The sequence below is a fragment of the Parapedobacter defluvii genome (assembly GCF_014642075.1).
GTDB classification, from domain to species: Bacteria; Bacteroidota; Bacteroidia; order Sphingobacteriales; family Sphingobacteriaceae; genus Parapedobacter; species Parapedobacter defluvii.
The window spans coordinates 1-57,671 of the sequence record NZ_BMIK01000019.1; the positions used below are offsets into that span (position 1 = coordinate 1).

Annotated in this window: 53 protein-coding genes and 1 pseudogene (1 of these 54 running past the window's edge); 15 read left to right on the plus strand and 39 right to left on the minus strand. The window is 44.5% G+C overall.

Translation table 11 applies throughout. From position 1 onward, the window contains the following. Positions 1–228: 228 nt before the first annotated feature. Entirely contained in the window at positions 229–633 is a 405-nt protein-coding gene (locus tag IEX60_RS19745; protein WP_188753137.1) for an ATP-binding protein, read from the plus strand. A 451-nt stretch (positions 634–1,084) separates the two neighbouring features. Here the strand turns inward: IEX60_RS19745 and IEX60_RS19750 are convergent. From IEX60_RS19750 to IEX60_RS19760, 3 genes and pseudogenes are all read right to left on the minus strand, one after another. Then, positions 1,085–1,450, minus strand: a pseudogene (locus tag IEX60_RS19750) (KilA-N domain-containing protein); the annotation flags it as partial. Between the two features lie 33 nt (positions 1,451–1,483). Beyond that, the gene (locus IEX60_RS19755) at positions 1,484–2,446 is read right to left on the minus strand and encodes a TolB family protein (RefSeq protein WP_188753138.1); all 963 of its coding nucleotides are present in this window, start codon (positions 2,444–2,446) and stop codon (positions 1,484–1,486) included. Continuing rightward, complete coding sequence (locus IEX60_RS19760; protein WP_188753139.1) at positions 2,443–2,607, minus strand: hypothetical protein; 165 nt, start codon at positions 2,605–2,607, stop codon at positions 2,443–2,445. The genes IEX60_RS19755 and IEX60_RS19760 overlap by 4 nt, the downstream gene beginning before the upstream one ends. Positions 2,608–2,849: 242 nt before the next feature. Here IEX60_RS19760 and IEX60_RS19765 point away from each other — a divergent pair, with 242 nt between their 5' ends. Together IEX60_RS19765 and IEX60_RS19770 are read left to right on the plus strand one after the other, a co-directional pair. Further along, entirely contained in the window at positions 2,850–3,065 is a 216-nt protein-coding gene (locus tag IEX60_RS19765) for a hypothetical protein (RefSeq protein WP_188753140.1), read from the plus strand. Positions 3,066–3,233: 168 nt separating this feature from the next. Beyond that, on the plus strand, positions 3,234–4,187 hold the full coding sequence (locus IEX60_RS19770) for a S41 family peptidase (RefSeq protein ID WP_229717665.1): 954 nt from the start codon (positions 3,234–3,236) through the stop codon (positions 4,185–4,187). A gap of 505 nt (positions 4,188–4,692) precedes the next feature. Here IEX60_RS19770 and IEX60_RS19775 read toward each other — a convergent pair. Further along, a complete protein-coding gene (locus IEX60_RS19775; protein ID WP_188753142.1) occupies positions 4,693–4,830 on the minus strand; it encodes an NUDIX hydrolase in 138 nt (45 codons plus the stop codon). A 69-nt stretch (positions 4,831–4,899) separates the two neighbouring features. Between IEX60_RS19775 and IEX60_RS19780 the strand changes: the two genes are divergently transcribed. Both IEX60_RS19780 and IEX60_RS19785 read left to right on the plus strand, forming a co-directional pair. Further along, positions 4,900–5,673: a caspase family protein gene (locus tag IEX60_RS19780; RefSeq protein WP_188753143.1), complete on the plus strand. Its 774-nt coding sequence runs from the start codon at positions 4,900–4,902 to the stop codon at positions 5,671–5,673. Between the two features lie 2 nt (positions 5,674–5,675). After that, positions 5,676–6,791 (plus strand): lipid A-modifier LpxR family protein, encoded by a 1,116-nt coding sequence (locus IEX60_RS19785; RefSeq protein ID WP_188753144.1) that lies wholly within the window; start codon positions 5,676–5,678, stop codon positions 6,789–6,791. A gap of 164 nt (positions 6,792–6,955) precedes the next feature. Here the strand turns inward: IEX60_RS19785 and IEX60_RS19790 are convergent, their stop codons facing one another. The 3 genes from IEX60_RS19790 to IEX60_RS25005 form a co-directional block, all read right to left on the minus strand. Continuing rightward, positions 6,956–7,579: a histidine phosphatase family protein gene (locus tag IEX60_RS19790; RefSeq protein WP_188753145.1), complete on the minus strand. Its 624-nt coding sequence runs from the start codon at positions 7,577–7,579 to the stop codon at positions 6,956–6,958. Positions 7,580–8,201: 622 nt separating this feature from the next. Then, positions 8,202–8,636 carry a hypothetical protein gene (locus IEX60_RS19795; protein WP_188753146.1) on the minus strand — a complete coding sequence of 145 codons (435 nt, stop codon included), beginning with the start codon at positions 8,634–8,636 and terminating at the stop codon, positions 8,202–8,204. Between the two features lie 45 nt (positions 8,637–8,681). Continuing rightward, a complete protein-coding gene (locus tag IEX60_RS25005) occupies positions 8,682–8,807 on the minus strand; it encodes a hypothetical protein (protein ID WP_262892335.1) in 126 nt (41 codons plus the stop codon). 753 nt (positions 8,808–9,560) lie between these two features. On the opposite strand from IEX60_RS25005, the gene IEX60_RS19805 reads away from it, so the two are divergent. Further along, positions 9,561–9,887: a hypothetical protein gene (locus IEX60_RS19805; protein ID WP_188753148.1), complete on the plus strand. Its 327-nt coding sequence runs from the start codon at positions 9,561–9,563 to the stop codon at positions 9,885–9,887. A gap of 239 nt (positions 9,888–10,126) precedes the next feature. On the opposite strand, the gene IEX60_RS19810 is transcribed toward IEX60_RS19805, so the two are convergent. The 4 genes from IEX60_RS19810 to IEX60_RS19825 all read right to left on the minus strand — a co-directional run bounded on the left by IEX60_RS19810 (position 10,127) and on the right by IEX60_RS19825 (position 14,819). Continuing rightward, positions 10,127–10,321 (minus strand): hypothetical protein, encoded by a 195-nt coding sequence (locus tag IEX60_RS19810; protein ID WP_188753149.1) that lies wholly within the window; start codon positions 10,319–10,321, stop codon positions 10,127–10,129. Positions 10,322–10,348: 27 nt separating this feature from the next. Then, a complete protein-coding gene (gene dinD / locus IEX60_RS19815; protein WP_188753150.1) occupies positions 10,349–11,194 on the minus strand; it encodes a DNA damage-inducible protein D in 846 nt (281 codons plus the stop codon). Between the two features lie 104 nt (positions 11,195–11,298). Continuing rightward, a complete protein-coding gene (locus tag IEX60_RS19820; protein WP_188753151.1) occupies positions 11,299–14,436 on the minus strand; it encodes a DEAD/DEAH box helicase in 3,138 nt (1,045 codons plus the stop codon). After that, complete coding sequence (locus IEX60_RS19825; RefSeq protein WP_188753152.1) at positions 14,427–14,819, minus strand: (deoxy)nucleoside triphosphate pyrophosphohydrolase; 393 nt, start codon at positions 14,817–14,819, stop codon at positions 14,427–14,429. The genes IEX60_RS19820 and IEX60_RS19825 overlap by 10 nt, the downstream gene beginning before the upstream one ends. A gap of 53 nt (positions 14,820–14,872) precedes the next feature. Here IEX60_RS19825 and IEX60_RS19830 point away from each other — a divergent pair, with 53 nt between their 5' ends. Beyond that, on the plus strand, positions 14,873–15,217 hold the full coding sequence (locus IEX60_RS19830) for a hypothetical protein (RefSeq protein ID WP_188753153.1): 345 nt from the start codon (positions 14,873–14,875) through the stop codon (positions 15,215–15,217). 151 nt (positions 15,218–15,368) lie between these two features. Here IEX60_RS19830 and IEX60_RS19835 read toward each other — a convergent pair whose 3' ends face one another. Then, positions 15,369–16,484, minus strand: a complete 1,116-nt coding sequence (locus IEX60_RS19835) for a Fic family protein (RefSeq protein ID WP_188753154.1) — start codon at positions 16,482–16,484, stop codon at positions 15,369–15,371. Positions 16,485–16,680: 196 nt separating this feature from the next. Here IEX60_RS19835 and IEX60_RS25200 point away from each other — a divergent pair, with 196 nt between their 5' ends. Together IEX60_RS25200 and IEX60_RS19845 are read left to right on the plus strand one after the other, a co-directional pair. Continuing rightward, positions 16,681–16,971 (plus strand): 5'-nucleotidase, encoded by a 291-nt coding sequence (locus IEX60_RS25200; RefSeq protein WP_373285069.1) that lies wholly within the window; start codon positions 16,681–16,683, stop codon positions 16,969–16,971. An 83-nt stretch (positions 16,972–17,054) separates the two neighbouring features. Then, positions 17,055–18,215 (plus strand): cysteine desulfurase family protein, encoded by a 1,161-nt coding sequence (locus IEX60_RS19845; RefSeq protein WP_188753155.1) that lies wholly within the window; start codon positions 17,055–17,057, stop codon positions 18,213–18,215. Here IEX60_RS19845 and IEX60_RS19850 read toward each other — a convergent pair. From IEX60_RS19850 to IEX60_RS19910, 13 genes are all read right to left on the minus strand, one after another. Next, positions 18,202–18,606, minus strand: a complete 405-nt coding sequence (locus IEX60_RS19850) for a DndE family protein (RefSeq protein ID WP_188753156.1) — start codon at positions 18,604–18,606, stop codon at positions 18,202–18,204. The genes IEX60_RS19845 and IEX60_RS19850 overlap by 14 nt on opposite strands. After that, complete coding sequence (gene dndD / locus IEX60_RS19855; protein WP_188753157.1) at positions 18,599–20,683, minus strand: DNA sulfur modification protein DndD; 2,085 nt, start codon at positions 20,681–20,683, stop codon at positions 18,599–18,601. Before dndD ends, IEX60_RS19850 begins: the two co-directional genes overlap by 8 nt. A 2-nt stretch (positions 20,684–20,685) precedes the next feature. Continuing rightward, a complete protein-coding gene (dndC, locus tag IEX60_RS19860) occupies positions 20,686–22,029 on the minus strand; it encodes a DNA phosphorothioation system sulfurtransferase DndC (RefSeq protein ID WP_188753158.1) in 1,344 nt (447 codons plus the stop codon). Positions 22,030–22,112: 83 nt separating this feature from the next. Further along, positions 22,113–25,007, minus strand: a complete 2,895-nt coding sequence (locus IEX60_RS19865) for an HNH endonuclease (RefSeq protein WP_188753159.1) — start codon at positions 25,005–25,007, stop codon at positions 22,113–22,115. A gap of 15 nt (positions 25,008–25,022) precedes the next feature. After that, positions 25,023–26,390, minus strand: coding sequence for a DGQHR domain-containing protein (locus IEX60_RS19870; RefSeq protein ID WP_188753160.1), 1,368 nt, complete (start codon positions 26,388–26,390; stop codon positions 25,023–25,025). Beyond that, positions 26,390–26,932 (minus strand): hypothetical protein, encoded by a 543-nt coding sequence (locus IEX60_RS19875; protein WP_188753161.1) that lies wholly within the window; start codon positions 26,930–26,932, stop codon positions 26,390–26,392. The genes IEX60_RS19870 and IEX60_RS19875 overlap by 1 nt, the downstream gene beginning before the upstream one ends. Positions 26,933–27,118: 186 nt before the next feature. Continuing rightward, complete coding sequence (locus IEX60_RS19880) at positions 27,119–27,571, minus strand: hypothetical protein (protein WP_188753162.1); 453 nt, start codon at positions 27,569–27,571, stop codon at positions 27,119–27,121. An 11-nt stretch (positions 27,572–27,582) separates the two neighbouring features. Next, on the minus strand, positions 27,583–29,556 hold the full coding sequence (locus IEX60_RS19885) for a coiled-coil domain-containing protein (RefSeq protein ID WP_188753163.1): 1,974 nt from the start codon (positions 29,554–29,556) through the stop codon (positions 27,583–27,585). Continuing rightward, positions 29,556–29,756: a hypothetical protein gene (locus tag IEX60_RS19890; RefSeq protein WP_188753164.1), complete on the minus strand. Its 201-nt coding sequence runs from the start codon at positions 29,754–29,756 to the stop codon at positions 29,556–29,558. Before IEX60_RS19890 ends, IEX60_RS19885 begins: the two co-directional genes overlap by 1 nt. A gap of 12 nt (positions 29,757–29,768) precedes the next feature. Next, on the minus strand, positions 29,769–31,814 hold the full coding sequence (locus IEX60_RS19895; protein WP_188753165.1) for a DEAD/DEAH box helicase family protein: 2,046 nt from the start codon (positions 31,812–31,814) through the stop codon (positions 29,769–29,771). A 108-nt stretch (positions 31,815–31,922) separates the two neighbouring features. Next, the gene (locus IEX60_RS19900) at positions 31,923–32,984 is read right to left on the minus strand and encodes a PDDEXK nuclease domain-containing protein (RefSeq protein WP_229717666.1); all 1,062 of its coding nucleotides are present in this window, start codon (positions 32,982–32,984) and stop codon (positions 31,923–31,925) included. Then, positions 32,969–33,424: a hypothetical protein gene (locus IEX60_RS19905; RefSeq protein ID WP_188753166.1), complete on the minus strand. Its 456-nt coding sequence runs from the start codon at positions 33,422–33,424 to the stop codon at positions 32,969–32,971. Before IEX60_RS19905 ends, IEX60_RS19900 begins: the two co-directional genes overlap by 16 nt. Before the next feature lie 292 nt (positions 33,425–33,716). Continuing rightward, positions 33,717–34,334 carry a hypothetical protein gene (locus IEX60_RS19910; RefSeq protein ID WP_188753167.1) on the minus strand — a complete coding sequence of 206 codons (618 nt, stop codon included), beginning with the start codon at positions 34,332–34,334 and terminating at the stop codon, positions 33,717–33,719. Positions 34,335–35,226: 892 nt separating this feature from the next. On the opposite strand from IEX60_RS19910, the gene IEX60_RS19915 reads away from it, so the two are divergent. The 3 genes from IEX60_RS19915 (at position 35,227) to IEX60_RS19925 (ending at position 41,292) form a co-directional block, all read left to right on the plus strand. Continuing rightward, positions 35,227–38,367, plus strand: a complete 3,141-nt coding sequence (locus IEX60_RS19915; RefSeq protein ID WP_188753168.1) for a SusC/RagA family TonB-linked outer membrane protein — start codon at positions 35,227–35,229, stop codon at positions 38,365–38,367. A gap of 19 nt (positions 38,368–38,386) precedes the next feature. Then, on the plus strand, positions 38,387–39,781 hold the full coding sequence (locus IEX60_RS19920) for a RagB/SusD family nutrient uptake outer membrane protein (RefSeq protein WP_188753169.1): 1,395 nt from the start codon (positions 38,387–38,389) through the stop codon (positions 39,779–39,781). 134 nt (positions 39,782–39,915) lie between these two features. Beyond that, complete coding sequence (locus IEX60_RS19925; protein WP_188753170.1) at positions 39,916–41,292, plus strand: TlpA family protein disulfide reductase; 1,377 nt, start codon at positions 39,916–39,918, stop codon at positions 41,290–41,292. An 85-nt stretch (positions 41,293–41,377) separates the two neighbouring features. Here IEX60_RS19925 and IEX60_RS19930 read toward each other — a convergent pair whose 3' ends face one another. The 4 genes from IEX60_RS19930 to IEX60_RS19945 all read right to left on the minus strand — a co-directional run bounded on the left by IEX60_RS19930 (position 41,378) and on the right by IEX60_RS19945 (position 43,961). Continuing rightward, a complete protein-coding gene (locus IEX60_RS19930; protein ID WP_188753171.1) occupies positions 41,378–42,181 on the minus strand; it encodes a MauE/DoxX family redox-associated membrane protein in 804 nt (267 codons plus the stop codon). An 86-nt stretch (positions 42,182–42,267) separates the two neighbouring features. After that, a complete protein-coding gene (locus IEX60_RS19935) occupies positions 42,268–42,603 on the minus strand; it encodes a hypothetical protein (protein ID WP_188753172.1) in 336 nt (111 codons plus the stop codon). A 207-nt stretch (positions 42,604–42,810) separates the two neighbouring features. Then, positions 42,811–43,554, minus strand: coding sequence for a Crp/Fnr family transcriptional regulator (locus IEX60_RS19940; RefSeq protein ID WP_188753173.1), 744 nt, complete (start codon positions 43,552–43,554; stop codon positions 42,811–42,813). A 5-nt stretch (positions 43,555–43,559) separates the two neighbouring features. After that, entirely contained in the window at positions 43,560–43,961 is a 402-nt protein-coding gene (locus tag IEX60_RS19945; protein ID WP_188753174.1) for a hypothetical protein, read from the minus strand. A 180-nt stretch (positions 43,962–44,141) separates the two neighbouring features. Here IEX60_RS19945 and IEX60_RS19950 point away from each other — a divergent pair, with 180 nt between their 5' ends. Next, entirely contained in the window at positions 44,142–45,122 is a 981-nt protein-coding gene (locus IEX60_RS19950) for a hypothetical protein (protein ID WP_188753175.1), read from the plus strand. Positions 45,123–45,125: 3 nt separating this feature from the next. Here the strand turns inward: IEX60_RS19950 and IEX60_RS19955 are convergent, their stop codons facing one another. Genes IEX60_RS19955 through IEX60_RS19970 form a run of 4 tightly spaced genes read right to left on the minus strand, consistent with a single transcriptional unit; the run spans position 45,126 to position 46,681 of the window. After that, positions 45,126–45,302, minus strand: a complete 177-nt coding sequence (locus IEX60_RS19955) for a hypothetical protein (RefSeq protein WP_188753176.1) — start codon at positions 45,300–45,302, stop codon at positions 45,126–45,128. Continuing rightward, positions 45,295–45,549 carry a hypothetical protein gene (locus tag IEX60_RS19960; protein ID WP_188753177.1) on the minus strand — a complete coding sequence of 85 codons (255 nt, stop codon included), beginning with the start codon at positions 45,547–45,549 and terminating at the stop codon, positions 45,295–45,297. Before IEX60_RS19960 ends, IEX60_RS19955 begins: the two co-directional genes overlap by 8 nt. Continuing rightward, positions 45,516–45,926 carry a DUF5675 family protein gene (locus IEX60_RS19965; protein ID WP_188753178.1) on the minus strand — a complete coding sequence of 137 codons (411 nt, stop codon included), beginning with the start codon at positions 45,924–45,926 and terminating at the stop codon, positions 45,516–45,518. The genes IEX60_RS19960 and IEX60_RS19965 overlap by 34 nt, the downstream gene beginning before the upstream one ends. Continuing rightward, the gene (locus IEX60_RS19970; protein WP_188753179.1) at positions 45,926–46,681 is read right to left on the minus strand and encodes a hypothetical protein; all 756 of its coding nucleotides are present in this window, start codon (positions 46,679–46,681) and stop codon (positions 45,926–45,928) included. The genes IEX60_RS19965 and IEX60_RS19970 overlap by 1 nt, the downstream gene beginning before the upstream one ends. 153 nt (positions 46,682–46,834) lie before the next feature. On the opposite strand from IEX60_RS19970, the gene IEX60_RS19975 reads away from it, so the two are divergent. Both IEX60_RS19975 and IEX60_RS19980 read left to right on the plus strand, forming a co-directional pair. Then, positions 46,835–47,077, plus strand: coding sequence for a hypothetical protein (locus IEX60_RS19975; protein ID WP_188753180.1), 243 nt, complete (start codon positions 46,835–46,837; stop codon positions 47,075–47,077). A 2-nt stretch (positions 47,078–47,079) separates the two neighbouring features. Further along, a complete protein-coding gene (locus IEX60_RS19980; RefSeq protein WP_188753181.1) occupies positions 47,080–47,280 on the plus strand; it encodes a hypothetical protein in 201 nt (66 codons plus the stop codon). A gap of 233 nt (positions 47,281–47,513) precedes the next feature. Here IEX60_RS19980 and IEX60_RS19985 read toward each other — a convergent pair whose 3' ends face one another. The 6 genes from IEX60_RS19985 to IEX60_RS20010 form a co-directional block, all read right to left on the minus strand. Continuing rightward, positions 47,514–48,137 carry a hypothetical protein gene (locus IEX60_RS19985; RefSeq protein ID WP_188753182.1) on the minus strand — a complete coding sequence of 208 codons (624 nt, stop codon included), beginning with the start codon at positions 48,135–48,137 and terminating at the stop codon, positions 47,514–47,516. A gap of 176 nt (positions 48,138–48,313) precedes the next feature. Next, complete coding sequence (locus IEX60_RS19990; RefSeq protein ID WP_188753183.1) at positions 48,314–50,209, minus strand: GxGYxYP domain-containing protein; 1,896 nt, start codon at positions 50,207–50,209, stop codon at positions 48,314–48,316. An 11-nt stretch (positions 50,210–50,220) separates the two neighbouring features. Next, positions 50,221–51,867, minus strand: coding sequence for a RagB/SusD family nutrient uptake outer membrane protein (locus tag IEX60_RS19995; RefSeq protein WP_188753184.1), 1,647 nt, complete (start codon positions 51,865–51,867; stop codon positions 50,221–50,223). A 7-nt stretch (positions 51,868–51,874) separates the two neighbouring features. Further along, the gene (locus tag IEX60_RS20000) at positions 51,875–54,844 is read right to left on the minus strand and encodes a SusC/RagA family TonB-linked outer membrane protein (protein WP_188753185.1); all 2,970 of its coding nucleotides are present in this window, start codon (positions 54,842–54,844) and stop codon (positions 51,875–51,877) included. Positions 54,845–54,985: 141 nt separating this feature from the next. After that, positions 54,986–56,059 carry a LamG domain-containing protein gene (locus IEX60_RS20005; protein ID WP_188753186.1) on the minus strand — a complete coding sequence of 358 codons (1,074 nt, stop codon included), beginning with the start codon at positions 56,057–56,059 and terminating at the stop codon, positions 54,986–54,988. Between the two features lie 157 nt (positions 56,060–56,216). Beyond that, positions 56,217–57,671, minus strand: the 3' portion of a protein-coding gene (locus IEX60_RS20010; protein WP_188753187.1) for an AfsR/SARP family transcriptional regulator. Its footprint extends 1,056 nt past the window's final position; only the last 1,455 of its 2,511 coding nucleotides appear in the window; the start codon falls outside the window, past its right edge; it ends in the stop codon at positions 56,217–56,219.

Below are 57,671 nucleotides of genomic sequence, written 5' to 3' on the forward strand. Positions count from 1 at the left end.
TGATTCATGATAACCTTCGCTTTTTTACCGCAAAGGTGTGTTATTCACCCGGGGCATGCCCCGGGTGAATAACACCGAAGCAGACTGAAATCATTCTGCACTAGTTGTTGCCGAAGTTGTGTAGGTATTGTTGCCGATTATTGTGTACCCTTATTTGCCAAAAGTTGTGTATTCTTATTTACCGATTACAGATTATTCCGGAGCCGCCCCGATTCAAATCTCATCTCCATGCCGTATAATCCCGATATTGCCAATGCATTTTTCCGGATGGGATATGTTGAAGCGTGGGGGCGCGGTTTCACGAAGATGATCGATCAGTGCCGTGAGGCAGGGCTTCCCGACCCACAGTACGAATATAGAACCTCTGGTGTTTGGGCTGTATTCAGAAAGGATATCTATCATGAAGCGTATTTGAAGGAGCTCGGATTGAACGAGAGACAGATAAAAGCACTTTTGTATTTTAAGGATAAAGGAGAAATCGTCAACGCTGAGTATGTAAAGCTAAACCCTGTTTCGGAGCGAATAGCTCGCTATGATCTGACAGATTTGGTTAGTAAAAAAATGCTGGTCAAAATAGGAGAACGAAAAGCGACAAAGTACATTTATTCCGATAAATTGCCGATAAAGGATTAATATTGCCGATAACTCGCTATTGATAGGGTTGAGAGCTTACCCCACCGGGCGAAAATGTTCGGACGTTTTCTGCTCCTTTCCCCGGAACATAGGTCAACTCTACAGTCAGTTTAGCGAGGAAGATATTCGAGAAAGGCTGACCGGAGAAGACCTTTCAAAATCGGGTGCTGTTTCCTTAAAACGGGTTGTAGATACGGCCAAAATTTATTACAAAAATCCCGATATTCTCGAACAAAGCATTAAGGACATTCTTGGAGAATAACCAATGGCAAACCGATACACCTTAACCGACCTCCCAAATCTTACGACCAAACTGCTTCACTAATTACCCCACCGCCATTTTCGCCAAAGCATTCCATCGGCTTCTCCCCTTCGTACTTCACAAACCGTGCATCACCCAAGAATACATAGTACTGCGGGTTCTCTTTTGATCTTTATAAAAAAACAACACTCAAAAAACACATTCTTTCAGCCGTTGGAATTCTTTGATAACATAAAGTTTGAACTCAATCGATATCCATGAAACAAATTCAAAAGCTATGTCCTTATGTGCCAAAGTTCCTCCATACCGGCCTGGCTTTGACTTTATACCGATGGCATTTGTCGCATCTATCCACCGTTTTGGTGTAAGAACGAAACTGTTTAGTCCTGCTTGCTTTCTAAACCCGTCGAATTCGACGGGTTTAAAATCCGAATTATTTAAAATTTCCCAAAAACTTAGAAGTTCGATTGTATTTCTATTCCTTAACCAGTTTCTGATAATGTCATCCGTATGTTCGGAATCTTTATATCTAGCCAAATCGGTCAGCGATATATAGTCGTTGGTTTTATTGAGATTCTGGGCTTTAGGCTATCGCCAGACGAAATCGCCAACGATAGTCATACCAAGCCCGCTGGAATTTGATGCTCCTTTTTCAACTGGATGAATTACCCGTTTATCTTCTCCGGGATACACCTTGTAAACCTGGCCATCTGCGGGTATCAGACAGAGGTGGAATGCATTTTCAGAGCTGCCAGGTATTTCCGGTGACCTGGCGTTGGCTGCTATAGCAATAAATTTGCTGTCGGGAGAGAAGCTGGGCATAATCTCCTTCTGGCTGCTCTCGGTTATGGCATGAAAATCGCTGCCATCACTGTTCATCAGCCAGATATGGTTGCCTGCGGGGATCGCGATCTTTTTACCATCCGGACTTGCCGTGGCTTCACCTTTCCAGTCTGAAAATGGGATATCGCGTACTTTTGTTGCCCTGGAAAAATCAGGCGAAGTACGCCACAGGCCGCCATCTTTCTTGAAGAGGATGGCGCCGGATGGTTCCCAGGCTATTGGATCCAAATACTCAAAATCATGACTTACCCCATATCCGGAGATATTTTTCAATACCCTGCCATCCATGTCCAGAATGACCAGTCCCTCGTCAAGTGTAGGACTCAAGGCAAGCAATTTACCATCCGGCGACAGATAAGGTAAACCGCCGCGATAGCCATCCGGCTCATAGTTTATCTCGCGGATCGTAGCGCCGTTTGCCACATCAAAGATAATATACCGGGTATCGTAGCTTGCCGGTTCTTCTTTTTTTACACCTGTTTTCCCATTCCAGCTAATATCCCAACCGGCATGGGGCCAGGGCGGTAATACGTCCGTAAGCTCTCCATTGCTAAGGTTGAGCTTTCTGATCCCCTGAAGACCTTGCTTATTGAAAATATAGCCCGTTCCATAGCCTTTGCCCCCTTCGTTCGGTTCGGGATCGTTATTCTTGCTGCAGGCACTTAAAAGTAGGCCAATCGCAGTTCCGATGCAGAATAGTTTCTTCATGACAATATTTTTAACTTGTTTTCTCGCAGGAAACGCTGCTGTACAGCATCAGAATCCTGTTGCAGCAACTTGCTGTCAGTTGCCTTTCTTGAAATGTCCAGATGGTTGACCACCTGGTTATATACAGCGCCGATCTGCTCTTTTGTGGGATTGCTTGCCATACCGTTTCCAATCCGCCACATAGCTAACATATACCCTGTAAATACATCTGCATAGTCATGCTCAGGATCGAGTCCGACAACAAAAAAATCTTTCCTATATCTATGTTTTTTTAACGTTTATTTTCTGATGCTATTATCCCTATGACCAAAATTATTTCCAATTTAGCCATGAGGCAATACTCCCAAAGGAGTATTTTTTAATTGCTTTTGCAGAGCCTCTGCATAGTCAGTCTTCTTTTAATATGGACAGCATAAGACTGGAGGCCGATGCCGATCTGGTAGGACATTTCCTGGAAAATTGGAAACTGCTCGTCGCCACTCCGCATCAAGCGGATTTTACGCAACCCTTTTATTACCTGCAAAGCGATAAGGCCGATGGCGAACCTTTTTGGCACCTAACCGGGCTTTACTATCAATGCACACATCGAAAGTGTGAACACGCTGGCCGAGGTACTTGATCCATGGAGAAGGTCAAAGACATAACATGCAAAAATTTTAACACGTCTTGAAAACGTGTTAAAGAAACTAAAAAACGTTAACATGTTTTTTTCATATGTTAAAGAATCCCTTCTTTTTAACCAAATTGTAGGGGGGGAATTTCATTACACTAAGTTGTTATTGTTGTAATGGGTTCTACCGATTGGGCAGGCGGGACCCCTTCCGAAAACACTGCCGCTGACACTTCCGCATCCAATGAAGATGGCATGTACAGGAATATTGCACGACATCTCCTCTCAACCAATGCCCCAATTCTGAAACTGAAAATTGATCGGAACGGGCAGGCTAAATTTATTGAGAGTCCAACCTATCCAAATGGTACCATCGTAACCCAACCCTCCGGAAACGACAGCGTATTTAGACAATTGTCAAATACAATAGGCTATGTTAATCATGGGTTACTTAAGAAATCAGATTTACCTCTATTGCGTGAGCAGATAAATGGATGTAAGGGGTTAATTATCGACATGCGGACACCTCCAAAAGCAACAATCGGTCTTGGATTTGCACATTACCTATTAGATACCGGTAAACCCTTCATTAAATTCACCCATTCAAGCCTAAGCGAAGCCGGTACCTTCCGGTATACACCCAATTCGTTGGTTGGCCTGGAAAATTCCGAATATTTCCGTGGCCCAGTTGTAATCCTTGTCAATGAGTCCACACAAAGTAGTGCTGAATTTTACACTATGGCGTACCAACAGGCCCCGTATGCATGGACAATTGGCTCGCAAACCGCTGGAGCTGACGGCAACATTGCAATGATACAATTGCCATTTGACTATAAAGTTTTGATTTCCAGTTTAGGTATCTATTATCCAGACGGCAGTGAAACCCAACAGGTGGGGATCCGGATTGACCAGGAAGTGAGACCCACGCTGAAAGGCATTCGTGAAGGAAGAGATGAACAATTGGAAAAAGCGGTCGAATACATCAACAAATCTGAATTTTCAAAGCCAACACAATTGTCCAAGAATGACCGCTTATACAAGTTTATAATACCCTTTGTAATTATTTGCTTTGGTATTATTGCGAAATATTCCCGCCGAAATTATGGGCGAAAGCGCTTAAGGAAATATTAACTAACTCTATCAAGAAGGTTCTGCGGTCACAAATTCCACCATGCCTAATGTCCGCGTACAAATTCTTCCGGTTCACGCGGCATATCTGCCATTTCACGTAAGCCCAAAACCCATTCGTTATCTCAATCCATCTCTTTGGTAATAAGAGAAAAGCTGTTTGATCCCGACTGATTTTTTAATTCCATCGAATTCGATGGAATTAAAATTTGGACTATTGAATAATTCCCAAAGACCAATAAATTCAATCGTACTCCGATTCCTCATCCAGTTCTGCATAGATTTCTTATTTGATCAAATAACATCTAAACCACAATCCTTTGTTATCAGCTACTCTCCTTATTATTAATGATAGTTTATCCCCTACAATCAAATAACCATCAAATAAAAATAAACAACTTGGCTGATTCATCTTTATCTATTTCAGATTCGCTTATGTAGTATTTACGATCATCCAATGCTGCTAAGCGGCTACGAAGCATGGTCGTAATGAGTTGTTCGTATATCCCTAGTTCCATAAGGTATCGGCTTTCAGTTGTTCAACAATGGGTACATCGACAGGTGCCCAATCATATTGGTTCAAGTCATCCACAGTTACCCACTTGGCGTCTGCATGTTCTTCGGTGCTTACCCTTATAGAATACATTCTAGCAACCTACTAAAATACCTACTTATGGGTATTGCATACTGATAATAAAAGCTTTACCTTTATTCTATGAGATTATCAACCTATAACAACTACGCACTCTTCATTATCGTTGATCATGGCAATCCTGGGGCCAGGAAGGACCTCGAATATATGACCACCTTACTCAACTGGGTCGATCTTCCAATTGTTGAATCTAGAGTATTACAGCATCACCATTCAACAGCATCGGCTGTATTAGACTTATTGGATTATTTCAGCCACAAACTATTGGCTGGTGATAGACTTTACATCTATTTCACCGGCCACGGGATCAGACAGCACGACGGGAGCGGAGATGAAACCGACGACCAAAAGGACGAGGTCATCATACTTGAAGACGGCACCACAGTTACGGATGACGAGCTTTTTCTTCAATTCTGTAATTTCGCACCAGGCACCGAAATCATTTTCATTGCTGACTGCTGCAACTCCGGGAGCCTTTACAGGATAGCTCCTTACAAGTCCGAAATATTTGGCCGCACTAATGTATTTATGCACCGTGATGAGTTTGCGAATTTGCGTACTGAAATCATCTACTTGGGAGCGGCCTACGACGGTGGTCGATCAACTACCGGAAAAAAAGGATCTAGATTTACGCGAGCCCTGTTCAAAACGTTCCAAAGTTACCCTCAAATCCCCTTTTATGCAGGTTTCGAGCTCGTAAAGAAAGAAGTCAAACTCCTTCAACATCCAACTTACGCCGAAATCAGCCGTTTGGGAAAATGCGAGCAAATCAAAAATTGCCTTACAATAAGGCGCGAATTCAGGGAGCATCCCGCCTTCCCTCATTTTTCAAAATAAGTATGAGTACACGACTATTTCTTTTAGTACTTTGTCTATCAATTGCTATTGGCAAGGCTGTTGGCCAAGGTCACAGTATTACCGGTTATACAGATGAAGATCTTAATCCAATATTACTTTTTAACGACGCCAGCGATCAAAATTACACCATGGGTTTAGGCTTTGGTTTCGCATCGCCTTGGTTAAACGAGAGTTTAGTGTTACGCCCCCTCCAGCTTCTCAACCGGAAAATACTAGGGTGTAAATTTATGACTAATGAGCACACTTACGATTACTCGTCATCACTTAGTTTAAATGGAACCGCTTTCACGCCAGATGACCTCCGCGCCACGGCACCAGTGGTCGGTGATAGACCTTACGCTTTTCTTCTCGTCCTATCTACAAAAACAGCTTATTTAAAAAGTGATCAAAACTTGTTTGTTTTCGGCGAATTAAATGTAGGGGCACTGGGACTACAGCTTGGCAAGCACGTCCAAACGTGGATACATGAAGGCATGAACGATGGGGATACTAAACCGCCTTACACACCGCGCGGCTGGAACCTACAGGTAGCCAACGGCTTTTCACCAGCACTTCTATACAGCCTAGGATTCGAAAAACTATTATTTCCCAAACATACACTGCCGGGAAACCGCTCCTATTTTGATCTCAAATACGGTGGACAAGCAATGGCAGGTTATTACACCGGTATTCAGGGATCCATAGCTTTACGAGCTGGCCTACTTGACAGGCGCAGTTGGACACGCAGTTTCAACCCGCTTGGCAGTATGAATAAAGGTGGCGCTGCTGAAAAATCTGTTACGCCCCTGTCCAATGATCGTGCAAAGTTTGAACTTTATGCCTTTGCTTCCGTCAGGCCTACGGTTATGCTCTATAACACAATGCTCCACGGCAGTTTTTGGCGAAAGTCGGCTTACACACTGAACTTCGAAGATACTCAACCATTTTTTCTTGAATGGAGCGCGGGGATAAACACCCTTATTCCCCTCAACCCGAAAGACAAATATCGATCTATCGATTTAAGTTGGGTCGTAAATGCAGGCCGTACCAGCGAATTGCGTACAAGTTACGGACGGTCGCATCTATGGGGCGCCATTCTTCTCGGTTATAACTTTTGAAATACCATACAATAAATATTGTACATTTGTATTGAACCAGTGAAAATCCGAATGGGTCGTAGCTGGTGGTTTATAAGATATTGGCCGCTTCATTTACTTGAGGGGGGTCTGTATTAAGCGAGCCCCATGAAAGATTTCCATTCCGAAACTTATTGTGGGTTGACTTACCAAGATTTGATATACGAGGTATCACTCAATCTTTTGATAATCCTTTTTCCTGCGTTTGTTTGGTGTAAAAATGAAACACCTCCACTTACACCGTACAAGTCAATTCTATTCAATATTTCAGCCTCTAAACCCAACCACATTACATTAAATAGGCTCAATGTATCTCCGTGTGAAACAATAATGATATTTTCTTCATCATTGCTGATGATTTCGCCGTAGAAAGGTAATAGTCTTTGCCAAACATCATATCTGGATTCTGCATCGTTAAAACATTTATCGTAAATTGTCTTTTCCTCATTTTCGATGTTTTCTTTTAGCCATTGCACTGACTTTCCGTTGGCTTTACCCAAACTCCTTTCTTTTAAAGCACCTGTTATCCGAGGTTGTATGTCCAGTTTTTCTCCAATGATTCCGGCAGTTTGCTTTGCTCTTTTAAGAGGTGATGAGAAGAGCGAAAATGCACTGTTTTTAATCTCCAATTGCAAATTATAGGCTATATTTTCTGCGTACTCAATTCCTTTTTCTGTTAGTTCCCAGTCTGTCCATGAACCAATCATTCCGTTGGTATGATGAATAGATTCGGGATGTTGGATTGTAATTATATTTTTCTGTACGGTCATTTTGTTTTACGGTTTCTATGCAAAGTCGTTTCTGTAATATCTTTCCAAAACGCTCACTTAGATTTTTAGCCGTTTCGCCCACCACCTGACATGAGAAAATACTCCCAACGGTCCTTTTTTCTTTTTAGCCATGTTTAAGATTGAATAACAAATGTATCGTTTTTTATAATTAATCTCCTATTTCTTATCTTTAAGTTCCCTAATCCCTAAAGATATTTCACTACCTTTAGGCAACGGTTATGATTATTGCCTAAAGACCACAATCATGTTTGAAAATACATTAATTATCGGTATCACCACACGGCCAAACTCTGCATAGTCGTATTTCAGCAGATTTTTGGACACTTAAAAGTAAGTTTGTAATTTGCACTGGCGAGACCATTTATAAAAAGAGCCAAACAGCTTCGGCCAATCCAACCGTTGCAATAGCAATAAATAAAACGTTAATTAAATAATAGCTGCGTATGGAACAATTTGATACGTATGATGGAAGCATCAGCGTTTTTGATCACAATCTCAAAAGCGTCTTCATCACGGAGGTACAGTTCTTTATGGAATTGATCCGCAAAAGAACGCGACTGTCGAGGACCTTAAAGAATTGAATCCCTTCATTTGTTACTCGTCAATATTCCTTATAAATTTCGCCATCCAATTTAAATTCGCCCAGTTCCACCAACTTTTCCATGCGCGCCATGCCTTCGGCCCAAGCTTGGTCTCTTGTTTCAGCCAAGAAATAGCAGAACAGCCGCTCAGGCTCTCCATCTATTTCGATTATTTCATGCTCATTTTTGATCGCTTTGTCGCAGTCGGCGGGGTTGGAGATGACAGACAACATTGCCATCCCACTCTTATACAAAATCGCGCAGTATGGGTTACGCTTCTTATCTCCCTGAAATTGGGGGTTTAATACCATTTCCCGGATTTGAAGTTCATCTACGCGATCCTTGAAACGATTCAAAAATTCATCCACCCGTTCTTTGGAGTCAAATACACCATAGATATCGGTGGTGTCCATGTAGTCTGGCGAATAAACAATATAGACAGTTTTGGTCTCCATAATTATAATTTAATTAGTGAAATAACTAACTTCTATCATTCGTATCTATTCTTTCCCTCCCTTAACCCCTTTCTTTCTCGCTATTTCGCGATGGTAAGCCAGGTGTTTATCCATTAACACGCCGAAGCCCTTATACCGTTGGTCTACTTGCGCAATAGGGATATCCGGCATCGTCTTAAGAAAATTGTAAAGTCTTTATGCTCAGAATCTTTATATCTAGCCAAATCGGTCAGCGATATATAATCGTCGGTTTCATGTTGTAAAATAGTTATCTCCGTCCCTTTTACTTCCAGTTTTTTGTTTTTTGCCATGGGTAGGTTGTTGTTTGGTTATATGCAAAGATACATCTTGCAAAGTTCAAAGCAAATATTTTTAGTAAATCTCGCTTTCGTACCTTTACTCTGTTTTTCCCACAAATGTATCTTTTAACCTCCTGTAAATGCAAAATCTTTGACCAACCTCCCACCTCGCTGCCAAAAGACTACCGAAAAACCACACTTCCTTCCCACTTTCTTCCACTTTGGCAAATTACTGCCTACGGAACGCTCAACTATTGTGTCGAACCCCCGGTTTTCCTGTGTCGAATACCACCATTCGGAATGAAAAGTTAAGCAACTTTACTATCTTTACGATCGAGCAGACAAACCAATCCCTATTATGAAACAACGAGAAGCAGATTCAAAACCACACACGTTCTACACCTACGCTGACCAACCGACTACGTGCCCCAAATGCGAAAATCGCACATGGCACACCTGCTTGTCCATAAGTTGTAGTTATTCCATTATCCAGGTTGCCGATGAATAATGCGAAGTCAGCAGATTTTTGGATAATTAAAAGCAAGATTGTAATTTGCAGCCTCCACCAGTCCAACCGTTACAACAGCAATAAATCATAAAACGCTAACTACATAACAGCTTGAATATGGACCAATTTGACGGAGATGAATTAATAACCATAAACCTAAGGAAATACGAATATCTGCTTGAATGCAGGAAAAAGGTAGCGAAGTTCGACTTTGTCATCCGTTTGCTGGAAATGGATGACGATAAACTTGCTAAAAAAATATCGGAGTTCGACGTTACCGAGCATCGCGCCAATGTCCTTAAAGATTCCGGTATAGTCACCGTTCGGGATTTGAAACACTTTATAATTAACAACTATCCCACTGACGTTGATATCTCATCGGTGACTTTTCGTGGGTTTGGCTCCACCGGCTCGAAAAAGTTTTTATATAGCGTTCTAAAATAAGCGAAAGGTGTGAACACGGGAACTTACCAACATGGGCTATTGCAATACCGCCAATCCCAAGCACTTCTTACCACATCATCCCAGAAAAAACCATGCTGGGTATTTCAGCGGTTTCAGCCAGCGGGCCGAAGGATTTAATGCAAGTCCCGCGCTGTTTCCTGAAAACAACATCAATGGATTTCCGGGAGTTCGTTGAAAAAGAGTTTCTGCCGGCAGACTCGTCCGCACTACAGTTCCGTCTATACCGGTGCTGTAACGATTGAAGCTACCAAGCTTCGCACTTTGAATACCTTGCAGATTGTGTCAAACGGATCAAACGCTTCATCCGGCACTCGGTTTCGCAACGATGCCAATCGGGGGTTATCCGGGTCAAAATCAAGCAACTCAGTGGAGACTAAATGATCAGCAGGCGTGTTGAAAAGTTTGGTCGTCATGGTTGTCAGATAATAGGCTGGTTTAAATTAAGGTTTTTTCCCTTTAACCTTTTTAATCTCTTTTCCTTTTTCCAGTTTTTTGATGCTATCTGCGGTTGGGAGGTCTTCGGGCATCGTACCTCCCAATTCCTTTATCGTTTTGCGGACGGTTTTGCCCACTTCATAGTGCGTCTGGTTGGCAGCGGTCTTCCCTTTGATATTTTCCCGCCGCAACTTCTCCTCCGTCTGTGTGGCGCGGAAAAGATTTGCCGCCAGCTCGGTGCTGCCCATATGGTCCAAAATTTGTTGACTTTTCTTAAGCCCTTTCCGTGTATGGATCGCTTTGGCGTCTAACCCACCGTACAACCCTTTGTAACCATGGTTTTGGAATATCGCATAATCCACCGGTTCTACCACACCAGCATTTTTTGCGGCTGCAGCAAGCTGAGTATTGTGTCTGCTTAATTCGTTGCGTAGGAATAATCGCTTTTCTTCTTCCGTTGCGAGCCTATTGTAGGCCTCCATCTGTTGGATTTCCTGTATGCGCGTCTGTACCGCAAAGTAGGTTTGCCCCAGTGCAACCACTTCTTTGCCTGGGTCTGCATTTTGGACAATGAGGTAGCAAGCATAGCGGGAGAGCTTTACGTTTTCGACTTTCCGTTTGGCTCCTTTACCTAATTCGATCATTTCGAGGATATCCTCGAAATGATCGGCAATCTGCTGGCCACTATTCCGACAGGCTTCTTTTGCTCTATTAATTGCTGGAATAAAGTGCCGATATTCTGAATATTCCAGTACCTTGGCTAAATCCCGGGCACTCCAAAACTCATTTCCATCAGTATCAATCTGTTTAATCTGTTCGAAAATACTTTGCGCTTGTAATTGTTTTGCCATGAGTAGGTTGTTGTTTGGTTATTGGCAAAGGTACATATTATCGAACAAAAAGCAAATATTTTTAGCAAAAGTTTTTTCTCTTTTGAAACCACCATCCAGACACACTACCCCACCGCCATCTTCGCCGAAGCATTCCATAGGTAACTTGGAATAGGCTCGCGAAGTTCCCACGTGATGGACATCGGCTTCTCCCCTTCGTACTTCACAAACCGGGCATCGCCCAAGAATACATAGCCAAGTGTATTACCCCATTCGTCGCGTTTGGTTTCCCGTACGAAGAGCAAGATATTTTTATTCAATTTCTCCTGGTTGATGTAAGACAATCCCTTATCCGAGTCTGCCCGCGTCCTGTTTTGCGACTGCCAATGGAAGAGCACATCGTTTATAGCATAGTCATCATACAACGTCGTAGGCGAGTAATCCTCTTCTGACTTTTGCAGGTCGATGAAAAGCAGCTCCGTATTGAGTCCCTTATTTTCGGCTACCCCTTCCCTATTGGTCGATTTCTTATCTACCGTACTTAATCCAAATGCAGCCAATATCTGGTCGCGCGTGTATCTCGCGTGCAACTTCAACGGTTGTTCATAGCCCAGCGTAGTAATATCCATTTCCCTGAAGTCGAGGCCATCTAAGCGGTATCGTAAATACGCAATCAATTCTTTTACCAACAACTTATTGGCACCAATTGCCTCAATGCTTTCCAACAATCCCACACCCGTCGGTTCGGGATAAAAATCATAATACAACATCAACAACATGGCTCGCTCGCTTTCGGTAAACTCGCGCTTCTGCATAGCAAACCCACGCTCGGCCAGTTCCAATACAAACGAAAAATAAGCATCCGATGCTGTGCCAGACCATTTATTTCTGATCATTGCGAGGTATAATTTCCCGTTGTGATCGTCCCACGCCGAAATTACTCCCGCCTCATAGCAAAGGCGGGACCACAAGTCGCGCGCATATACTGCGCGAACGTCCATACTATACATATAGAGAAAATTCGCCAATGTAAGTGGTAAGTTCGTGTGGTGACGGAAAGCCTGTATCTTGGCTATCAAGTTCCGCCTCGAAAGGTTTGTTGCCTGCCTGATGTTCGCCAAAATTGTTTCCTTGGCTACCTTCTCTAATACAATGGCGCAGCCCAGCGGCAGATGCGGAAAGTCATCTTGAATTTCCTTCTGCACCGTTGTATTCGTCTTGCCGATCAACGCCCGAAACTTCGACTCAAAGTCATATTCCGGCCGTGCATTGCCCACAAAGTCCAATACCGTCAATACATCTTTCCCATCCCACAAGCGAAGGCCACGCCCCAACTGCTGCAAAAACACCGTCAAGCTCTCCGTAGGGCGGAGGAATAAAACCGTATCCACTTCCGGTATATCTACGCCCTCGTTAAAAATATCCACAATAAAGAGGTAATTAATCTCCTTCGTACGTAGCTTACGTTGGATGTCTCCACGCACTTCGCGCGAAGAGTCGCTCGTCAAATACGCAGCTTTCAAGCCCGCCTCATTAAACGAGTTGCACATAAATGCCGCGTGTTCTTTACTCACACAAAACCCCAACGCTATTACGTCATGCATATCGCGTGTGTATTGCTCCAAACTCGCGATGATTGCCCCCACGCGCGACTTATTTTTGATATACAGCCCGGTTAGCTCTTGTGTTGCATAACGGCCCTTATCCCACCGCACATGCGTAAGATCTACCTGGTCTGCTATCGCGAAGTAGTGAAACGGCGTCAGCAATTTATTATTCAGTGCTTCCGGCAATCGAATTTCCGCTGCTATATGATTACAAAAATTAGGGAGAATCGATTGCCCGTCCATCCGTTCCGGCGTGGCGGTCAGTCCGAGCAATATGTTGGGCGTAAAGAAATCGATCACCCGCTTGTAGCTCGCCGCCTCCACGTGGTGTACTTCATCAAACACGATGTAGTCGTAATAGGCAGGAGCCATATCTTCGTATGGTAGCCGACTATTCAAGGTTTGCACCGAAGCAAACACATGCCGCCTATCCGTGGGTTCCTCGCCATCCACCCACAGCTCGCCAAAGTTCTGGTCACGCAAGATGTTACGAAATGTATTCCGTGCATGCATCAATATTTCCTTCCGGTGGGCGGTAAACAAAAACGTCGCATTCGGAAGCACCTGTCGATACCGCTTAAAATCAAATGCAGAAATGATTGTTTTGCCCGTACCCGTAGCCGCCACCACCAAGTTCCGAAACCGCCCATGGCGCGACCGCTCCACATCCAATTTTTCCAGCACCTCTTGTTGGTAATGGTAAGGCTTGATGTCAAAAAAGCTAATCGCATTGTCTCCGCTTTTAGCGGCACCACTTTGCTTTAATGCGCGCGCCAATCGCTCATGTGACGCTTCCGGATCATAAATTTCAAACTCCGCACTTTGCCAATACGTTTCAAACGTCTTTTGAAACTTATCAATCACATGCGGAATTTCTCGCGTAGTTACTTTCACATTCCACTCTAAGCCATCGGTCAGCGCCGAGCGCGAGAAATTAGACGATCCAATATACCCGGTATGAAAACCTGTGTTTCGATAAAACAAATACGCTTTGGCGTGTAAGCGTTCATTTGCTGTATTGTACGAGACCTTTACCGTCGTATTTGGCAGTCCTGCCAATTCCCTTATCGCTTTCGCGTCGGTAGCCCCCATGTATGTGGTAGTGAGTATTCGCAACTGCCCTCCTCGCGCCGTAAGGTCCCGGAAAGCCTCGCGCAATATCACCACCGCTTTCCATTTGATAAACGACACCAATAGGTCTACGCGGTCTGCCGAAGCAATTTCCTTCTTTAACTCGCTATCCAACGCTAGCCCCACATTGCCTCCCGTAAACAGCTCACTATGTGTAAGGCGGGTATAGGGCATAATTTCCTTCAGCCGCAAGTCCAAATTCGGGTAGTGGCTATTCAGCCGATCAAACACCGCTTTCAATACCTGGCCAGAAGCATCAACCAAATCTTGCTCATGTTCATATTTGTCTATCTCTGCCTTGAGCAGTAAGACAATTTGGTTAGCAATTTCTATCTGCTTCGTTACGTCCGCTTTAATCATCGTCAGCGCCCGTTGTATCGCCCATGAAAGGTGTTGGGCAAGTAGCCGGGCCGACTCCTCTTTATCGATCTCCGTTTCGCTGATGTAGTACTTCCGATCATCCAATACTGCTAAGCGGCTGCGTAGCATGGTGGTAATGAGTTGTTCGTATATCCCTAGTTCCATAAGGCATCGGCTTTCAGTTGTTCAACAATGGGCACATCGGCAGGTGCCCAGTCGTATTGGTCCAAGTCATCCACAGTTACCCACCTAGCGTCTGCATGCTCTTCTAGCACCAATTCTCCATCTACCACATTGGCGATAAAGGGAACCAGTCGAATCCGGAAAGTCGGATAATCGTGTTCCACCGGTTCAAGCCGTTTCACCACTTCGATATCCAAATGCAACTCTTCCTTAATCTCACGCACAATGGTTGCTTTTTCATCCTCGCCTGGTTCCACTTTCCCTCCCGGAAACTCCCATTTCAGCGGCAGGTTCATCGTGCTGCTACGCTGGCAAATTAATATTTTGCGTTCACGGATGATGATTGCACAGGTCACGATGAGCATGGGAAGCGTTTTGTTTGGCTAAAGGTACAATCTTTCCATTATCTTTACAATCTGTGACAGACACATTAAAATCATATCTCCACGCCCTTACCCACCTCAAACGGGGAGGCACCCGATATGGAATCGCCCCGCATAAACCCGTGTTGGTGCTTACGCTTATGGAATTGGTGGAGAAAGGTATCATTATAGACAATCGCCTCGAGGCCAATGCCGATCTGGTTGGACATTTTCTGGAAAATTGGCAACTGCTCGTCGCCACTCCGCATCAAGCGGATTTTACGCAACCCTTTTATTACCTGCAAAGCGATAAGGCCGATGGCGAACCTTTTTGGCACCTAACCGGGCTTTACTATCAATGCACACATCGAAAGTGTGAACACGCTGGCCGAGGTACTTGATCCATGGAGAAGGTCAAAGACATAACATGCAAAAATTTTAACACGTCTTGAAAACGTGTTAAAGAAACCAAAAAACGTTAACATGTTTCTTTCATATGTTAAAGAATCCCTTCTTTTTAACCACATTGTAGGGGGGGGCAATTTCATTAGGCTAAGTTGTTATTGTTGTAATGGGTTCTACCGATTGGGCAGGCGGGACCCCTTCCGAAAACAAATTATACAACGGGTCATTTATATAAAAATTACTTTTGCCAATTTTGATTTTTACAAGCAAGCCTGCTTCTGCCAATTTGTTTAGATAAGTGGCTGCTGTTTGTCGCGTCACTTTAATGTCTTGTTCCAAGAACTCAATTTTGGTATAAGGATGCTTGAATAAGTTGTTCAACAAATCCTGGCTATAGATTTTCGGAAACTCAGACCGTATTCGGTTTTTATACGCCTGCATCAATCTTTTGATGCCGTCTATCAAGTGAAGCGTTTGCTTCGATGTCTCTTCTACCCCTTTTAGTATAAATATAATCCAAGGTTCCCAATCGCCATCCTCCCGTACCTGTTGAAGCAAGCGATAATAATCCCCTTTATACTGGATGATATAACGGCTGAGATAGAGTATAGGCAAAGTCAACAAATCCTCTTTCACAAGATAAAGAATATTGATAATTCTTCCCGTTCTACCATTACCATCGTAAAAAGGATGTATCGTCTCAAAACGATGGTGGATGATTGCCATTTTGATCAATGCATCAATGCCGCTCATTTCTTCATCGTTCATGAAATGTACCAAGTTATCCATGAGCTTTTGAATGGTGGGATGGTCTTGGGGAGGTGTATAAACCACTTCGCCCGTTCTTTCATTCTTCAATACGGTACCCGCATTACGTCGGTAACCCGCGTCATTGTTCTCCAATGTACGCTGGATGTTTTGGATATGGACTTGTGTTATAAGCTTATTTTTTCTTACCTCTTGAAAACCATGCTTTAATGCTTGTGCATATCGATGTACTTCTTTCGCTGCGGCATCGTTGAAAAAGCTCTCAAATAATTCTGCTTTGTAAACCTCATCATGGGTGGTTATAATGTTTTCTATGGCTGAGCTTTCTTTAGCTTCCTGCAGGGCTAATGTATTTATTAGAATATTTTCGTTAGGAATGGTGGCACATCGCCCATTTAAAAGGGCGAGGTAACGATGAGCCGCAGCTAATTGCTTTAAAACCATTTTGGTTTCAACATCAGTATTTGGAGGCAACAAGGGTATATTAAATCTCATAATCCACAGTTTGATTTAATACAGTCAAATGTAAATCATAATATCCTGTTTTGAAAATAAACACTAAAAATATTATCAAACACATTGCGAGTCATCTATCTCAATCTGATAAGTTGGCTTCCGCAAAGGTGGCTTTTTCCAACCGAGGCATGCCCCGGTTGGAAACCTGATCCCTGAAATTATTCTGCACTTCTATTTGCCGATTACACCTGCCCATTTCCGAGTCCTCAATACATTAAGGCATTGGGATGTTTATATAGATGCCATTTTCTTCTTAGGAGGTATTTCAAAAGATCAGGTACTCGAAGCCTTTAAAGCACAAATATTTTTTGACGACCAAGACACCCATCTAAAGCCGGCGTCTATTTTAGTCCCATCGGGGAAAGTTCCCTACCGAAGCAACTCCCAGCTACAGCTTATTGATCTAAAAACTTTAACTCTGAAGCGAGTAGACGCCCTTAAAGCGCTAAAAGGAAAAAAGAAATAATGTTCCTACATTTGTATTGATAAATCATTATTTAATATTGATATATCAATTATTTGAGTCTAACACGGAAGTTATTTTTCGATATGCTAAATGATGTCCTCTATCTCGACTACGCTGCCACCACTCCAACCGATTCGAGGGTAGTAGATGCCATGCTGCCTTATTTTACGACCAAATTCGGCAATCCAGCCAGCCGCACGCATGATTATGGCAATGAAGCCAAAGAGGCTGTTAAAAATGCACGCGAACAAATAGCTGATCTGATCGGGGCAAAGCAGCCTGAGGAAGTTATTTTTACTTCTGGAGCTACTGAAGCCATCAACCTTGCTATCAAAGGTATCTACGAGAACTATCAAGACAAAGGCAACCACATCATCACCACAAAGACCGAACACAAAGCGGTGCTTGATACCTGCGCCTACCTCGAAAAACAAGGAGCCAAAATCACGTATCTACCGGTTGACCAAGATGGTCTTATCAACTTAAATGAGTTGGAGGCTTCCATCACGCCTGAAACGGTATTGATTTCGGTCATCTACGTCAATAATGAAACAGGCGTTGTCCAACCCATAAAAGATATTGCCGCAATCGCTGCCAAGCACGATGTATTTTTCATGACAGATGCCACCCAAGCGTTGGGTAAGGTTCCGATTGATGTCAATATTGATGGAATAGACCTTTTAACCTGTTCGGCCCACAAAATCTATGGCCCTAACGGTGTCGGCGCGCTATATGTCAAAAGTAAATTCCCTCGAATTAAAGTTGCTCCGCAAATCCATGGCGGCGGGCATGAAAACGGCTTCCGATCTGGCACCCTAAATACACCTGCTATCGTGGGCTTTGGACAGGCCGCGGCTATAGCTAAACAAGTCCTTACCGAAGAATCTTCCCGCTTAGCGGCATTACGAGAAAGCATTAAAGAGAAGCTATCCTCATTCCCCAACTGTGTCTTTCATGCTGAAAAAGTACCCAAAGCACCCCATGTCATTAGCTTTTACTTTAAGGGATTGGATGCCGAAGCAATGATTATCCAGTTACGGGAAAAGTTGGCGCTGTCAAACGGTTCCGCCTGTACGTCAAAGGAAGTCTTACCCTCCCATGTTATCATGGCTATGAATCATGACGAAGACATTGCTTACTGTACCCTTCGATTGAGCATTGGCCGTTTTACACCTAATGATGCCGCAGAAAAGATTTATCAAGCTTTTGATGTAGCACTCAAGGAAATGGCTAATTTTGTTTAACAGAAAAGGTCTCTGCCTCCGATAAACCCTGTTCAATACAACGCATTACAAAATCCATCCCGTCGTTATTCGCATAAGGCTCCATTTCTTGCAGTCCATGGTCGATGTGCAACTTCACGTATTTAGGAATATCCTTATCGTTGCTTGCTATCCCATATAATTCGCATAACATTGCCATATAGATGTCGATATGGTTGCCAAATAGCACTTTGGCCGAATAGGTCTTTCCCTGCCCCTCTTTGACACTTTTCAAGTCCAATTGCTTACCCTTCGCAAGCGAGTAAGCGAAAGCTAATCTTGCAATCACGTTTTCTGCCCCCAACCCCAACTTATTGGTGAGGTGAGTGATGACTATCTTATTCTCCGGAGAAGTCGTAATCGTGTTAAACATGTTGCCGTTTTAGATCATAATCTTCCATATACGCATATAGTTGTCCATTATCAATGGGCACCAATTTGGATGAATCCAACTCCGGCCGATGCTCGATAAGATGACAGCTTTTCACATAGGGCTCGATGATTTTATATTCAATGGCAGATATTTCTTTATTCAACAGCGGTAAAATCACCACCTGCTTTGATACATTGGGATAAAACTCCGTGAGGATATTTTCCGCATGTGCCCTATCCAGCTTTTGCATCGGGCTATCAATAAATACCGGAAATTCAATTTTTGATTCTTTTACTAACGCTTGGAAGATGGCTGTGGCATACAATTGCTTTTCGCCCATGGACAAATCTTCCTTATTAATTTTATCACCGTTTTCACCAATCAAGTCAATCTCGATAATTTCCTCCTCGATACTGATAGAGACCAGCTTTACGAAGTGCTTTTTATGCATGAGGGAGTTGAGTCCTCTACGGATAGACTCCTCCAAAAGATGCCGCTTTTCCAGTTGGATTTTTTTAATAAATTCATCCAGCTCTCCGATCAGACGTGTGGCTACTTCATCTTTCTCCCGAAGATCCGCATTGATATCCAATTTCTTTTGAAACTCCGACAGCACCTTTTTTCGGTTATTCAATTCATTTTGTAACACGCCTTCTCCCATCAACACCTGTTCTTGGTCCTTCTTTATATTTTTCAGGGTATTAAATAGGGCTTCCGCTTTTACTTTATAATCTTTTATGGTTGCATCATTCCCCTTTGATTTCGCGTGGTTCAATAAGCGCGTTACCTCATTCAGCTCATAGCGGCATCGCTTTATTTCTTGGGTGAGACGTTTGAATTCATCTTTATACGATTGGCGCAATTGCTTCGCTATGGCCATCAATTCATTGTAGCTATCCTTACCCAAAAACAGCCGTTCGTCCAATTGCCAATCATTGGCTTGACGTTGCCAAAGATGCAGTTTTTTGAGTACTGGAGCGAAAGACGATTCGGCCGCCTTTCTATTAAGATTTTGAGGAAAACCGTCGAGGATAGTTTCTATTTGTTGAGTCAGTTTGCTGATTTCTTGAGCAGATACCACATTTGCATCACGCTGTTGTTGCTCAGCTTCGGCTTGTGCTACCGCCTTGAAGAAAAGACCACCCGCGATTGCAAAAGGAGCCAAATCCAACAATCCTTTCAAATGCGTTTTCAATTGATCACTTGTAGCACTTAGTACTTTGCGCTTCTCATCAAGCTGCGCTATCTCTTCAATACTTAGCGTATTACCTGCGCGTAATAGGTTCGTTTGTATAGCAAGGAGTCTCTTTTGTGTTTCTTCCAGCTTTTGATCTATTTGATGTTTAGCGGTTCGTTGGTAAGTCAACTCATGTTCCAGTTTCCCAATTTCGTCTTCCAACTGCTCAATACGTTCCAAATCAGTCTCAGAAGCCGACTCCTTCTGATATTTCGCTTGGAGTATTGTCAGGTTGTTTCGAAGATCAACGTATTTTTTTATTCCAAGCACCTCCGCGTAAGCACGCCCTAATTGCCGCTTTTGTTCGAGGCTTTGATTTTCAGCCAGCGCGGTGATCTTCTCCGCATCAAAAAAGAAAAACTTGGCGATCTCCTTAGGCAAGATGAAATCCTGAATAAAGATTTCATATCCCACATCCATCACCAGTTCGTTCTTATTGCCATCGATGAAAATTTCCAGATGATCCGTTTGGTTACCCAATTTATACGAACGCTTTACCAACACTTCGTTGGCCATGATGCCCGGAATCTCCATGTTAGCAAATACAACAGACACACTGTATTCGGTTTCCATGTCTGTTGCCGCCGAGCGGTTCATGCAACTTTCCAAAAACTTGGGATATCCGCCCGCCTCTCGTATCCGTCGTCTGAACGTTTCATCCACTTCTTGCATCTGGTTTCCATATAAACACCAAACGAGTGAAGTCAAAAACGTCGTCTTGCCATATCCATTATAGCCGCTGATGATGTGCACATTACGTACACCATCCTGTTCAAAGGACACTTCGTTTACCCCCTTGTATACACGGAAATTATCGAGCGCTATCCGCTTGATTAGCATGGTCAGTAATTGTCAAGTTTCGTAAATGTAGGCCGCACATATTCTTGGAGAATGTTCTCCAAATCACTTTGCAAGCCCATTTTCTTTAACAAAAGGCCTTTGTTCTTTTGCGCATTGAGCAACCGTTGGATGAGTTGAACGTCTTCCGAATTTTCAGCACATACAGTATTGAGCAGTTCTTTTTCACGGTCTATTTCCAGAGCCGTTTGCCCAAACTCCACGCTTTCGCCAAACACCTCTTTGTACGCATCACTCACCGTATGTTCGTAAATATGGTCACGGTTCCATACGATCTGAATAGCCGAAAGTTCTTGCAGGGTAATCAATTGGTTATTGGGGTCCGCTTTTGAAGCAGCCTTTTGGGCTTCCAATACCATTTTCAATATCTTATATCGATACTTAGGCCAATAAGGGCCGATCCCTTCCGCTTTATTTCGCCGTATGGGCATACGGTATTTTTCCGCACTGTAATTTTCATCCAGGCGATCGATGGTTTCATAAAGAAAATCACGCACACGCACTAATGGTACCATCCAATCTTCGCCATTGTCGATCAAGGCCTCCATGGAGCGGTCGCGTTTTACCACGGTACAAACCCAGCAACCAAAACGGGAATTACCACAGCTTGGCGTTTGAGTATCCATTACAATAGGACAATCGCCGCCACTTCCGTTTAAATAAAGCGTGCGAAGCTCATGATTCCGGTCGCCTGTCCAGGGGTTCTTATTGGATTCTAAATATGCCCATACTTCGCTCGTGGTCATGTCCTTAATTGGTGCATAAGCTTTGGCATTGGGCAGCGGGTGATTCCGTAGGCGCTCGCCTTTGACTTCATGCTTTTTTATAGATGCAGCCCGAGCGCTACTCTCATCAGACCGAGTACCGATCAGGATAATCACCTCCCCATAGTCCGCTATTTTTTCTTTTATATAGTGTGTAGTAGGCGATATTTTAAGTCGTTCGGTACACCAGCGGAACATGTTGTTTGGAGCGGGATACCCGCGTCCAATCAGATTAACCCAAAAACTGTCATCCAAACGAGGCACTGTATGATGAACATAAATTGGCAGCTCTTTATCGAGGGCTCTATTTCGGATAGCCTCTAATTGTTTGTTCACAAATTTCAACACACGTGGATTCTCCACAAGTGTATTGTTGCAAATCACAAACACATCGCGCTTTTTTTGTTCAATCGGCGTAAGTCCAACTAATGCTTCCCACACCAACATCAATAATGTCGTGGAATCCTTACCGCCACTAAACGCCACAATCCAAGGCCTACGTCCGTCATCTTCAAGATATTGTTCTTGAATTTCCGATATTAGTGCTTGTTTATTGAATGCCATGGCAAGACTTTTTCACGAAAATACAAAGAATAGAAGAGAAAGTATGGCTTTAAGTTAGGGTATAATTTTCCACTACTCACATATTATGGATCAAATTCATCATATTCATCTGCTTGCAACATACCCACAGCTAACATAAATTCTTTGGTTTCATTGTAAAGAGTAATAGGCATTGCCCCATCCGTAATCCCATTATGTTCTAACCAATATGCTAACCATCTATATGGCTTAAAGTTTTCATGTTCATAAGATAAACCTTTTAAGAAACACAATATGTTTAAATCTCTTATCTCCTCCTCACTAATCGTGTTTTCTTTTAAAACTTTTCCCACAATCTCAGCAATCATAATAAAAGTAAGGGGATAAGCAGCCCAGTTCGGAATAAATTTTTTGAAATTTGTAGCCCAGTCATGCAAAATGTGACCGTCATCATGGAAGCTGGCTAACTGTATAATGTAAAAGAGCTTATTTATAATTTCGATGGGTAGATTTCCCCCAACATCTTTATCTTTTTTCTCGTTTTGCTTGAATAGGATTTTTATCTCCGCCTCAATATCTTGTAAGCCCTCACTTAACAATTCTTTGGTCAAAAAGCTAAAATCAAGCTCTGGATGTGTAACTCTTAATCTTCCTAATTCAGACAGTGAATTTCCTATGTATTGTTGTTGTCCCAGTTCTACGAACCCTTCAAGAGCTTCCCTATAAAATTTAATGGCAGACTTATAATCTCCGATACCGCTATAACAGTTGCCTAAATGGTGGGAATTGCAATACATGTTTGCGTAATCCTTCATTCCTTTCTGAATCTCGTATCCTTTCAAATAATACGGTAATGCTTTGTTCTCGTCATGTAAATTCCTTTCATAAGTGCGGCCTATTTCACTGAATAACACCGCCATATTTCCATTTGCTGAACTATGGCTCTTTAATTGCTTTCTTTCAAAAGTTAATTTCTCTTCAACTTTTATCTCATTTTCGCATAACTTGATACCTTCTTTAAACTTCGAAATCGCGGCATTAGGATCTCCATCTCTTAATAATTCACCTTCTATTTGACGAACCACAGCGAATTTTCTGTTAGCTTTTGATTCGCAGTTTAGCATCTGTTGCAGGACTTTTTTGGTTTCCTCAACATTATATAGTCTCCAGTTCAGGACTGCAACCTGAGCCAAATCTTCTATGGCAAAATCATATTCATCTAACTCAATATGGGCCCTTGCCCCTTGCTTATTTACATAGATGCCGTAGTGAAAATATCCACGTGTAAAGAAAAATTTATATAGACCAGTAGATAAACCAGTAATAATTCTTAGATAATCTTTAGAATTTGAATACTTCTTACAGTCTTTACAATACGCGGAATGTACGCATTCTTGTATGGCCATTAGGTAATTCGGCAACTCTATCTCGTATCTCGCAATAACGTATTCCATTTCATCGGACAGTAAGAAATTACTGTATAACGCTATTGCCTCCATCATTAAATTAGTATAAGCTTCAATTTTTATCTGGTGAAATACACTTTTCGATTCTTCAATTGTCTTACCTCTTACAAAGAGCCTGATTGGGTTGAGTGTATGGGCTCTTTCAAATCCTATAAGATCTTCTTTGATATATATGAAGTTAAATTGCTTTAATGTTGAAAGTGCAAGATTTAAAGTGAATTCATTAGGAAAAAATTGTTGTTGGCCTTTAGTCAATATTTCTAAGAAAGGAATTTTACTTCCAGCTGGAAAATGCGTTAAATACCTCAGCAACCATTTTTGATTAGTTTCCAGATTTTCATATGCGGCTAAAAGACATATTTGTAATGAAGTCTGTCTGTTTTGCTGTTTATATTTAGGATTTTGGATGATTTTTGCGCCAGCATGTTCTATTGCGTTTGATACTTTTGCTGGGCTTACCATGAACTGTAGTAATCCAGATATTATTGTAATTGTTAAGGGATGTCCATCAGCGAACTTTATTAGCTTTCTTATAGAATTATCTCTTATATCTACAGATGGGACGTGCTTTTGGATTATCTCTATGCTTTCGTTCTGGCTTACATTTGTCAATGTAAGCACGCTTGCTGCCATTTCAACATCTAAAAAATTTATTTGGCTTGTTATAATTAATTTAGTTTCTTTCGTGTGCGTATAAAGACTTTTTAAGAAACTGACAGTATTATCTTGTTCTTTATGCCACAATATCTCGAAACCATCTAATACCAAGACAGTCTTTTCCCGATCTAATGTAGTGGCTAAATCGTCTAAATTTGAAACACCTAATCTTTTACCAAGCTCATATTTTAAATCTGTTAATGTGCCATATTGATCCAAATCTATCCATACGACCTCTATTTGATTGTTTTTGATGAACTGCAATAAAAATTGAGTTTTACCAATTCCGCCTATTCCTTCGATTAATGTAAAACGGTTCTGATTAAATAAAGAATGTAATTTCTCTAATTCGGAACTTCGACCGGTGAAGTTTTTTGTCGGATTAGGTAATGTAGAAAAGCTCTGATCTTTAAAGCTGATATCTGCTAAGATATCGGCTTTAATCCTTTTGATTTTTTCATTCTTTATTTTTAGGATTTCCTCTCTTGAAATTATGCCATCGTCATATTTAATATGACAGTCTGTGCAAAGTCGAATTAAGTTATGAGGATGATGAGATAAAGACTCTCGCCATGGGATAATATGTGCATTGTCTAATCGGTGACCACTACCGCAACGAACACATTTTCCTCCGCTTTCTACTTTGAGGTATTCTTTGATGAAAGAGGGGATTTCTGGCTTTTCGGTACTACTTAAAGACCAGGCTTCTTTTAAAAACAAATTCCAAGCATTCAGTTCCTCCCTTTTGAAAAAGTTGTTCTCTCTATTTACATTTACGGGCAATGTTTTACCTTTTACGCCTGTTTTTACAAATGCGTATAAAAGTTCCTTAGTTATTCCAAGAAATAACGCTGCCTCGTTTTCGCTGACGAACATCACCTAAAAATATTATCACCTATTCAATTCAGTCACAAAATTTGCTAGGTATTCTTTTTTATAAGTATTCATAAAATCATCAAAACTATCTGGATTATTAAGATATAAAAGACGTTGGACAATATCTTCTTTTATCTTATTTATACTTCCTGCGCTACCAGTTTTTGCATAAGGTCCATCATTTGTTGAAAAATCGACTTCTTCCAGCCCGGATAAAAATTCTTCATAATTTTCTATTGTTAAATCTTGGATCTTACTCCAATCATTCTTCAGTTCCTTTTTGAATATGATTGGGAATAAAAGATTGAAGACTTTAATGAGAGCACCAATTCCCATTCCTTTAGACAATAAGCTATTGGCTGGGTCTGACCAATCGGGCTTTATCCTCCTAACAGCATTAAAAAATCTAGCTATTGCTCTTACTATTAGAATATGATCCTCTTGATTATTATAATACTTAAGAAATATAGGTGGATAGGAAGAACCCTTTGCTGTAATAGATATGTAGCGAATTAAGGCATCAATCAAAAATGCCTGTGATATAGAAAGCAGTTGTTTTTCTTCTTTGCTTAAGGATTTGTTAGCCTTACCTAACATTTTCACTCTACCAAAGAATGGGCTCTCCTCCAATTCGTTTAGAAGCTTAACGACATTATGCATAAAAGAAAGCTCATCCACTTCTGTAGAAAACTCTCCTGTAAGTTGGTACAACAATGACTTATTAACTGCTTTTTGCTCATAATTGATTGTGTAAAATTGTTTAGCAATTACGGACCTGTCAAACCCAATTATAAAGGCAATGATAAGTTCATACTTATCCCTAATCTCATCATCTGCCTTCTTTAATCCCTCTAATCTATGCTGTCCATCAATGATTAGAATTGAATTACTTATATAAGGCACATACAAACTATACTTGCCTTCATCATTTTCGAGAAAAGAGATATAATTCGGTCTTTTTTTAAAAGATAAGAAATCATCAAATTTATTAGCTTCAGTAATATTCGAATCAGGCCAATCATTGATTAACTCGCAATTTGCAATAATAGTATTTGGGAAGAAAGCATGTTCTTCATTGTTGATGAACTTAGCAATTTTATTAATTCTATCTTCGTTTGGGTCTCGCTGAAAGTCTTCTCTCTCTAAATTTTTTTTATCATGGTTAATTAGATGTTTAAAATATTCATCATCATCAGGGAATGATTTGGCTAATTCTGTATGCTTAGTCAAATCATATCTTGCTGGTCTTACAGTATACAATTCAAGAAAATCCCTCGCCTGAATTTTGCCTATAAAAAAAGACTCATTCTTTTGCAGCACTTCTTCTAAATCAATCTTTAGAAAGCGCTCTTCTTCATTTATTGTAAGGATTTCTGTTTTCATTATAAACCTCCTTTTTCCGCAAGGTTCTTCAAATTGGCATATTCCTCTTCTCCTTTATAGTTGAGTAACTTCATCCATATAGCAATCAAATTATCATTATCAGTAAAATTTGATTGTATAGCAGTAATTATTCGTCCAATAAAAATGGAAAAAAAACATAAAATAAAGAAAGACAACACATACCACTTTACTACTGTTTCTTTTGCATCCAATAATGTCCCTGCTTGTACAAAATAAAAAATACCTCCTATGAAAGTTAGCATAATAGCCCAAAGTCTTAATTTAGTTCTCACAGATTCGATATCACCAGTAACATTCTTCAAAAACTCTGGTGGTATTTTATTTTCATTTAATTTTTCACTTAGTAAAGAGGAACTTGTCCTTATAACGTTTATTCCAAGCAAACTTAAGGCTCCAGTTATGCTTAGTTCATAAAATGACTTGGTAAAATTTACCTTATGAAAATGCGCACTAAGTAATGTTAATAGATAAGGGGAATAAATTATTACAATAGGTATTATCAAATTGTTTGCGTACCACATAATGCTCTTCTTTTTATTCGATGATAACGCTACCGTAATCGTTACGAATTCGTTTCGAGTAAATAAGAGCATCCAGAAAAAAAATCTTTTCAAATTGAACAAACACTTTGTAACGAACAAACCTATTTCAGAATACGTTTGTTTAATCTTATCTGTAAAAGATTTCCAACTCATATTGATATGTGTCTACGTATTCAAAAACTGATAATACTCCACCAAAAAACCATCTAATGTACGAGGCGGCTCTAAGAATTGGTTTTGCAATTCCCTAAACCCGCCATAAGCATAACGGTTCATCTCTCTCATACCTTCTTCGCTCAGCCCGGTTGCAGAAATGGGATCGATAAGACGTGTTAGCTGCTTATTAAGGGCTGAGCGTTCTTCTAAGGAAATCCCCAAACTTTTAAGTTCCGCATTGAGAAACATGGCAATTATCAAATGACGGTTCGGTTTGTATTCATTTGGAAATTGCTGCACGAACTCCGTGGTTTCAGCATTGGGCAAGCTCTGTTTTTTCCCTTTTGAAATGCCCAGTACAAGACAGAAGTAATAACTGTCAAACTCAAGTTCAAAACCACTGTTCTTATGCTGGATATGCTTGAACCATTGTTTTGCTTTATCAGGAATTCTGAATGCCATGGCTATAAAAATTATTCTTGTCTATCTGTGTGAAAGGCTGAAAAATAGGTTTGTCCGCTTACCCAAATTCCATCTTCACTTTCTCTATATCCACTGACGGACCTGGCAGAGGCTTCTAAAGCTTTATCCCCTTTTTTAAAGAGTGTAAGAAAATAAATGCTTTCGCTTGCCGCCTGGGACAATGGGGCTACAAACCCATCCCGCTCACTGGATATCGTGAATGCTATAAATTGGTCTCCTAATTTGGGAATCAACCTTGCTATTTCCGGACGAATCTGTAAGTCAATAGAACCCGTAGGACTATCTACTACTGACGGCAAATTGTGCGTGGCACTGGATAACAAAGAAGAAAGAAAGGCATAGCCAACAGTAAGCGTTTCACCTACGCTACCGGCCTCTTTTTCTACTAACCGCAAGCATTTGTCAATAGAAGCTATTCGGATATCATTATTTGGCATCAAGACTTTTATTTTTTCGTTGGCATCCGCGCATACGTCTTCACTTAAAGCCCGCCTTGCATAAATCAAAGCATTATCCAAAATGCGACATAAGACATCCCTTTTGGCCTTTTGGGAAATCGTACCAGTGGCCTCGGCTAAATCAGCGTTTGCTTTTTTTAGTTTTTCGTTCAAATTGTCGACGTTCCAACTGGAATCGGACATGTCTGTTTTATCGTAGTACTTTTCAATTTTTGTTTCCAGCTTTATTTTTTGTTCCTTTAGTTGGTCGATGCGCTCGTTGATTTGCTTTATTTGGGGGTCGTTTTGGCCTGCCAGATGCTTAATGGCATCCAATTTTTGCCTCGCCAAGATTTCGGCATGTTGTGCACCGTCAATTTCCTGCATCAATTGCTCAAGCTTTGTTTCTGCAGCAGAAAGATTACTGTTAGCTATTCGATCTTTTATATCCGATTTCATGGCATTGAGCACGGCTACTTCTTCAGAGCCAAGATATTTTTTTGCACCATCCCTGATTACCTTTTGGATCGCAGGATCTATTTCCCTACCACAAATACAATGAGGTTCATCCGCTATCTCTTCAAAAAACTCGCGAGCTGCAATACCCGGTAGTTTCACTTTATCAAGGCTGTCTTTTAAGAAAACGATATTTTGAGCAAGTGAAGCTGATAATTCCGCGGGATTTTTCATCAAAAGTGCGATGTCTTTTGCCTTTTCGGAAACCAACTGAATTGTTGAACTAAGATTGGCTTCTGCATCGGCAAGAGCCTTTTTATCCGTGTCGCTTTTGTTTATTTCCTGCTGAAATTCGTTTTCGAGTCGTTGTATCTCTTTATTAATATCTTCCAGTTGTCCCTCTTCGCCGCTTTTGATTGACTTGACCTCATCAATACGAGCTTTGAGTGCTTCAACTTTGTTTCTTCGCTGTGTAAATTCTCGTTGACTTCCTTTAGAACCGGCATTATTTGCCAATGTATTCCAATACTCGTCGATACGGTCTTTCATTCGCTGTAAGAATAGAAGCTGATACATCTCTTCGATCGCTTTTTGTGCATTGGTATGCTCTGGGTTAAGCAGGTTGGCGGCCAGTTCTCCATCGAACATGAGTAGATTGACGAAATCAGGTTTTAAAACACTGGTTAGTCCCACAGGGGGATTGAACCCACTATCCATACCGTGAGGCCCAGTAGTGATGTAATTAACTGCTCCTTCATTTGAAAAGTCAAAATCAAGCACTATGGTCAACCTTTTATGTTTGGCATACAGGAGTTTAAGTTCGAATTGACCGTGTAGCGTTTGTTTATTCTTACGGAACTGTTGAGGTTTGTCAAAATTGTCCTCCCATATCTTAGGACCAGCCAATGCAGCGCGAAGTAATTTTAATGTTGTGGTTTTTCCTGTACCATTGGGCATTTGAATCAGTGCGATTTTATGCACCCTATTGTCTCCTTTCTCAAAGGAAATATCATGGTCTGGACACCTTAACCCTTTAGCTGACCAACCCAATATTTTAAAGTCAACCGCCATTATTCTTCAGGATTTTGAGGTACTATCGTGTTTTCAAAACAAAGAGAGCTTCTTGGTGTATAAGATCCTGGATCAGCGATATCCGCATCTCCTTCGGTAAGAGCCTCCATCCAAGCCTTGATTTTCATCGCTAAGAGAGGAGACTGTCCTTCTTCTTGCACGGCGTTCTCTATTGCTTGTTTGATTTTTCCATTTAACATAGGTTTTTAATTTTAGTTGTCCGGCCTTATAGTCGAAAGATGTTGTAAAAATGCCTGACGCTCTTCGTCTGTATTCATATGGCCTTTGTTTTCTTTATCATCGCTCCGTATAAAATCCACTACGTTGGCAATCTTTTCTGGATTGTGAGGATCGGTGCGTAAACATCGGCCAATGCGTTGAATGGTCTCAAGTTTTGCTTTCGAAGAAGATAAGAGAATAACATTTTGGAGAGACTGGATATCTATTCCTTCAGATAAGCGATGACATGTAAGTAAGCATTCTATCTCTCCCTTCGAAAACCTACTTAATACATTTGAGTCATCTTCGTTAAAGTAAGTATGAAAGACACTATGATGTTTGTGTATTATTTCCAGAATTTCTTCTCCATACTCTTTGGTTTCTACAAAAACAATACACCTTTCCAACATTGCCGGATGTTTAGCGATGAAACTCCGAAATGCGACTACTTTTCCTTCGGCTGTTTTATAAACTCTCGCTAGTTCGTTCCAAAAATCCTCATCGCTCACTGGATTACCGGCCTTTTCTCGGGCTGCTTTTCTTTTGTGTACATCCCGCAGCCGTGTTTTGTCTTTCCCTGTTAAACGATATTGAACTGGGAAATAATTGAATGGAGCAAGAATACCTTTTCTAATCGCATCTTCTAACGTAAACTCAAAAATAACGGGACCAATATGATCAAATATGAACTGGGTTCCGTAATCATCGTATTCCCGCTCTGGTGTAGCACTCAGCCCAAGCCGGTATCGTATATGATGGGATAGATTAATAAGTCGTTCTCTATTCCCTTCACTTCCTAATTTATGGACTTCATCGTGAATCAGTAATGTGCGATTGGCCGCCTCAACGTTTAACTTTGCTATACCTAAATGGAGTTGTAACCGTGATGTCAGTAAAATCCTATGTCGAGGATTGATTCTAAACTTATCACTTTCTTTCCGACCGCCATATTGTCTAAGAATACCCCAAGATAAATTGGAGTCAGTTATCAGTTTTAATAATTCTCGATACCACTGATGCAACAAGTCTGTTCCATCACATGAGATAATAATACTATCAACGTGGCTTTGATTAATTAACTGCTTGCAAATGCGCAAAGACGTGCGTGTTTTTCCTGTGCCGGTCGCCATGTTAAGAACCCCACGTTCATGTTTCAAGAAAGCAGCAATAGCATCATCTTGATGTTGCCATTTGTTAGGTATTTCAATATTGTCTGTTTCAGCGTTTGCCGCCTGATCCCTTTTTAGTCGCTGAATGATCGTTTCCAACTTCTGCTTGAACACTTCGGGTGTTGTACTATGTTCCATTACCTCTTTAGCCAACTCACATTCCATTTCTATTAATTCCTTTAAAGGTTTTTTGGGAAATTTCTGGTGAATTATTGTTTTTACTTGTTCTATTGGAATGACTCTCACGGCAGAAGACTGCCCGTTCCAAGTTCTTTCAAAAAGTTGAACCATTTTATCAATTCGTTCACGAGTGTAGCTGCTTTCATTCCAAGAGTATTCACACCAAATGTTTTCCACATTGTACTGCAAAGCGTACTGCGAAAAATTAAGAGAGCCACTGAAAGCAGCTTGATCACCTCTCTCATCAGTAAAGACACCGAACTTATGGTGCACAATACCTACTTTATTCTTGGCAGGCACTATGGCGATTATTTGTAGTCGGTTTGAAGAAATGAGCCAAGAAAGGCAATTAAAGAAATGTTGATTTCGCTTGGTTAGTGTGGTGGTAAGTTTGTTTAGATCGTCCAAAAGTTCCTGTTCATACTCCTCATCAGACTGTTCTTGCAAACCCCTCACTATTGCATTTTTATCTTTTTCTGCTAAACTATCGTTGATGATAAACCGCATAGAACCACCTCGTTGTAGAAATGAAGCAAACCCAAGAGCTAGAGAGCTAAATCCCGTTGATCGGAAATAGCCAAGCGCCAAATCAAATTGGGAGCCATTCGTAAGTCCATCAAACATGAATCCGCTAGGTTCGTCATCATCACCAGATGTGTATAATAGCTTGAAGTCTGCGTCCCTAAGCATGATAAATCTGTATTTTGTTTTGCTCAATCACATATTAAGCAGCACCTATTACTCTTTTGATGTCTATTTATCGCCGTTTGTTCAGATACCACAAATTGTAATATCCAACTATTTTAACTTTTTCATTGCCGATTCCAATTCCTCGATTGTTGGCATTTCGCTTTTCAGTTTCTTAGGAAGTTGATAATCGGCTACGCCTAATGGTGACTCGATGCCCTTGAGCGAATATCTGATAATTGTTTCGTTAGGGGTCTTGCAGAGCAATACACCAATGGTCTGCTTGTCTTCTTTGCTTTTGATTTGTTCGTCTATGGCGTTGACATAGAAGTTGAGCTTTCCCGCATATTCAGGTTTGAAATCACCGATTTTCAACTCAAACACAACAAAACAGTGGAGGTGGAAATTATAGAACAGTAAGTCCAAATAAAAATCTTCGTTTCCTATTTGCAAGTGGTACTGATTGCCCACATATGCAAAACCTTTTCCTAATTCTAATAGGAATTTCCGGATGTGCTGTACCAAGGCTTTCTCCAACTCACGTTCTTGAATGTCTTCACCAATTCCCAAAAAGTCAAAAAGGTATGGGTTCTTTAGGGTATCCTTGGCGAGATCAGACTGTGGTTTGGGTAGCGTCCGCTCAAAGTTGGTGATAGCTTGCCCTTGGCGTTCATGGAGTCTATTTTCTATTTGTAAAGCCAATACATCTTTACTCCATCCATTCTCCAAAGTTTTCCGTATATAATACATCCTTATATTCGCATCTTTTACCCTATCTAATATGACTGTATGGTGCGACCAGGGAATTTGTGCAACCGGCAGTTGCATAAATTCATCACCCTGTTTTTCAGCACTTTTCAATTGTGCAACCGGTGGTTGCACAAATTCCGAATAGGCGTCGGCAAAAGCTCTCATGTATTTCAGGTTCCGCACAGAAAAACCTTTGATATCCGGAAATTCGCTTTTTAAGTCAGCAGATAATCGATCTATTACCTTTGCACCCCAACCTGCTTCCATAATTTGTTTTGAAATGATACTGCCGATGTACCAATACAATTCCAGCATCTCGGTGTTTACCGCTAATGCTGCTCGCTGTTGTGCATGTCGGATTCTCTCCTTTAGCTCACCAAGCAATTGAATATAAGTATTGTCTATACTCATGAGAAAATCCAATTCGCAAGCTTTGACTGCTTATTGTTATTCCACTTGGGGAACCTACCGTGATTGTCTATATATTCCGATTTCATCGTATCTATCACATCCTCAGGGTTATCTTGGTATGTTTCATCATAAGTAACCCACCATTTAATCGTTACTTCATCGATATTTTCAGAAACAAGCTTTTGGTGAATTCTTTGTCGACCTACTCCGGGCAACTTACCTCCTGTTATTCTTCCCCAAAGGCCACCCCCATCGGCTTCACGTACTTTCGGCTCATCTGAATTAGCTCTTACCAAGCCAGAGCAACTTATATATAGAACTTCATCTCCGCGAAGTACAACATACACGCCCCTACCGTCTTTCGGGGCATCGCATCTTTTAGAATGACTTTGCCCTTTTCCCAAAGGATATTCTCCGTGAATTTTATATTTATTAAGGAATTCAAACATCATTTAGGTTTTTATATCTAATCAGTTAATAATCTTCGGTTGTGTTATTCATCGCCTACTTTGCTATACATTATCTCAAATTTAATCCTCCAACCTGATCCCTCTTTCCGGTTTCCGTAATTTCAAAACTGTTAGCGAGGTATCACATCTTGTGATACCATTAATCCTTAATTCGATACTGGATTTTCTTCATCTTCCAACTATTCATCCCCAACCTTCTTTAGTGCTTTTTCAATCATCTCCGGCTTAATTTATAACTAATTGGTAATCAAAAATGATAAACACCCTTTCATTCTTAATTTCTCTTCTTTTTTTGAACTCCTTTTAGCCATTCTTCGCCAACATTCTCCTTAGCTTTATCTAAAACGAGGGGGTCAACACTCTTTACTATTTCATAAATAGCTTCTCTATGTTTTTTGCCGTCCTTATCTATATAGTAGCGTGATGTTTTGGTATTCTTTACAATTCCTTTCAGTAGACCTTTGCCCCAATCAATAGATTTATCCTTATTGGCTGGAGATGGAAGCGATGGGATGATTTCAGAATTGGTGAATTTATGGCCGATAGGAAAGTCATTTATCAGTATCGTAACATAGCTTGCTTTGTTCTTTGTACCTTTAGAGCCAACCCTGTTTCCGCTATTCTCCTTATTTTGAATGTAGTTCTGCGTGGCTTTAGGCAAATCTTCCAGTGCCGGAATAGCGATATCTTCTTTTTTGAATTCACAGTACTCGATGCCATATATCAATGGATATGCCTCTGCAAGTTCCAGAGTGAGTGTACGTGAACCTAGCTCTAAACCTTTATATTTTAGATTTTTGTTCGATAAGAATGCATCAATTTCTTCTTCACTAAGACCAAAATGAAGTCTGAATAACTTACTTTTCTCTATGAATCTCTCCTCGTTGGTCATTGTTTTAAAATAGATATATTAAAATATTTGCATTTCTAATTATTTGTTGCTATACTTGTTGCGTATTTAAGCGAATAAGTTAAGCGGGAGTATTTCCTGCTTATTACGATGTTTGCTCGCCCACATTCCGCCAGAATAGCCCGCGAGTTAAACCTTGAGTTCGCCGATTGCTGGATTTGTCATATATTTACCATATGTAAGTCCAGCGGGGCGGCCTCTTGATAAACTTGAGGGTTCCTATGTTCTCTGAACGTAGGCGGTCTGGCGGCCGAAAAGTGGTCAAGCTAAAAGAGGTTCGTCTTGCTGGCATTTCTGTTAATAGCCAATTAATAAGTCTTCCTCTACGCTTGCCGAGTGACCATCGTTTTCATAATAGACTATCTAAATGATGAAAACGAAAAAACCAGACCCAAAAGCTACCCACTACCGCAACTTAGGAGGTGATCGACAGCACTCTTCCTCGCAACTGCGCAACACCTCATTAAAATCTAATACAAAGAACATAATCAGTCCGCCAGACTGAGGATAAACCAAGGTATCTATCGGACAGCAAAAGCAAAGCGTTAGGCTGCGCTTGCCACTGGCATAAAATACCACTGGCCGCTACCCGATAGTACCGACCCTGCGCCATAAGGAAACTGCATCGTTTGCTTTAGGTGAGGTACGGTTGTTTGCCTCGGTCAATAAATCAGTCATGCTAAAGGTAAGCGCTTATCTCCACATACGCAAATTTTGCTGAATTTTCCTGTTGGCGTCGCGGTCGGTTTTTGAAACAACTTTTCTTAAACCACTCATAACCAATGAACAAATGAAGCGAAATTTACGCTTAAAGACTTGCTATACCCAAATTATTCGTATCTTTAGATGCCCAAAACCAACATATAGCAGCCTGTTGGCTGTCTTAACGATCATGTGTTTGGAAGCCCGCGCGCAGTCCCCGGAACAATCCGGGGCTGCGATGTCGGGCATTGTTACTGACACTGCAAACGCACCGGTTGAAGGGGCCACCATTACCATAAAAGGTACGCGTGTAAAAGCGATCACCAATAGTAACGGCCAATTTAAACTCAGATCGCCAACCACGTCCGGAGTTTTAATAGTCAGTTATCTCGGCTACCAAACAGTCAACGTAGAATTTGCCGAAAATACCGCCAAACCGTTACACCTCGTTCTTATTCCCAATGAAAACTTGTTGCAAGAGGTGGAGGTATCTACCGGATATCAAACCATACCCAAGGAGCGAGCCACGGGCAGCTTCGTGCAGATAGACAATGAACTACTGAATAGAAGTGTGTCTACCAATATTCTTGACAGGCTTAAAGGCGTGACAAGTGGGGTGCTGTTTGACCAAACCACGGGTAACTCCACAGGCTTCAGCATCAGGGGAAGAAGCACCATTTTTGCAAACACCGAACCACTTATTATCGTCGATAACTTTCCCTACGACGGTGACCTCAGCACCATCAATCCCAATGACGTTGAGAGCGTAAGCATTTTACGCGATGCTGCCGCTGCGTCCATCTGGGGCGTGAGGGCCTCAAATGGTGTGGTGGTCATTACCACCAAGTCGGGGCGGCTAAATGAGCCGATAAAAATAAACGTTAATAGCAACGTTACAGTAGGAGAAAAACCAAGGTTGTATTCCGCTCCCCAACTCGGCCCACGGGATATTGTAGAATTAGAGCAGTTTTTATATGAGAAAGGTGCATATACCAATGCCATAGCGAGGTCTTACACCTATATCTCGCCTGTGGTACAAATCCTTTCCGACCGAGACCGGGGTCTGATCTCCGAGGCGGAAGCTTCACAGCAGATAATGGCACTGCAAGCCCACGATATGCGCGATGACCAAATGAAGTACTACTATCGCAACACATGGAAACAGCAGTATGCCCTTAGTATCAGTGGTGGAGGCAGGCAAAACCGGTATTACCTGTCTGCGGGGTACGATAAAAACCTGCAAGAACTGGTAAGCAACAGCAACGACCGGCTAACGATAAATGCGCAGAATACCTATTTCCTCCTCAACAATAGGTTGCAGGCTTCCGCCGGGATAAACCTATCTGTTGCCAACACCATCACGCATAGCGGCAACATCCTGAATACGGCAAACATGCGGGCATATACCAGACTTGCCGATGAGCAAGGTAATCACCTAGCCGTTCCTACATACAAACAGGCTTGGTTGGATACCGTTGGTGCGGGTAGGTTATTGGATTGGACATGGAAACCGCTTGATGAATTGGAGCGCAGCAATAACAACCGGAAGCTAACCAACTACCTGCTCAACCTGAACCTTGCCTACAAACTAATGGACGGTTTGGACCTCGCGGTAAAATACCAGTATGACAACGGAGCTACCGAAATCAATGACTTGTCGGTTTTGGAATCGTACTACACCCGTAACATGATCAACACGTTCTCACAGATAGACGCCCAAACGGGTGAGGTAGTCAGACCCGTCCCCTTGGGAGATATCTTATCGCGCGGAAACATGGCGTACCAATCCCACCAACTGAGGGGACAGATTTCTTTTGACCGAAAATTGGGATTACACGACATCACAGCCATCGCGGGCGCGGAAGTAAAGGATTATAACCAGGAATCTAATTTTGTTACGCTCTACGGGTATGACCAAAACCTCGGTACGGTGGCAAACATAGACCACGCAAACCAATACCGGAATTTCGTAACCGGCAGTAATACCAGAATTGGAGGCAGCCCCTCGCAATCCGGCGCTACAGACCGATATGTCTCCATGTTTGCCAACGCACTGTACACGTACCGCGAACGATACAGCTTCTCGGCCAGTGCAAGACGGGACGAGTCGAATATCTTCGGCGTAAAAGCCAACCAAAAGGGTGTACCCTTATGGTCGTTGGGTGCCAGCTGGGCAATAAGCAAAGAGGAGTTTTTTGCCCTGCCCTGGGTAACGGACCTGAAACTCCGGATTACCAATGGCTATAATGGAAACGTGGATAAGACACTATCTGCCTATGTAACCGCACAAGCTTCTTCTCGTAACTCTTTCGGCGGTCAGATGGCCACACTTGTGAATCCGCCCAATCCGTCACTGCGTTGGGAAAAAGTAAACATGACCAACCTCGCGGTTGACTTTGTCCTTTTCGGGAATCGCCTGAGTGGGTCTTTGGAATATTATTACAAAAAAGGAAAGGACATTATTGGGAGCAGCCCGCTACCCCCGTCTACGGGTATCATTACATTCAGGGGAAATTCTGCTGATATATCCGGAAATGGCGTGGATGTTTCATTGACTTCCCGCAATATCGCCCGAACGAATTTTAGCTGGCAAACAACCTTCCTGCTCAGCAGAACCACGGATAAAATCGATGACTATAAGGCAAACACCACGCCATTGGGTTTCCATGTCGGGTATCCTTACAATGGTCTTTTTACGTTCCGTTGGGCGGGCCTCGATCCGGAAAATGGCGACCCCAGAGGGTATTTGAATGGAGCGGTCAGTTCCGATTGGGGTAGCATTGCAAACACGGACAGCTTGGGCGACAACATTGTATACAACGGCTCCCGTACACCGGTGTATTTCGGCAGCTTGCGCAACAGCTTGAGCGTGGGCAACTGGTCGTTTTCTTTTAACTTAATTTATAAACTGGGCCACTATTTCGTTGCACCCACGGTAAACTATGGTTCACTGTATTCACTGTCATTAAGCCATATAGATTATAACCGCCGCTGGAAGCAGCCGGGCGATGAAGCAATTACCATCATCCCTTCTGCAGCATATCCGGCAAACTTTGCCAGGGATAATTTCTTCACAAATGCCGATGTACTGGTTCAAAATGGCGCACAACTCCGTTTACAGGATATCCAGGTAACCTATGACTTCCGTATAGGGAAATCTACCCACCCGTTAAATACCCGACTGTGCAGCATTTACCTATATGCGAATAACCTGGGTTTGGTTTGGAAGGCAAACAGGCAAGGACTCGATCCGGAATACCTTGACCTTGCGCCGCAAAGGTATCTTTCGCTTGGATTTAAAACCTCATTCTAACTCTAAAACATACCATATCATGAAACAACTGATACTAGCCGCCGGTATACTGGTTTTCTGCGGATGCAACAAGGGTGAGTTTTTAGATAAAAAACCGCAAACATCCCTCCTCGTGCCAACGAAATTGGAAGACTTCGAAAAACTGCTGGACAATTACTCGATCATCAATGTATCGGGAAAGCTCGGGGAGATTTCTTCAGACAATATCTACATCGAAAACGAACAGACCTGGGCAGCTTTATACACGCCGGATGAGCGGAATGCCTATATCTGGGCACCCGACCTTTTTGAAGGAATGGGTAACATCAACGATTGGGTATTTCCGTATCGACAAATCCTATATGCTAATATCGTACTCGAAGGGTTAGAAAAGATCACCCCGGTAGCGGCTACACAAGCTGATTACGACCGCATAAAAGGATGGGCGCTGTTTACTAGAGGACATGCGTTGTTCAATTTAGCACAGCATTTTGCACCGGTTTATCACAAACAAAACGCTTCGGGGTTGTTGGGGCTGCCCATACGGCTTGAGGCCGATGTGACGGCTCCCTCAAAACGGGCCAATCTGGAGCAAACTTATCAGCAAATCCTCTCAGACGTACTGGCCGCAACAGAGTACCTGCCTTACAAAGCACCGGGTATAGATCGCAACCGCCCGTATAAAAATGCGGCCCAAGCCCTTCTATCGCGCATTTACCTAAGTATGGGCTTATATGAAGAGTCACTGAAATTCGCCGAATACGCTTTGGACGCCTATGATAAACTGATCAACTTTTCAGATTTGGATACCACAAGCAACGCTCCCATCTCTAAAGAAAACGAGGAAGTGCTATATTCCTGCCTCCCCTCCAGCGCGCAAAGTTTGCTATTTGCGGTATCCCGAGGCACACCGAATGCGCTTGCAGATACGGCACTATTTGCTTCCTACCACGAAAATGATTTGCGGAAAAAGGTACTGTACCGCATCCTGCCGGCAAACGGCAAACCGGTGTTCAAAGCTTCTTATACCGGTACTACCAGTGCATTTACAGGTATTGCTAATGATGAGCTTTACCTCACCAAGGCAGAATCACTCGTAAGGTTAGGCAAATACGAGGAAGGAATAGAAACCTTAAATAAGTTGTTGATGACGCGTTGGAAACCAGACACCTTTCTGCCGTATGAGGTAACAACCGAGGAGCAGATGATAACGGACATATTAACCGAACGACGTAAAGAACTACCGTTTAGGGGTCTGAGGTGGATGGATCTGAGGCGTCTAAACGCAGCCGGTTATAACTGGCAGATCAAAAGGGTACTAGACGGAAAACAATATGTTTTGCCGCCAAACAGCCCTTTGTATGTGCTACCCATACCTCCAGACGAATTGCTCTTGAGCAAAATCGAGCCAAACAACAGAGCGTCAACAAACTAAAAAACAAAACCATGCTACAAATAAAGAGAACGATTTCGTGCCTCGTGCTATTTTTTACCTGCACACTTTCTGGGGTTGCGGGCCAGCAATACCCAGTCAGAAAGACAGCGATAACCATAAAGCTATCGCAACCAGTGAGATCCGACTCCTTACAGTTGATTGTATTCGGACACAGCTATTTGGAAGGCCTCCCAACTATCCATCAAGTGGATATGCTTACGACAACCGAACCGGTAGCAGACGGCATATGCCATTTTGTTGTAGACCTTGAGGCTACTCCCCATTACTACCTGATTAAAGAAAACCAAGGCAGCTTCATTGAAAGTAAACACATTGTATTACGCAAAAACATCCTTACAGGCGGCGACGACGTTTTAATCCAAATAGGCGGCGACAGTACGCTTGATTTTTCCGGTAAAGGAGCACGGAAGATGGTGCGATTTAACGAGCTACCCCTATGGTGCAGCCGTGAAGAGCAATCCATTTCCAAAGAGATTGCCGCCCCCGTGTTTCCAAATAAAGAACTGACCTATGTTTACCATTATTTCGAACAAACAAACCGGCTCTCCAAATTATGGATGAACAGACTAGCGGATGAAAAGCCTCTCTATTCAGACGAGGAATACCAGCTGCTGCTAGCCGATGGAGTCAGTTATATCCAGAAGTCGCTGATTTTTGCCGTCGAAGTGAAAGCGCTTTTAAACAAGTCATTCAGTCGTGATGAAATAGGCCAAATAACAAAGCTGATGGACCAAAAAATCATCGACCTGAGGAGTTCTGTTTCAGAGTCGATACTAGCACGTTCGGACAACTGGATAAAATTTATGGACAAATGGATTTCCGTAGATCAAAAATTGAAGCATGACCGTTCGTTTTCAAAGTACGATTATTTGAAGAAAAACTACTCCGGCGGTATCCGGGATAAGCTGACCATGCTTTATCTGATCAAAAACGCGAAATACGTTGCCAACGTAGACAGCTTGGCCCAAGATTTCATAGCGACATCACAAGATGAATCCTATACGGAGTTGCTGTCACAGGTAATGCATGGCCGTACCAAAGGAAAAAAAGCCAAAGACTTTTCACTTTTCGATCAATATGGCAATCAGGTAAAACTAACTGATTTCTACGGTAAAGTTGTTTTCCTCGATTTCTGGTTTCCGGGCTGCTTTCCTTGCATGAAATACTTTGCTGAAACCATTAGCTACGCAGAAGAAAAGTTCAAACATAACCCCGATGTAATTTTCATTTCCATCGGAATCTGTAGCGACAAAGGGAAATGGATGGATGCTTTGCAAACAAACAAATACACGTCTCCATCCGCCATCAATCTGTTTACAGGTGAAGCGGGTTGGAACCATCCCGTAATTATGGATTATGCGATAACGAGTGCACCCACACCAATGGTGATAGACAAAAGCGGCCATATTTTTTCGACAAATTCAAATGAACTGGGCAAGGGAAATAAGGAAAAACTAATTGAAACCATAGACAACTGTTTGGCACAATAAAAATAAAGGGTGGCTTATTTGACAAGGCCACCCTTATTCACAAGAGAATCATTATCACACCCAAATGAATTGAAAACTTACTCCATTAGTTTTCAATAAGCTCGAAATGTTCGTCTTGAGGCTCAGACGGATAATCCACTTCTGAATCATTGTAGGTCCCGTCTTCGTTGGGCATAGCATCCTCCTTTAGAGTGCCGGTACAGACATCCCCTGTGGAAAAACAATCCCAAGTATCCTCTTTGTCATTTGGATCTACAATTATCCACCTATTTGGCGCCAAACGCCCCACCAACTCTCCATCCATGTGTTTTGAACTTACAGTGGTAAACGCACTGAACCCGATTGTTACCGCAGCCACCATCATCCCGAAGATGGCTTTCTTGATTTTTGAATTTATAGCTTTCATAGCTGTAAGAATTTTATGTTTAACATTTACCTTGTAATGATACAGCAGCAACCCAGCGGCCAAGGCAATGAAACCGCAATTGAATAACAGGTGCTGCCCCCAGGTGAGTTTTTCAATGGCACCGCCGCAATGGCAGGGAAGTTTCTCTGCAAAAAGCAGCATGAAGCCGATGTAAACCGTGAAGATCACCATCAGACCCAACGCTCCCCATAGTGCCAGCCGGTTGGTATCCGGCCAGATCAGCAGTAACGCCACCAACGCCTCGGCGCCCAGCACGCCCCATGCTACCTCCTCGGAATACGTACCAACCAAAGGTATTTTCGCGATGCCTCGTGCAAAAGCGTCAACAGCTATCGCTTTATGATAAACCGTATACAGAAAGAGTATGACAAAAAGTAAAGATAATCCGTAAGCCAGCATTTCTTTGGCGGCAGTGCCGAGCCGGAGGCGCGATACTTGCATATAACGGATAATATGTGCCATTGCTTTGTTTTTTGATAATGCGATTGATTACTCACCGACTGCTGTTGCAGTTCCCGGCCCTCGGCCGGAAACCGTGCCGTTTCTGGTCACGGGTCCATAACCTTACCTCCTTCCGCTTTCTCCGTCAGAAATTCTTCTTCCGGCAGGTAATTATCCAGTGGCGGTTCCACATAGAACCACTCGTATTTAATCCTTTCATCACAGGGCGGGCAATCCACGAGCGTATCGTAGTAAAAGGGTTCGCTGCCGATACTATCAAGAAATTCTTCGGATACGTAGTCACCCGGTACGGGCTGATCGACAGTGAGCCGATTCAACAAGTAAGCGATCAACGCACCGGTTGTGATCAGCACAAGGATATCGAATTGATAGTTACGCCATCCCTGCCTGCGAGGCACTGAGTTTTTCTGTTCGCTGTCCATAGATGATACCTTCCTTTCTGTTTTTTCAAGCGGGTGGGGCGGTCTTCACTCCCGCCCTACCGGCTTATCCCGAAACCTATGCCCATCGATCGGCTCACCTACCCTTCGTGTTCGGTAGTAGCAAAATTAGGGTGGGGTAGCCCCTTAAAATTGCCCACAATGGGTCGTTATAAATCAGATATTTTTTGTACGGGAGAAGAAGAGACACTACCGCTTGCGATAATACTGTTGTTTGGCCCGTTGGTAAGTAGATGAACTGATTTGCAGGATGGCACATACCTGCTGTATGGGCAACTGCGGAGCCAACCGCGGGTAGGCATCGAAAAACGCCATCAAGCGGGCTTCGCCCGTAGGTTGCCGGAAAAGGGAATCAAACACCGCATCCTGCTCCAACCGCCGCTGCTTGAGAATATTGATGAGCTCACTGAAGGCATGGTACAATTGCTGCGCTTCCTGCAACCGATAATTGGGCAATAGCACCACCCGGGTATCATCAAGCGCCCGGATGAACACTTCATCGTGCCGCTCGGTAAAGGCATGCACGGTGCCGGTAAAATAGCCGCCCTTGGTGACGAGCCACGGCACCACCACCGAACCGTCTTCATCATAACGCATCGCCATCACAGCCCCCTCCAGCACAAAATTCCAATACGGCCAGTAATCGCCTGCCCGCGCAAGGTATGTACCCGGAGGATATACCATTACTTTGGCGTAGGCCTGCACAAAGCCAATAGCTGCGTTTGGGGTATGTGGCACGTGGGAGGTCCAGAAGTTGATAAAGGTCTGCATGACATTCTCTTCTCTTTTCAGGGCATCAGGGTATTCTACGGCCAACCGTCTGGCCGCTTGCATAGGCGGCCCCCGCCCATAAGCACCGCCCGTTAGGCAAACCGGAGGCACTGGGTTGCCCTCAATGGGCGGCGTTAAGTGTAGATCGTGCGAGCTAAGCATACGCGCTATTTCCGATAATACCGTGAGATAAACTGGAACGATCCGGTTGCTCCACTCGTAAATAGTTCGCTGGTAGAAGCCTGCGAAACATTGTCTGTAGTGGTAATGATCTTGCCCCATTCCTTCTCCTCCTTGGCTGGTGGCTTGCTAAACACGCTATACGTAATCGGCAGCCGGTGTTCCATCACAAAGGGGACCCGTGAGGAAACAAAGGCAATAAAGGAGGCCGATAGCTCATTTTCGATGAACTGTGCCTGACTGGGCGTGAGCGTAAAATGCTCCGAGATCCATCCACTGAAATCAAAAGCAAGCCCGCGGGCTTGTTGCTGCAATTGCTCATCGGGGAGCGCATACAATTCATTCAGAACGGTTTGAACACCTGTCGGTGTTAAGGGTTGTTTTTCCATACTTTTTGTAAATTTTAAGTGATTAAACATGTTTTTTCGGAGATTAAAACTATATTAGCCCGGCTAAACCGTCAAGCACGTAACCGTAATCTACCAGATTTTGAGAATCTTGACGGCATTTTTGAGAATGCTTAGCCGCACGTTTACCAATTTAAACAGCTTAACCAAACACAAAACCAAATGACCTACTTCATTCATTTTTTATGTAGAAAGCCCCTTTTCTTCGATGTATTTATTTTCTTGCTGCTTTCTATTTACTGTCATGTGATTACCGTTTTTCATCGACGTGAGTCAACCTGGGAGCTTGTACATATGCCTCAATATTGGAAAGCACTGGGATTTACCTGGGCATGCGCATTAGTCGTGATGGTTTACATCCGATTGAACAACCGGCACTTCGGCAAGCAATATGGAATACACGACGGTGTGTTAAAACGCCTGTCAAAACAATGGTTATGGAATTTTCTGCCGCCTGTGTTTTTCGTACCGATTGCCGTAACTGTTTATTATGCCGTCAATAACACCAGCATCGGCGAACGTGGCTATTTCCAAAACGAATTTGCCTTTGTGTTTCTCGGTATCTTCTGTCTGGTACTGCTCTACAGCAGTTTTGATATACTCTGCTTTGTGGTCAGCGAAACAGAAGAGCGACGCGCATTTGAAGCTTTCAAAGCGCAGGTGCTGAGCGAACAGTCTGCCACTCCCATACCAACGGCACCTGTACCCGAAACGGCTCCGGCCATCCAGGTTCAACACTATTTCAGAAATGAGCTTCACAGCCTGCCATTCAGCCAGATTGCCCTGATCGAGCATCGGAATAATAAAACCACCTGCTACACCTACGATAGCGGAAAATACCGGTTGCCGACCACGAAAGAGGAGCTGCTGCGATTTTCCGAAGCACAGGGATTCCATTGGTTTTCGCCTTTCTACGGCTTTGCGCTTAATGCCATTGCATACCTCGTCTCAGGAGGAGACGGCTCGTTGCTCATAGCACTCAAATCCGGCATCCAACCAACACTTCAAAAACAAGTGATACCGCCCAAAGAAGAAGCGCAGCAATTCTTTATCAAAATCCACAAAAACAAGGCGCATAAAGTGCGCAATTGGTACAAGGAGCTGATGGAAAAAAAAGGCCGCCCCGGCTCGGAGCGGCCTTGAAAGCTATTGCCTCCGCCTACGTACCAGGCGTTGCAGCAACCATGCAGTGAGAAAGCTCACCGCGGCACCTACCGCTGCCAATATAGCGGTGTGCAATACATCCGCCCAAGGCGGGAAACCGGCAGCGCTGAGCAGCGTGCCACCCAGGATGCCAGCCAGCAGCTTGCTATCGCTATGCATCGGGCGGTTCCTCCTGCCCCGCTTCCCCCTCCCCGCCAGTCGGCGGCCGGTCCGGCTGTCCGGCCTCTAAGGCATCAAGCAAACCCATGACCAAGGCAACATACCGCGCGCCGGCCACCACCTTGGGCGGCAGTTTCAACGGTGCGGCAAGGACGGCCCCGGCAACGGTGGAAAGCCCCTCCTTTAACCGCCGGTACCACGGCAACCACCCGCTCATCGCACACCCTCCTGTACAATGGTAAGCCATACCGCTTCTCCTGCTTCCAGTGCGGGGTAGGCGATGTCCTTGAGGCGCTCAAGAGCCACCCGGCTGAATACACCCTTGCCCGGAGCCATCACCTTGGTAACCGGCGCAATGCATCCCTGCAGTTCGGCAAGTGCAAAGTTGGCCGGATGGATGAGAATGGCCTCACGCCCCGGCACACCGGTTACAGCCAGCTGGTCGCCGTGCTTGAAGTGCTCCCGCCGGATAAGCCGGTAGCGCCCTTCGGGAATGCAGCTGATCATCCGCCGGTTATTGCGCCACGGAAGCTCGATGGTTTGGCAGATCTGCTTTTCCCCGTGCCACAGCACACCGTTGGTACCTTCAGGATGGTAGGTCCGGATGAGTCGTAGCTCGGTCATCAGACGGTGAGGTTAATGACAGACATCGGATTGTACGCCCCGTTGTTGAGCGGATAAACAGCCCCACGGTCTTCAATGTAGAACGCTACGCCGAATACCACCGCAATGGGCAACCCCGCATCTGCCGGAAGCGGTAGCGACAACACCGTTTCCTCCACCACCGGTTCTTTAACCGCATGCTGTGCACTCGAGGCCATCGATAACGTAGACTCGCCGTCCTCACTGAAATCCAGCGCCACGGCGCCCGCAACGAATTGGAAGTGCGTAGCCTCCACAGGTTTGGCCAACCGTACTTTCGGATCAATTGCTGGCACCGTTACCTGCACCTCGCCGCTTTCGGCATCCACCGTGATAGCGAGCTTGGCAAACAGGGTGTTGGCCAACGAGGTGGCGGAGTTGAAGTTGAAACGATTCAGGATAGCCAGGTTGGCAGGTTGCACCTGCCCCTCGCCCCTTACGTTTTCAGAGTCGGCCCGCACCACCCGTACCATCCGGCTGCCCAGCCGGTTAGGCATACCCGGATCATAGGTAAAGAGGATGAGCGGCCGCAAGGCATCGCGCAGGTGCTTCGCCGCCCGCGAAGCCGTACGGAAATCCGCATTGTTTTCGCGCGTACGCTGGTACTTCGGGTCCGTGGCAATGCGCTGGGCAGTTACACCGCCCTTTTCACGTACCTGATGCCCATTCTTCGTTTTGTAAAAGGTCAAATCCCCGATTCTTCCTTTTAATTTTAAGAAACTGTCTTGTTGTGCCATGATATGACTTTTTTAACAACCCGACAAAGTTCCGGACTGTGAATTTGGCGCATGTCGCCCCATGCCGCATGTGGCGCAATTGGCGTTATTGCCGTAAGGACACCCAATTGTCGCTTTTGTCGCTTGGATGGTTTAAGCACCACGCTTATATTTGTGAATAGTAAACCGTCATATCCGGGGAATAAGCCCCCCCTTGGCCGTAGCCCATTCGCCCCCTATCCGCCCCTGCGCCGCATATGCGTCGCTATATATTCGCTAAAAAGCGGCAAAAGCGGCAGGTTAGCGATACGTAAGCGTAGGGAAGGCGGCAAAACGGGGGTGGGAGGCACCTTTGACACCCGCACGGCATTTGATCAACGGCTCACCGGCTTTTGGCCGGGGCCTAAATCTTTCTAACCATGAAGAACACAAAAGTTGTGATAAACGCACACGAAATAAGCATCATTCTAGGCGTAAGCATACGTCAGGCGCAACGACACAGGCGGCTGATATTAAAGGAACTGGGTAAAAAAAGCAACCAGGCAGTCACTTACGAAGAGTTTTCCGAGTATTCGGGTATTCCGCTGGAAATCGTATTAAAGGCATGCTTCGGCCGCTAACGTGTAGTTGACCTTGCGCGTGTTTAGTCTCTCGCTGAAGTAACTTTTCCATTTAATAGAGTCAGCGCGTATTCAGACAGTTACGCGGCAGCCTGGAGCTGCGGACTGGAACGATTGAATCGGAAACCGGAAATCTCCTTGATTTCCGGTATTGCCAACACGATGCCGGCATCGCCTGGAAGATGCTCACCCTTATGTTTAGCAACTGGGGAGCGTTAGCGTAAATTTGTTTGCTATCTGTTTGATGCGTAAAACTCCCCATCGATTACAAGGGGCGTTTCCAAGTTAACGACATTTCCCTGGGGCGTCGAGTAAGGTAATAATCCCCGAGCCATTACGCCGTGAAATGTTCCCTTAATGTAAGTTGAGGTAACCTCTTTCAAAATAACGTGAGCTGAACCGGTTTGAAACGAGTCGTTCATCACAAAAACATACTGGCCCGCCAGCGCTTCGTTGAGATAGTGTAAATCTATTTGATCTTGTTTGTCAGCGCTACCCGTGGTTTCGTCTGGCTCGAAAGTGTTTTCGTATTTTTTGTTTGGTTTCCAGGAGTCGTACACAAAACAATTCAGGGAAAGCGCCTCTTTTCCTTTCATACTCCCACTACCTGCCACCGTTAAACTGAACTGTTGGTAATCGATAGTCTCATCGGGAGCTTCACTCAGCAACGCCGTTACGCCCGACTTATACTCAACACGCTCGCCATTGACGGTCATCGTCACATAATAACCATCTTCGTCGTCCTCAATCTCCGGCAATTCATTTTTTGCACAAGCCGATATGACCAAAACCCATGCGATCAGCGCAAGTTTGTTCCATAACAAAAAAGTCTTCATTGTTGCGATCTTCCTTTTCATTTCATTAAGTTGTTTTAGTAGACCCGACAAATCTAACGGCGTTTCCCGTCAAATGAAATACTCAATAGTGAGTATTTTAGACAGTTTTTTCATCACAGCCCGCAGACACCGGGCCGCAGATTCAGGTAAAAGAGGCTGTCAAAAGAGACAGCCCCTCCAGGCGACCGCAGTACGCGCTAATAAAAAGTCTTCAGGTACTGCTCCGTTTGCTCCGGCTTGTAGTGCATACGGATACGCCAGATCAGTTCCTGCGGATTGATAACCTCAAATTCGTCGCCCAGGTGATTTTTCATCAGTTTAGCGGCAGATGCCCCATTCAAATCCCCGTCGGTATTTTCGCCGGTCAGGTCGGTACGGTTACCTGTATCCCGGAATTTACTCCATGCGTGCACACTGATTAGGGAAAAATCGTTGTCGGCTTCCTGTGTCAACTGCTGCGCAATGTAGGCAGGGGTGCCTTCCCGTTCGTTATTATAAGAGCCGAAGTTCCACAGCGAGTAACGCGCCGTTACCACCGGAATTTCAAAACCGGCGCTGTTCTTTAGCCAAAATATTTCCCCGGCTCCGCCCGCGTAAGGCGAATATTGAAGTGCCACGATGCCTTCAAGCTGGTCGTTGGCATCAATAAACGCCTGGTAACCGGCCATCGCATCGGCAGAGGTTACGTCTTTGGCCATCAGACCGAGCAGCTTGACACGGTGCTGGCGCATGCTGTTGGCCACGCGGTCGGCAAGTTTGGCAAGCAGCTCCGTCCGGTTGCCTTCACGCCCGTAATTATCCGCATACTGGTAGCCCCCACCCAATGCCTCAATCAGTGTGGCATCACGGTGCTGAGATCCGATGATGTGATTAAACTGTGCAGGTGCCATCTGATTGAGGTTAGACACCGGTATGCCAAATCCCATTTTCATTTCAGCTACATCGCCGTTCTCATAAAACCCGCCTACAAAATCATTCATCATCCACTGGATATTGTCGCCATCCGAAAGGTAAAACGAAACGAATTTTTTGTTTTTCTCCCAATCAATAAACTGTGGATTTACCACCTTGGCCAAAACCGGCTGCTGACGCTCGCGGTATGCGAGGGAGGTAAGCGGCAGGTTGTAGCTCCAGTCATTGGGTACCCATACGTGTCCCGTGATGGACGCTCTATTGACAAAAACCTCCTCATCTACGCCCTGCTCCCACCCGTAAATCGGGGCGCCGGGCTCCAGCCACTTCAAGATCTCTTCAAAAAGAGGGAGGTTCTGCCCGGCACCGGGGTTGTTATACTCCTTATTGATATTGACCACGAATAGGTTATGCATGATCGCGAAATCGCGCAGCTCGCCCGTCTGCACGGGCATAACAACCAGTGCCTTGTTGCTTACCTGCCCTTTAAACTCCTGCCAGGCGTCTGCGGTGGTTTTCGTACGCGCATCGTACACCATGGCATAACCTGCATTGTCGTAATTGGCGCGGTCCCGCACGTCCACGATGATGCCGTTATGGACGGATGCCGCCACGGAGGCGACAATACCGCTTTCGGGATTATTCGTCACATCGGTAAGGACGTAGCCATCAAAAAGATCTTTGAGCTGTAAGGCAATACCGTCTGACGGTCCGTAGTTATTGCGTGCCAGTTCAATACCACTTTGCATACCCTGCTCACTGATCCCGAGGTCACTCAGGGCTTGCTTGGAGAGGCTATAGGACGAACGCCCGGCATGGTCATGCAGCCACACACCCACCTCGCTGCGGCCCTGCTGTACAGCACGGTTAGCCAACCCGGCGAGCGACTGGCAGAGCAGGTGGTACTGCAACCCGCGTATTTCTTCCGTCTCGCCGATGTTGTTCCGGCTGCCCACGTTGAGTACCTCCACGCAGTTCCAGTAACGTTTGGGCTTTACGGTCATCTCCGGCAGATTGTATTGCCCGTTATCTCCAATGGGGTCAACTAATTCTTCATATAAGCCGGGGAGCTGTTCATCCAGTCCTTGGTTGATTTTTGGTGAATTGTACTTGCTGCAGCCTGCAACATTGACGCAGGCCACTAATAAGAGGGTCTTGAAAAACATAGTTTTTGTTGTCATGATCATACGCGTTAATATCCCTGATTCTGCTCCAGTCCGTTGGTCTTGTTGATCTCGTCCTGTGGGATGGGGCGCAGTAAGTGATTTTCATTGATGTTGTCATACTTCTGAACGAAGATATTTTTCGCCTTGGCCCGCTCAATGAGTTTACCGGTGCGTTTGAGGTCAAACCAACGGTCGTGCTCGCCCAGTAATTCGCGTGCACGCTCATCCAGCAGGTAGTCCAAATCCACTGTACTTACCTTCAGATGGTCCTCAAATGCAGCTTGGTCTATTGCTGCCCGCTCGCGCAGTGTGTTGACACGCTCGGTTGCCTGGGCAACTTGCCCCGCACCCAAGTAAGCCTCGGCTGCAAGGAGATAGGCATCACTCAACCGGAAAATCACGTCTTCACGTGTTCCGGCGGCTCCCCAATCCATTTTGGTATCCTGGAACTTGCGGATGATGGGCATGCGGTCAATCGCAGCGCTCAGTACCGGAAGCGCCGTGGATTGCGGATACCAATTATAGTCATCTCCGTTACGGTAGGGGTAATAGTACACCGCCCCCTCGTCTTCGCCCGATTGGTCGTCCCAACGTGGGAAATAGATTCCCAATGAACCATAATCTGCATGGGAAGGGTTATTGATGTAGAAGTGTCTTTTGAAGGTGGCGTCATAGCGCGTATCCAGCTCGGAATCCGTAAAGTATTCATGCACGCTGGGGATGATCCAGTACCCCCTGTTCATCGCAGAGTAATCCGATTGGACTCGGGTAAACATGGCCGGCTCAAGCGCAACGACATTGAACCCAAACAGCGCCTGCTGTGGGTTTCCGCCTCCTTGAAAATTTCGGTCAGAGCCATACTGTATGGCCCAGATAACCTCACTGTTGTGCTGATTGCTTTCATCGTAGACAGATGCATAACTGGACAGCAGGCGATAATCGCCCTGCTCACGGATGCTGTCAAACAGCGCAGCCGCTTTCGTGAAATCTGTGACATTACCGAAAGGTTTGTATGCCCGGGTGAGGTATAGCTTTCCCAACAGGAATGTCACGGCTGCATCGTTCACTTCTCCGGCCGTTCCGTTACCGAATGCCAATACACCGCGAACGCGTTCCAGATCTTCAATGAGATACGAGTAGATGGTCTCTTCAGGTGTACGGCTCACCTCGTAAAGCACCTCACGCTGCTCTTCGGTGTAGAAAGGCACAGGGCCGAACGTCTCCACCAGGTAGTAGTAAGCCAGCGCCCGGAAAAAGGTACCCCGGGCATTCATGCTTGCGTAATCAGTACCGGCAATTTCAGGGGTGCATCGCGCAAGCAGGATGTTGCTCTCCTGGACAATCTTATAGAGGTTGTTCCAGTATCCGCTCACTACAGGCGCCGTTGAATTGAATGTCTGGTCGTAACCATTAAACATCCGTTCGGTTTCGCTTTCCGTAATGGCCATGTACAGGTCGGTTCCGTAGTACTGCAATTCGCCGGTATTGAAAACATTCCTGAACTTGGTGTACAGGTCGACAATCAATTTTTGTTGTCCATCCTTGGTTTCGTAAAAATCATCCGTAACCACAGATGGTGTGTCTGCATCCAGGTAAGAAGAACATCCCGAATGCAGCAGACCCAATGCAAAACAGAGGGTTAGGAAGGTGAGTGTTTTGATATATTTGTTCATCGCGGAATCAGAATGTAAAGTTAACGCCCAGGTTAAAACTCATTGGAAACAGGGAAAGCTGCGTGTATACGTTCTCTCCGATGGTTTCCGGATCAGGTCCCTTGTAATCGGTAAACGTAAAGGGGTTTAGTGCCGTGGCAAATACCCGGGCACCTCTGCCGCCAATGCGCGTCAGGATATGCTGCGGCAGCGTATAACCCAGGGTCACGTTCTGGATTTTGACAAACGTGCCGGGCACTTTGGCAAGCACCTGTGTGTGGTACGATTGCGCACCAATCTGCGGGTATTCATTACTGCGGTTTTCCGGAGTCCAATAATGGACATCCAGCTTATTCCAATGCTCGTTATCCCACGCGGTAAACATGTAGGTGAAATCGTCGTTATACAAGCCACCGATGCGGCCGTAAACAAAAACCGAGAGATCCCAGTTGCGGTAGCTAAAACTGTTGGTCAAACCGAAAGTCCAACTGGGCGAGGGTGTTCCCAGCACTAGATAGTCTCGCTCATCAAGTACACCATCGTCGTTCTGGTCTTTCACCTTGATATGCCCGGGCGATTGCCCATAGCGCCGGGCTTCATCAATTTCCTCCTCCTGCCAGATGCCCAGGGATTCAAAATCGTAAATAACCCGGATGGGCTGCCCGATGAACCAACGGTTTGCCAAGTCATCAGCCCCGGTGCCGTAGAGTTCTTTGATACGGTTACGATTGAGGCTGAATACCGCATTTGTTTTCCACTGGAATCGTTCACGGGAAATGTTGGTGCTGTTCAGCCCGAACTCAACACCCCGGTTGCCGGTACTGCCGATGTTGCGCAGGATGGACGTATAACCGTTAAGACCGGCCACCGCCTGACGGAAAATCAGGTCGTCGGTTGTACGGTCGTAAACCTCTACCGTACCCGAAAGGCGGTTGTTCCACACCGCAAAATCAAGACCGGCATTCCATTCAGAGGTCATCTCCCAACGCAGGTCGGGGTTCCCTTTCGAGCCTCCCAGCCCATACCCATTCGTTCCCGTCCCGCCAATGGGGTATTTGGAGAGATCCAGGCGGCTGAACACCACGTCGTAATCAATGTTATTATTGCCGCTTTTGCCCCAGCTAAGACGGAGTTTTAAGTCATTGAAAAGGCCGCCGCGCATAAACGTTTCTTCCGAAAGTCGCCACGCCACCGCTGCCGAGGGCATAAACCCCCACCGGTTGCCCCGGGCTAAGCGGGAGGAACCGTCTGCCCGGCCGGTAAGCGTAACAAGGTATTTATCCTGAAAGCTATAGTTTAAACGCCCCATGTATGACAGCATACTGGATTCCCAGTAATAGCTGCTTACGTCGGTAATTTCTTCCGCCGATTCGATAGCATGCCAATCGGAGTCAAAGGGCATGCCGATGCCGCGCATCTGAGACCCTTGGTGTGTCTCTTGTTGCATGCTGAAAAGGCCGATGAAATTCAGGTGATGCCGATCGTTGAACCACTTGTCGTACGTAGCGGTGTTATCCCACACATAGTTGGTGTTTTTGCTTTCTCTTCGGAAGGCATCCGGCGCATTCACGCCCTGCTTACCCTGCGTGTAGGTGCCGATCCATTCGCCGTACAGGTCGTTGTCCAGCTGCATGGCCAACTGCGATTTGAGGATCAATCCTTCAATAAGCTTATACGACGCAAACCCCGCCATGTTTACATAGGTAGCATCCGTGATTTTTCGGTTGTTCTCAATCTGCACGAAGGGATTTATTTTGCTGGACGTAGGCTGGACTTCAAAGGCATAGTTACCTTCGTAGTCGTACGGGCTGGCTACCGGCGGGATAAAGTATGCGTTGAGCAGCGCATCATCCGCACCGTGGTTCGTTTTATTGAGTGATAGGTAGCTGTTCATGCCAACTTTGAAGCGATCGGATGCACGGTGCTCCAACCCCAGGCTAAAGGTATAACGCCTGAAATTCTCATTACCCACCATGCCGTCATCATCGTTAAACCCGAGGCCGAAGGCATAACTGTTTTTTTCGGTGCTGCCGTTTGCATTGACGTGGTGCTGGTGGCTCATCGAAGGCCCCGAAACCTCACGGAGCCAATCGTAATACTCGCCGTATTTTATCCGTCGCTTTTCGTCATCGGTCAGGAAATCGGTCCTGCCCAGTGAGCTTTCACCGTATTTGGCCCGCCAAAGTGCAATTTTGTAATCGACATATTCCAGCCCATTTCCCAGGTTTCCGATCATGTCCGGGATGCGGGTGGGCGTTTTAAGGGATAGATTCCCGCTATACTCCACCTGAAAACCGGGCGCGCGGTTAGCCGCTTTGGTGGTGATAATCACCACACCATTGGCGCCCCGGGAACCGTAGATTGCCGATGAGGAGGCGTCTTTGAGAATATCGATTGTCTCAATATCGGCGGCGTTCAGGTGTCGCATACCGGAGTAAGACGGAATGCCGTCAATTACGTAAAGGGGCTCGTTGGAGAAGTTGAAGGAGTTGGTTCCCCGGATCTGGATACTCATATCGGTACCCGGTCTGTTGTTGGTTTTGGTAACCAATACGCCACTGACCCTTCCATTGAGCGCCTCGGTCACGTTGGTAGCCTGCGCACGTACAAGGTCGGCACTTCCTACTTGCTGGATGGCTCCGGTGAGATCCTTCTTCTTGACGGTCCCATATCCAAATACAACAACGTCTTCCAGCATATTCGAACCGGGCTGCAACGCAACGGATAGCGGATCAAAAGAAGTTACCGCATGGGTGTAGGTATCGTACCCCATAAAAGTGATCGTAAGTAAATCTCCCGTTGAAACCGCAATGCTGAACGCGCCGGACTCATCGGTTGCCGTGGTCTGTTGATTAGACGCGCGCACGGTGGCTCCACTGATGGGCAATCCGGTTTCATCCGTTACGGTACCGCGGAGCGCTTGTTGCGATTGGGCTGATGCAAAGAAACACAGGCCCGTCATCAGTGCAACAATAAAACTGCTTATTAGTTTATTCATGAGAAAATAATCTGTTCTTTAATGGCCTCATGGAACCTGTATTTTCATTGCCACCAGTTGCTTTCAGCGGTAATGAAGCTTGCGTTTCCTTTTATGTCAGGTGCCGGCATGACAGGTTTCATATGATCTGTAGCCGCTTGGTTAATTAATGAGTTTATGCCATTTATGTTGACCGACGATTTTAGCACTGAATTTGCCGGTCTTATCCGCAATATGTTCCGGATTGTCAGGAACCTCGGTAAAGTCCCACGCGCAGATCAGGTTGGATTCACTTCCGCTTACCTCGCTTGTCATCAAGGATTTGATGTCATCCTGACTCTTTGCGGTATCCCACAGCCTGAATTTACGGATGTAGCCGGTCATGCTCCGGTTGTTATCTTCCGGCTCAATAAAGGCCCACATTTTCAGATTACGCGTGTTGGGTTGATATTTCTGCAATATTCCTGCGTCGTCCCGGATATCGTTGGTCTTCGTGAAAAAAACCTCGCCGTTGACGTACATTTTCAGTTGGTCTGCCGAAAGTGATTCGTCATAAACCGCTACGATGTGGTTCCACTGCCCATAATTGGTCGGAAAGGCTGCTCCCCATTCCAAAACGCGGTCTTGCTGGGGTCCCATACCCAGCGTGGTACGCAGATTTGACCCCATGAAGTTAAGCATCCAACCTTGCTTGATACCATTGCCGTCGTGGCTGAACGTAGCGATAAAATCGCCGATGGCAAACTCGAAAAATCCCGGATCATACTTCAGCCAGGCTTCTACCGTAAACCGGTTGGACCCACCGTACGCTGGCGACTCTCCAAAATCGATGTACCCCCTTCCGTCGATACCGAACACCTGAAGCTCCGCCGGGGTGCCGGGAGCCAGTGTGGTTTGATACGCGTTCATGAACGTAGAAATGGCCTTAGAGGCGGCAATGCAATAGGCCTCGGTTTCAAAAGGCAAAACAAAATAGCCTGCCTTCGCCTTGGAAATTCCGGTACGGAGTTCGTCAATGGCCGATTGGAATTCATCCGCACTTTCTTGCGGAAATGTACCATCAACCGCCCCGATTTTGGCCGTGTCAATAATGCTTTGCATGCTGTCCAGATGGGTCATCAGACAACTGAGGTCTAACTCAACGACCTGCTGCGGTTTCTCGCTGCATCCGTTAAAGACACCTCCGACTATCCCCACAAGGAATAGCCACCTCGTCAATTGTTTACGTACACTCATAAATTTACTTTATACAGGTTCTTAAAATTGGCAACCATCGACACCCTACCTGCCGATAGCTAAATCGATTTCAATATTACATTAACCGGGTTAACGCATGGGTTAATTTCGGGGTTAATAGCCTTTTTATTTTGCTAATCCTGTTGAGGAGGTTAGTTTAGGAGCGGCGCTTTTCCAAATCTCTGAAGGTGAGAGGAAGGGATTCATTCATTAGGCTTTGGTAAAAATGGCTGAAATGCTCAAAACGTCTCATCGCCTCTGTGCGTTGTCTGAGATGTATCATGGCCTGAATTTCATACTGAAAGACTTCCAGGTTTGTGGGAGCGGTTTCTAAGCATAATTTAGCAACCTGAATAACCCGCTCGTAGTCACCCTGCGCGTAGTCCGTTTCAAGCTGTTGCTGCAATACTTGCACAACCATACGATCTACCTCATCCTTGATGTCATCAAGCAACTCATGTTCCGCAGTTTTGAGAAACTTACCCCGGCTCAGAATAGCCTGGCTCATCGGGCCGGATCCTTCCCCCGATAGGTACGCTTCTTTAAAATGCAGGTAATCTACAAAGCAGTTCGTTACCTGCAGCCTGTAGTGATTATCCTGATAGACCAACGAGATACCGGTGAAGTTGGCGAGCAACTTGCGGAACTGGTTGAGCGTAACACCCCGGATGTTTTTGGTCGATGTGAGTTCTTTTTCGGGCCACAGCAAATTGCTCAGTTCACTGGATTCGATGCCCTTATTAGGGTATCGGGACAGAAAAAGTACCAGTACGTGCTTGAGACGGCTGCTGAAAAGATGCGATATATGGACACCTTTTTTATCAAACACCTCGAATTTTCCGAATAAGTAAATGGCGTTGCTGAGTGGCAGTGCAAAGGGTTCCGCTGACCCAGTTTGAGGCGATTGATCCACGGATACGGTTTGGCCGGCTTTTTTGGCCCGTCTTTTATATACCGCAAACACAACGGATGCTACAGCCGCTATGCAGGCTATCCACAGGTACCAGCGGCCGGTGCGGCTGTTGCCGACGCTGGCATATTGAATCAACTCGGCATGGCTTACAGCGGGGGCTTTCAATTCGTACACGGTAATCTTCGAGGAAACTTCTTTGCTATCGAAAACCTGCGTAACAGCGTAAAACGTGTTGAGTGGTGGATAGAAAAACAAGTTGGCATTCGTCTTGATCTTTTCGGACGTAATGGGTATCGTGTCGCCCAGCGCCACATAGTTACCTTTATCGATCGAAAATCGGTAAAGCTGCAAGGCCGAAGCGGAACGGTACTCAGGATAAAGGAGCGTATAAAACGAGGATATCCCATCATATACCATATTTCTGACGGGGACAACGTTATCAGCTGACCACGGTTGTTCCCAAAGACGCTGCATCCGGTAGGTATCTAAGTTTAGCCGGTAAAGATCATAGCGGTAAACCCGACCAATGGTGTTGTCTGCAGCATCATTGCCCATGCCACCGAAGAGATACAGGTCGTTCGTTCGCTGATCATAAAAGGATGAGGTAAAGTACCGTGGCATGATGCGGTCGCCACTCGTGGCTACGGTGTCCCACTTACCATCCTGCGTATCCAATGATAGAAACACGTTGCTGTAGCG

Bases quoted from the DNA above. Each gene is read 5' to 3' on its own strand.
- IEX60_RS19885 (WP_188753163.1), bottom strand. From the start codon at position 29,556: ATGGCGGTTGACTTTAAAATATTGGGTTGGTCAGCTAAAGGGTTAAGG.
- IEX60_RS19770 (WP_229717665.1), top strand. From the start codon at position 3,234: ATGGGTTCTACCGATTGGGCAGGCGGGACCCCTTCCGAAAACACTGCC.
- IEX60_RS19775 (WP_188753142.1), bottom strand. From the start codon at position 4,830: ATGTATTCTATAAGGGTAAGCACCGAAGAACATGCAGACGCCAAGTGG.
- IEX60_RS19870 (WP_188753160.1), bottom strand. From the start codon at position 26,390: ATGAAAACAGAAATCCTTACAATAAATGAAGAAGAGCGCTTTCTAAAG.
- IEX60_RS19930 (WP_188753171.1), bottom strand. From the start codon at position 42,181: ATGGCACATATTATCCGTTATATGCAAGTATCGCGCCTCCGGCTCGGC.
- dndD (WP_188753157.1), bottom strand. From the start codon at position 20,683: ATGCTAATCAAGCGGATAGCGCTCGATAATTTCCGTGTATACAAGGGG.
- IEX60_RS19790 (WP_188753145.1), bottom strand. From the start codon at position 7,579: ATGACCGTACAGAAAAATATAATTACAATCCAACATCCCGAATCTATT.
- IEX60_RS19825 (WP_188753152.1), bottom strand. From the start codon at position 14,819: ATGCTCATCGTGACCTGTGCAATCATCATCCGTGAACGCAAAATATTA.
- IEX60_RS19890 (WP_188753164.1), bottom strand. From the start codon at position 29,756: ATGTTAAATGGAAAAATCAAACAAGCAATAGAGAACGCCGTGCAAGAA.
- IEX60_RS19920 (WP_188753169.1), top strand. From the start codon at position 38,387: ATGAAACAACTGATACTAGCCGCCGGTATACTGGTTTTCTGCGGATGC.
- IEX60_RS19980 (WP_188753181.1), top strand. From the start codon at position 47,080: ATGAAGAACACAAAAGTTGTGATAAACGCACACGAAATAAGCATCATT.
- IEX60_RS19835 (WP_188753154.1), bottom strand. From the start codon at position 16,484: ATGAGATTTAATATACCCTTGTTGCCTCCAAATACTGATGTTGAAACC.
- IEX60_RS20000 (WP_188753185.1), bottom strand. From the start codon at position 54,844: ATGAATAAACTAATAAGCAGTTTTATTGTTGCACTGATGACGGGCCTG.
- IEX60_RS19805 (WP_188753148.1), top strand. From the start codon at position 9,561: ATGGACCAATTTGACGGAGATGAATTAATAACCATAAACCTAAGGAAA.
- IEX60_RS25005 (WP_262892335.1), bottom strand. From the start codon at position 8,807: ATGCCGGATATCCCTATTGCGCAAGTAGACCAACGGTATAAGGGCTTC.
- IEX60_RS19845 (WP_188753155.1), top strand. From the start codon at position 17,055: ATGCTAAATGATGTCCTCTATCTCGACTACGCTGCCACCACTCCAACC.
- IEX60_RS19785 (WP_188753144.1), top strand. From the start codon at position 5,676: ATGAGTACACGACTATTTCTTTTAGTACTTTGTCTATCAATTGCTATT.
- IEX60_RS19990 (WP_188753183.1), bottom strand. From the start codon at position 50,209: ATGACAACAAAAACTATGTTTTTCAAGACCCTCTTATTAGTGGCCTGC.
- IEX60_RS19795 (WP_188753146.1), bottom strand. From the start codon at position 8,636: ATGGAGACCAAAACTGTCTATATTGTTTATTCGCCAGACTACATGGAC.
- IEX60_RS19935 (WP_188753172.1), bottom strand. From the start codon at position 42,603: ATGGACAGCGAACAGAAAAACTCAGTGCCTCGCAGGCAGGGATGGCGT.
- IEX60_RS19940 (WP_188753173.1), bottom strand. From the start codon at position 43,554: ATGCTTAGCTCGCACGATCTACACTTAACGCCGCCCATTGAGGGCAAC.
- IEX60_RS19850 (WP_188753156.1), bottom strand. From the start codon at position 18,606: ATGTTTAACACGATTACGACTTCTCCGGAGAATAAGATAGTCATCACT.
- IEX60_RS19760 (WP_188753139.1), bottom strand. From the start codon at position 2,607: ATGGCAAGCAATCCCACAAAAGAGCAGATCGGCGCTGTATATAACCAG.
- IEX60_RS19820 (WP_188753151.1), bottom strand. From the start codon at position 14,436: ATGGAACTAGGGATATACGAACAACTCATTACCACCATGCTACGCAGC.
- IEX60_RS19745 (WP_188753137.1), top strand. From the start codon at position 229: ATGCCGTATAATCCCGATATTGCCAATGCATTTTTCCGGATGGGATAT.
- IEX60_RS19865 (WP_188753159.1), bottom strand. From the start codon at position 25,007: ATGTTCGTCAGCGAAAACGAGGCAGCGTTATTTCTTGGAATAACTAAG.
- IEX60_RS20005 (WP_188753186.1), bottom strand. From the start codon at position 56,059: ATGAGTGTACGTAAACAATTGACGAGGTGGCTATTCCTTGTGGGGATA.
- IEX60_RS19810 (WP_188753149.1), bottom strand. From the start codon at position 10,321: ATGACGACCAAACTTTTCAACACGCCTGCTGATCATTTAGTCTCCACT.
- IEX60_RS19875 (WP_188753161.1), bottom strand. From the start codon at position 26,932: ATGTGGTACGCAAACAATTTGATAATACCTATTGTAATAATTTATTCC.
- IEX60_RS19965 (WP_188753178.1), bottom strand. From the start codon at position 45,926: ATGACCGAGCTACGACTCATCCGGACCTACCATCCTGAAGGTACCAAC.
- IEX60_RS19780 (WP_188753143.1), top strand. From the start codon at position 4,900: ATGAGATTATCAACCTATAACAACTACGCACTCTTCATTATCGTTGAT.
- IEX60_RS19945 (WP_188753174.1), bottom strand. From the start codon at position 43,961: ATGGAAAAACAACCCTTAACACCGACAGGTGTTCAAACCGTTCTGAAT.
- IEX60_RS19880 (WP_188753162.1), bottom strand. From the start codon at position 27,571: ATGGCATTCAGAATTCCTGATAAAGCAAAACAATGGTTCAAGCATATC.
- IEX60_RS19910 (WP_188753167.1), bottom strand. From the start codon at position 34,334: ATGACCAACGAGGAGAGATTCATAGAGAAAAGTAAGTTATTCAGACTT.
- IEX60_RS19970 (WP_188753179.1), bottom strand. From the start codon at position 46,681: ATGGCACAACAAGACAGTTTCTTAAAATTAAAAGGAAGAATCGGGGAT.
- IEX60_RS19960 (WP_188753177.1), bottom strand. From the start codon at position 45,549: ATGGCTTACCATTGTACAGGAGGGTGTGCGATGAGCGGGTGGTTGCCG.
- IEX60_RS19985 (WP_188753182.1), bottom strand. From the start codon at position 48,137: ATGAAAAGGAAGATCGCAACAATGAAGACTTTTTTGTTATGGAACAAA.
- IEX60_RS19955 (WP_188753176.1), bottom strand. From the start codon at position 45,302: ATGCATAGCGATAGCAAGCTGCTGGCTGGCATCCTGGGTGGCACGCTG.
- IEX60_RS19905 (WP_188753166.1), bottom strand. From the start codon at position 33,424: ATGATGTTTGAATTCCTTAATAAATATAAAATTCACGGAGAATATCCT.
- IEX60_RS19755 (WP_188753138.1), bottom strand. From the start codon at position 2,446: ATGAAGAAACTATTCTGCATCGGAACTGCGATTGGCCTACTTTTAAGT.
- IEX60_RS19995 (WP_188753184.1), bottom strand. From the start codon at position 51,867: ATGAACAAATATATCAAAACACTCACCTTCCTAACCCTCTGTTTTGCA.
- dndC (WP_188753158.1), bottom strand. From the start codon at position 22,029: ATGGCATTCAATAAACAAGCACTAATATCGGAAATTCAAGAACAATAT.
- IEX60_RS19765 (WP_188753140.1), top strand. From the start codon at position 2,850: ATGGACAGCATAAGACTGGAGGCCGATGCCGATCTGGTAGGACATTTC.
- IEX60_RS19950 (WP_188753175.1), top strand. From the start codon at position 44,142: ATGACCTACTTCATTCATTTTTTATGTAGAAAGCCCCTTTTCTTCGAT.
- dinD (WP_188753150.1), bottom strand. From the start codon at position 11,194: ATGGCAAAACAATTACAAGCGCAAAGTATTTTCGAACAGATTAAACAG.
- IEX60_RS19895 (WP_188753165.1), bottom strand. From the start codon at position 31,814: ATGCTTAGGGACGCAGACTTCAAGCTATTATACACATCTGGTGATGAT.